This window comes from Sphingobium chungbukense, from assembly GCF_001005725.1.
Taxonomy (GTDB): domain Bacteria; phylum Pseudomonadota; class Alphaproteobacteria; order Sphingomonadales; family Sphingomonadaceae; genus Sphingobium; species Sphingobium chungbukense.
Window position 1 is genome coordinate 1,079,569 of the sequence record NZ_LBIC01000001.1, and the last position, 54,970, is coordinate 1,134,538.

The window sequence follows — 54,970 nt, forward strand, 5'->3', positions numbered from 1 at the left end:
GGCTGGAGCCGGCGCGCGACGGCTTATGGCGGCAATCATAGTGCGGGCCGTGACGACCGGCTGCTCGATCCGGGGACAGAGGCGGCCAAGGTGCGGGCGATGTACACGCATCCCGACCATGTGAGGAAGGGCGTTGGCAGGCTGATCCTGTCACTCTGCGAACAGGCGGCGCGGATGGAGGGTTTCTCCGCGCTGGAACTGTCCGCCACCATGGCGGGCGTGCCGCTTTATCGCAGCTTCGGTTTCATCGATGTGCATGCGTTCGAGGATAGCGGCGTGCCGCTGATCCTGATGCGCAAGCCTATTGCCGACTTGTGAACCACAGGCCGATCAGGCTGAGCGCTGCCGCCGCCGACATATAGAGGCCGACCAGCGCCACGCCCTGCATTCCGATCAGCCAGGTCGCGACGATCGGCGCCAGCGCGCCGCCGATGATCCCGCCCAGATTGAAGGCGAAGGAGGCGCCGGTATAGCGGAGCTGCACCGGGAAGAGATGCGGCAGATAGGCGCCCAGCGGGCCGTAGACGAAGCCCATCAGGAACAAGGCGAGGCTGAGGATCAGGAAGATCGGCAGCAATTGCCCAGTGCCGATGGCGGGGCCGAAAATCACGCCCATCGCCACCGTGCCGATGCAGCCGGCCACCAGCACGCGGGTCGGGCTGCTCCTGTCCGCCCACCAGCCGGCGAGGATGATGCTGAGCGCCATGAACAGGATTGCGCCGAGCTGGATCGCCAGGAAGGTTTCGCGGTCGATCTTGAGCGTGGTCGTGCCATAGCCCAGCGCGAAGGCGGTCGCGATATAATAGACGGCGAAGCAGGCGGCGCAGGCGAAGGTGCCCGCGATCGCGGCGCCGAGATGGCTGCGGAACAAGGTTGCGAGCGGCACGGCGGGCGGCGGCGCCTCGGTGCGGGCGGCCACGAATTCGGGCGTCTCGGTGAGCTTCAGGCGAATCCACAGGCCCAGCAACACCAGCACCGCGCTGCCCAGGAAAGGCAGGCGCCAGCCCCAGGCGAAGAAATCCTTGTCGCTGAGGAAGGTGCCGAGGATCAGGAACAGCCCGTTGGCGGCGAGGAAGCCGACCGGCGCGCCCAATTGCGGGAACATGCCGAAGCGCGCCCGCCAGCCCGGCGGGGCGTTCTCCACCGCCAGCAGCGCTGCGCCGCCCCATTCGCCGCCAAGGCCGAAGCCCTGACCGAAGCGCAGGATGCACAGGATCAGCGGCGCCCACCAGCCGATGCTCTGATAGGTCGGCAGGAACCCGATGGCGAGGGTCGATCCACCCATCAGCATCAGCGACGTCACCAGCGTCGTCTTGCGCCCGATGCGGTCGCCATAATGGCCGAACACTGCCGCGCCCAAGGGCCGGGCGAAAAAGGCGAGGGCGAGGCTGCCATAGGCCGCCAGCAATTGCGCGGAAGGGGAAGAGGAGGGAAAGAAAAGCGGGCCGAAGACCAGGCTGGCGGCGGTGGCGTAGATATAGAAGTCGTAAAATTCGACCGCCGTGCCGATCAGGCTGGCCGCCAGAACCCGCTTGTGGCGCAGCATCGCGCCGATGCCGTCCATTTCCCCCGAACCCGCTGCCACCGCCCCTGTCGCCATCATTTCGCTCTTTTCTGGTTCAGCAATTCATAGGCCATGACCGCGCAAGCGACCGCTGCGTTCAGGCTGTCCGCCTTGCCCAGCATCGGCATCTTCACCAGCAGGTCGCATTGCGCCTCATAGCTTTCAGGCAAACCCTGCGCTTCATTGCCGACCAGCAGGAAGCTGGGGCTTTGGTAGCGCGGTTCCTGATAGTCGTGCGTGGCCTTCAGGCTGGTGCCGATCAGTTCGCCCGGCCCTTCGCGCAGCCAGTGCATGAATTCCCCCCAGCGTGCCTGGGTGATCGACTGGGTGAAGAGCGCGCCCATGCTGGCGCGTACGGATTCGACGGAGAAGGGATCGACGCAATCGTCGATCAGGATGAGGCCGCCAGCGCCGACCGCATCGCCGGTGCGCAGGATCGTGCCCAGATTGCCGGGATCGCGCAGCGATTGGGCGACGATCCAGATATCGGCCTTGGTTCTGTCGAGCTTCGCCAGCGGGGTCAGCCGGTCGCGATACACGCCGACCACGGCCTGGGGGTTATCCTTCCCGCTGATCTTGGCCAATATGTCGGGCGTGGTTTCGATGACATCGCCGCCCGCCGCCTCCATCGCCGCGATCAGATCGGCGGCGAGGGGATGGGTCGAGCCGGCATGGAACAGCATTTCGGGCAGCACGCCTTCCTCGCGCGCTTCGGTCAGGATGCGCAGCCCTTCTGCCAGGAACAGCCCTTCGGCCTTGCGGAATTTCTTCTCGCGCAGGGATCGGACGCGCTTCACCAGCGGGTTGGAAAATCCGGTGATCTCTCGCGCCACGATCCTGTCTCTTGCCTTTTCGAAGGTCCGCCGAAACGGCCTCTCTATAGGGGGAGCGGGGAAAAGGGTAGGGGGCTTGGAATGTCAGGATTTGGGTGGGAACGGCCACGAGCGGACCGGGGGAAAGCCGTTCGGGCCAAGCCCGTCGAGGCCCTTTCCGTTTCTCTTAAGATCGGGCCCGCTGCCCGTTTCCCACCCATTCCCGTAGGTCACAGGCTGCCGAAGCCGGGCGCTTCGCCGCGGGCATTGCCGTCGAGACGGGTCGGACGTTTCCAGCCGATGCGCGGGCGCTTGCGCAGACGGAGCGTTGGCCAGTCGCCGCGATCGGTGCGTTCGGCAAGGCGCATGCCCTGGGCGCGGTAGGCGGCCAGCACGGCATCGGCCTGTTCCTTGAGCAGGCCGGCAAGGACGATGGTGCCGCCTTCCTCCACAAGGGCGCAAAGCGAAGGCGCCAGTTCGATCAGTGGACCCGCCAGTATATTGGCTATCAGAAGGTCATAGGGCGCGCGGGTGATGATGGCGGGGTGGTCGACGCCCGCGGCCGTATAGAGCGCGATCTGGCCCTGGCCCTTCCCGGTCGCAATGCCGTTTGCGGCGGCGTTGGCCGCGCTGATCTCCACGGCCACCGGATCGATGTCCGATGCCGTCGCATAAGTCCGCGGCCACAGATGCAGGGCGGCGAAGGCGAGCAGACCCGTGCCGGTGCCGATATCCGCGACATTGCCGAAGCGCATGCCGACGCGGCGCATCCGGTCGAGCATGATCAGGCAACCCGCCGTGGTTTCATGCTGGCCGGTGCCGAAGGCACGGCTTGCCTCGATCAGGAAATTGACATGGCCGGGTCGCTCCGGATCGCTGGCAAGATTGCGGACGTGGAAGCGCCCGGCGGTGACGGGTTCCAGGCCCTGCTGGCTCAATGTCACCCAATCCTCGTCGGGGAGCTGTTCGACCTGCGGCCTGACACCCGCGGCGGAGGGGACCAGGGAACGGAGCAGCTTGATCGCGGCGGAGCTGGGCTGACCCTCGAAATAGGCTTCCAGCCGCCAGCTTTCTTCATCGTCGGGTGCCGCCTCGCTGGTCATCAGCACGGGCGGACGGTCCATCAGGGCGAAGGCCGCTATGTCGCCGTCCAGCGCCTCCGCCTCGGCGCGAGTGCAGGGGAGGGTGACTTTCCAGCTTTGTGCGGCTGGTTCCGGTTCGGGGGTTGGGGCGGCATCGGTCATGCCGCCGCCTTTAGACTTTTGGACGAGATAGGGGAAGCGGGGTGGCTTCAGGTGGTGAGTTGACCGTCGGCTTTTCCAGTTCGGTTCGTCCGAAGGATTTTGCGCGGACCCTTCGACACGGGCCTTCGACTTCGCTCAGTCCCTGCCCAGAAGGAGCGAGGAGAGACCGTTCATGGCCAAGCCGCCGTCAAGCGACCTGCTTGCCGAAGTCGGAGGAGGCCGCGCGCAGGCTGGAGAGTTTGCCCTCCACGCTCATGAAGCCCCGTTCGAGCTGGTCGATTTCGGAGGCCACGACTTCCGTATCCTGGCGGATCGCGCTGATGGTCGAGGACATGGAGTCGGCGGCCAGGGCTGTTTCGTCGACCGCCGCGGTGATCATCGTCACCGTCTGCGCCTGCGCGTCCATGGCGTGGCGGATGCGTTCGGCGCTGGCCTGAACCTCGCCCACCGTGTCGCGGATTCGTTCGTTGGTTTCGACCGACTGGCGAGTCGAGGCTTGGATGTCGGCGATCTTGCCGGCGATCTCGTCCGTGGCGCGGGCGGTCTGGTTGGCGAGGCTCTTCACCTCCTGCGCGACCACGGCGAAGCCGCGTCCGGCATCGCCCGCGCGGGCGGCCTCGATCGTGGCGTTGAGCGCGAGCAGGTTGGTCTGGCCCGCAATGTCGCGGATCAGGCCCAGGATCGATTCGATCGACTTGGCATGATCGGTCAGCGTCGTCGACATGGCGACCGCGTCGCCTGACTGGCGTGCCGCGCGCTGGGCCACGCCGGCCGCGCTTTCGACCTCGGTACGGGCATCCTCGATCGCACGGATGAGGCCGGCCGAGGTACGGGCCGCTTCGCGCATGGCGAGGGCGGATTGTTCGGCGGCGGCGGCGACTTCCGACGCCTTGCCCAACATGCCCCGCGTGGCGGCCGAAGCGTCCTTGGCCTGTTCGCGCAGCGATTCGCCCAGTTGCGAGGCGCCGTCGATCTCGCCCACGATCCGCTGTTCGAACAGGGTGCCGAAGCGCTGGCGCTCGTTGCGCTGGGCTTCCGCTTCATCGCTGGCGAGCACATTCGCCATCAGTCCGGCGTCGATCATGCCGACATGCATCATGACATGGACCAGCCGGCGGCGGTCCGCTTCCACCTCCGTACGTTCCCAGATGAGATCGATCAGCTTTTCGTTGGCCGCCGCCACCGGCATCAGGACAGCGCGCAACGGCGCCCCCTGCTTGCGGGCATGGCGCACGCAGGCGATCGAGGACAATGCCCATTCGCCCGCTTCATAATAGCCGAGCTTCTGGCGCACATATTCGTGCGCTTCGGTTTCGATCTTGGCGAGCGTCGCGGGGTTGAGCTTGGCACGCAGATTCGTCTGTTCGAGATAGGCGTCGTAGAAAGTGCGCGCCGCCACCGTCATATTTTCACCCACCAGGTCGCGGATCTGGCGCAGGCCCTGCGCCAGTTCACCATGCGGGTCGACCTCCCTCATCATCGCAAGGATGGCGTTTTTGGGCGTGGCGGCGGAAGTCATGTGCGGCAGAACCCCAAATTGGTCTTGTTGGTCGTGCCGGGATAGCGCCATTTGGTTAATCACTTCTTAGCTCATATCGGTCCGCTTTCCTTTATCCGTCCGCCGCAGGGCCAGGGCGGCTTGCCCTCTTCGCGGATCGCTCCTAAGGGGACGGGACTCGAGGGACAAACATCAGGGACGTAGGGAAGATATGGCGCGAACCACGAGCCGGCCGCTCTCGCCGCATTTGACGATCTGGAAATGGGGGCCAGCGATGGCCGTTTCCATCATGCACCGCGTGACCGGCAACGGTCTGGCAACGGTCGGCGCATTGGGTCTGGTCTGGTGGCTGATGGCCGCTGCAAGCGGACCGGAAGCCTATGCGACCTTCGTGAAGTGCGCGACGTCGCCCATCGGCTATCTGGTGATGGCGGGCCTCAGCTGGTTCTTCTTCCAGCATCTCTTTTCGGGGCTGCGCCATTTCGTGCTCGACATGGGCGCGGGCTACGAGCTGAAGAACAACAAGCTCTGGTCGCTGTTGACCTTCGTCCTTTCGGTGCTTGCCACCCTGGCCTTCTGGGCCGCGATCTGCACGGGGAAATTCTGATGGGAACGGGAACCGGAATCGGCCGCGTCCGTGGTCTTGGCTCTGCCCGCCACGGCGCACATCACTGGCTGGCGCAGCGTTATACCGCCGTCGGCAACCTGCTGCTGGTGCTGTGGCTGCTGTTCAGCCTGATCGCCCTGCCGGGGCTGGATTATCAGAGCGTTCACAACTGGATCGCCCATCCGCTGGTCGCGGTGCCGCTGATGCTGATGATCGTCAGCATCTTCTGGCACCTGCGCCTCGGCATGCAGGTGATGCTGGAGGATTATGTCCATGACAAGGGGCTGGCCTTCCTCTCCATGCTGCTGCTGAACTTCTATGCCTTTGGCGGCGCGGCCGCGGGCGTCTTCGCGATCGCCAAGATCGCCTTCACGGGGATCGTCAAATAATGAGCGAAGCCTACAAGATCATCGACCACACCTACGACACGGTCGTCGTGGGTGCTGGCGGCTCCGGCCTGCGCGCCACCATGGGCAGCGCCGAAGCGGGGTTGAAGACGGCTTGCATCACCAAGCTGTTCCCGACCCGCAGCCATACCGTGGCGGCGCAGGGCGGCATCGCCGCCAGCCTTGGCAACAACTCGCCCGACCACTGGACCTGGCACATGTACGACACCGTCAAGGGGTCGGACTGGCTGGGCGACCAGGACGCGATCGAATATATGGTGCGCGAAGCGCCTGCGGCGGTGATCGAGCTGGAACATGCCGGCGTGCCGTTCAGCCGCAACGACAATGGCACCATCTACCAGCGTCCCTTCGGCGGCCACATGCAGAATATGGGCGCGGGCCCGCCGGTGCAGCGCACCTGCGCCGCGGCCGACCGTACCGGCCACGCCATGCTGCACGCGCTCTATCAGCAGTCGCTGAAATATGACGCGGATTTCTACATCGAATATTTCGCCATCGACCTGATCATGGAAGACGGCCCGAACGGCAAGGAATGCCGGGGCGTCATCGCCATCTGCATGGAGGATGGCTCGATCCACCGCTTCCGTTCGAAGGCGGTGGTGCTGGCGACCGGCGGTTACGGTCGTGCTTACTTCTCCGCCACTTCGGCGCATAGCTGTACCGGCGACGGCGGCGGCATGGTGCTGCGCGCGGGCCTGCCGCTCCAGGATCTGGAGTTCGTGCAGTTCCACCCGACCGGCATCTACGGCGCGGGCGTGCTGATCACCGAAGGCGCGCGCGGCGAGGGCGGTTACCTCACCAACTCCGAGGGCGAGCGCTTCATGGAGCGCTATGCCCCGTCGGCGAAGGACCTGGCGTCGCGCGACGTCGTGTCGCGATCGATGGCGATGGAAATGCGCGAAGGGCGCGGCGTGGGTCCGAACAAGGACCATATCTTCCTGCACCTCGACCATATCGATCCCAAGGTGCTGGCCGAGCGCCTGCCGGGCATCACCGAAAGCGGCAAGATCTTCGCGGGCGTCGACCTTACCCGTCAGCCGCTGCCGGTGACGCCGACCGTCCACTATAATATGGGCGGCATCCCCTGTAACTATCATGGCCAGGTGGTGACCAAGGTCGGTGACGATCCGGAAGTGGTGGTGCCGGGCCTCTATGCGGTCGGCGAAGCGGCCTGCGTGTCGGTCCATGGCGCGAATCGCCTGGGTTCGAACTCGCTGATCGACCTTGTCGTGTTTGGCCGCGCGACCGGCCTGCACCTCAAGGAGACGATCAAGCCCAACGATTCGCACCGTCCGCTGCCGGCCGATGCGGCCGATCTGGCGCTGTCGCGTCTCGACCATTATCGCAATGCCAAGGGCGGTTCGCCCACGGCGAAGATCCGTCTCGAAATGCAGCACACCATGCAGAAGCATGCCGCCGTGTTCCGCGACAGCGCGTTGCTGGCCGAGGGTGTCGCCAAGATGACGCAGGTCAACCAGAGCCTGGCCGATGTCGGCGTGTCCGACCGCTCGCTGATCTGGAACACCGACCTTATCGAGACGCTGGAGCTGGACAACCTCATGTCGCAGGCGGTCTGCACCATGGTCAGCGCGGAAAACCGCAAGGAAAGCCGCGGCGCCCACGCGCATGAGGATTTCCCGAACCGCGACGACAATGAGTGGATGAAGCACACGGTAAGCTGGTTCGAAGGCTGGGGCGGAAAGGGCGGCAAGGTGACGCTCGATTACCGTCCGGTGCACGACTACACGCTCACGGACGAGGCGGAATATATCAAGCCCAAGGCGCGCGTTTACTAGAGCATCGTGCGCAAAAGTGGGAACCGGTTTTGCGCTTAAAACGATGCGACAACAAAAACTAGAACGCGCGGCTTGCGTACGATTTAACGCAGCGCGCTCTAATGCGCACCGTCAGGTGATATGAGAAGGGGGCGGGCCGGAAGGTGCCGCCCTTTTTCATGGTCAGCTTTTGGCCATCCTCTATCCCCGATGGCTCGTCCGTTGCCCCACGATCCGCCGCCGGCCATGTCCGTGCGGCTTTTCTTTCACCGTCGATTTGGCCGGATCAGAAGTCTAGTTCCGCCCGCCAGCCGACCACATTCACCCCATAATCGGCCCTGGTCCCCGCCAGGATCGCGGCATCCCGATAATCGATCCGTGCATAGTTGAGGTTGAAGCGGAGATATTCGATCGGCGTCCACACCAGCGCGGCGACATAGGCATTCTGCGTGCCACCCACGATGTCCCGGTCGTTGAGATCCAGATAATCATAGCGCAACGCCACCTGCCAGGCGCCCAGGCCGCCGCTGCCGACGGATTTTTTCGGCCTGGTGCTGCCGAAAATGCCGTTCTTGTAGCTGCGGGTCTCGCCGGTCAGGAACAGGCCGACCTCGGCATAGCCGCCGAAGAAGGTCGGATCGGCCAGCCACGGCCGATCGACCCGCAACCAGTGCGCCTCGCCCGCCCACCAGAACGGCCCCTGCGTGCCGGCCAGTTCCATGCCGTAATGGCTTTCCCCCTTGGCCGCGATCCGGGGCGTGGCCAGGAAACGGCTGTTGGCGCTATGGAAATAGGCCCGTTGCCGGTAGCGCTGCGGCGTTTCCGACAGGCGCTGAAAATCGCGCCAATGGCCGGACAGCGCGAAATGTAGCTGTGTGTCCCCCCATTTGGGCGCGAACACGATACGCCCATCGACGCCATAGCTGTTATTCTCGTCGCCTCCGTCAGGCCCGTCGGCGTCGTTGGTCAGCGAGTCGGCGCTGTCGGAGAAGATGCCCGCCTGCGCCAGCAACGGCCCGGCCTGATATTGCACCGACAGGCCCAATCGCCGCTCGAAACCGAAGGCATCGGTGAAGGCCGCCCGCTCCATCACCGAGCCGGTGGTGTCGCCGATCAGTTCGTCCAGCGACTGGAACTGGTTGTGATTGCCCAGCGTGACGAGCCATTTGCCCGTCTCATAGGTTATGAACGTGTCGACCAGATCGACGCCATTGTCGGAAAGCTCCGTCTCCAGCTTGTAACCGAAACCGCCGCCCAGCTTGCCTTCGCCACCCAGGCGTAGCCGGCGCAACTCGTTGGAATATCCTTTGGCGCGATCCTGCACGCTCGGCGGCGTCATCAGCATGCCCGCATCATATTGGATGCGGCCCTTCACCTTGAAGCTGGCCGACCCGCTGCTGAACACCGGACCGCCCTTCCAGCCGATGCTGGTGGCCGGGGCTGCCGGCTGTACGGGCGGTGGCGGGGTCGCAGGCGTTGGGGCGGCGCTCCCCAGGCGGGCTTCCAGTCGATCGACCTGCGCCTTGAGCGTGGCGATCTGGGCGCGCAGTTCCTGTGCCTCGGTTTCGCTGATTGCCTGCGCGACGGCGGGTAAAGGCATCAGGCAGAGGGCGAGTCCGCCAGCCCCCAATATACCGGCGCAAGGAGAGGTCCGCATGAATGAAATCCCGACAAATATCGGGTGACGCCAATATGAATTAATTATTACATGGAAGCGTCAGTAATATTTCATTTTTGCGACAATGGCGGGCAGGCCGACCTATTCCGCCGCCAGAGCATAGCCCGATCGTGGCAGTTCCTCCGCCAGCGCACCGACGATCGATGAGACGACCCGCCTTATCCGATCCAATCCCTCCCCCGGCTGCTCCATTGCCGCGTCCAGATAAAGGCTGCGGTCGAACTCCAGCTGCATGGCATAAAGGCCGTGGTCGGGATGGCCATGCCGCTCGATCATATGGCCGCCGGCATAGGGATGGTTCAGTGCCGCGGTGACACCGTGGGAGGCCGCCACGTCTGCCGCCAACATCATCAGCCGGGCCGATGCGCTGCGCCCGAAACGATCGCCCAGCACGAGATCCGGCGGCGCCTGCCCAGCGGCGGGTGGGGGCAGCGGCGGCATGGAATGAAGGTCGATCAGGATCGCGTGGCCATAAAGATCGCGCGCCGCCCGCATCAGCCGAGCCAGTTCGGCATGATAGGGGCGATGGACGGTTTCGATTCGCCGCTGCACCTCCGTCCAGCCCAGCGGCCGCAACCATAATTCATGCGCGCCGGGCAAACGGCGGGGGATCAGTCCCAGCCCGCCGCGCAACTTGGCGCTGCTGTGCAGGGCCACATCGCGTGGAAGGCCCGTCACCATGCCGGGATCGACTTCCCGTTCATGGCGGTTGAGGTCGATCATCGCCCTTGGCGCCCGCGCCACCAGCACGCTATGGCCGCCATCCATCACCGGATGGGCCAGCAAGTCCGCCCAGCGATCCTCCAGCCGCTGCAATATTTCCGGCCGGACCCGCGCCTGCGCCAGCAGCGACTCGTCATAATCGCGGCCGGCATGGGGAACGGACAGGATGACGGGACTGATCGGCTCTTCCGGGCCATGGAGGTCATAGGCGGCGCAGGATCGGCGGGGAACGGATGGCGCGCTATGATCCAAATCATGCCCTTTCACGCCGCCACCCAAAAATGGTTACTCGGCTGGATAATATTTACACCTTGTCGCATATATAGGGGCGACACGCCATCCGCGAAGGGGGCGATCCATGGGGACGGCCGGTCGGGGCCTGGGGCGAGACAAACGGGGCAATGGTTCGAATTCTGCTAGCCGAAGATGATGACAGCATGCGTGCCTATCTGGCCCGCGCCCTGGAAAGGTCGGGCTATGACGTCGTCGCCGTCGCCACGGGCGCGCAGGCTGTCCCGCATATCGAGAGCGACCGCTTCGACCTGCTGCTGACAGACATCGTCATGCCGGAAATGGACGGCATCGAACTCGCCCAGCATACCGCCTCCGTCGCACCGGACACGCGGATCATGTTCATCACCGGCTTTGCCGCCGTCACCCTGAAAGCCGGCAAGGCGGTGCCGCAGGCCAAGGTGCTCTCCAAGCCCTTCCACCTGCGCGAACTGGTGCTGGAAGTGGAGCGGATGTTCGGCAGCGAGAGCCTGACCGGCCTCAACTGACGATCTCGGCGGGGTCGGCCTCAAGCGGCCACCACTTCCTCCATGTCCGGCGTGGGGGGCAGCGGCGTGCCCGCCATGGCGGCGGCGAAACGCTCGCGATCAAGCCCCTTCTCCCAGGCCGACACCACGACCGTCGCCACAGCGTTGCCGATGAAATTGGTAAGGCTGCGGCATTCGCTCATGAAGCGGTCGACACCCAGGATCAGCGTCATCCCCGCGACCGGCACCGACGGCACGATCGACAGCGTCGCGGCCAGGGTGATGAACCCCGCCCCGGTCACGCCGGCCGCGCCCTTGCTCGACAGCATCGCGACCAGCAGCAGCAGCAGTTGCTCCTCCAGGCCCAGATGCACATTGGTCGCCTGCGCGATGAACAGTGCCGCCAGCGTCATGTAGATGTTGGTGCCGTCCAGGTTGAAGCTGTATCCGGTGGGCACGACCAGCCCGACCACCGACTTGCGGCAACCGGCGCGTTCCATCTTTTCGATCAGACTGGGCAAGGCCGCTTCGGAGGAAGAGGTGCCGAGCACCAGCAACAGCTCCGCCTTCAGATAGCGGATCAGATGCAGGATGTTGAACCCCGCCAGACGCGCCACGATGCCCAGCACCACCAGCACGAACAGCGCCGAGGTCAGGTAGAAAGTCGCCACCAGTCCGGCCAGATTGGCCAGCGTGCCCACGCCATATTTGCCGATCGTGAAAGCCATGGCGCCGAATGCCCCCAGCGGCGCGGCCTTCATCAGCAACGACACCAGCTTGAAAAGGGCGTGGCTGGCAGATTCGAGCACCGTCATCAGCGGCTCCGCCTTCTCCCCCACCATGGTGAGCGCAATGCCGAACAGGATTGCGACGAACAGCACCTGAAGGATGTTATGCCCGTCCGCGACCGCCGAGATCAGCGTGCCGGGGATGATGTCGAGCAGGAAGCCGGTGAGCGTGCGGTCGTGCGCCTGCTGTTGATATTGGGCGACCTTGCCCGCATCCAGCGTCGCGGGGTCGATGTTCAGCCCCGCGCCGGGATGGACGACATTGGCGATGATCAGCCCGACGATCAGCGCCAACGTGGAAAAGGTCAGGAAATAAGCGAAGGCCTTTGCCGCGACGCGGCCGATCGCGCCCAGTTCCTTCATCCCTGCGACGCCGGTGACGATGGTGAGGAAGATGACCGGTGCGATGATCATCTTCACCAGCTTGATGAAGGCTTCGCCCAACGGCTGCAACGCGACGCCCATGTCCGGGAAGAAATGCCCGATCGCCACGCCCAGCGCGATGGCGACCAGCACCTGGACATAGAGCTGGCGATAGAGCGGCAGGCGCTGGACGGCCCGGTCAGGCGGCGTGGTCGATGGCAGCATGATGTCTCGCGTCCCCTTTTCGCGCCGCAGCATATGGGCTGGCCATCGGCTGTCCAGAAGAATAGCGAAAAGGCGAAATTTCCCGCTTGCGCTACCTGCCTCCCCCCGCTATTGGCCCACTCCACCGTGGGCGTGTAGCTCAGTGGTAGAGCACTGTGTTGACATCGCAGGGGTCGCAAGTTCAATCCTTGCCACGCCCACCATCGAAAACCCCGTCAAATCAATGGTTTGGCGGGGTTTTTGTTTGCCGGCAGGCCGGCACAGGTCGAACCCGGCCGCCGCCCTTTTCGGCAAATTTTGGGCAAATCACCCCCCTCTCTTGGCAAATTCTGGGCATGCGGATGCTGGGCCAGCGCAGCCAATTCCCGAGTCGCGGACACGGCTCAAACCCGTCAGACGGAGGCGGTCGACAATCATTCGGCGGCGGCGAACAAAGCCAAAAGGAAAGCTTCGCTGAAGCCGCCAAAGCTGGGCCGACGGGGCACACCGGACAGTGGCCAGCGCGCCGATGCCAAGCGAAAAGCCTCCGGTTCGCTCAGAGCTCGAGCACCGCCGCAAGGTCGCGGACCAATTGCTTCCTGTCTCGCGACATTCCGCCCTGGTTCGCCATGAAGCTCACGCCGACCTGGGCAACGGAATGCGCCCGACCTTCATAAAACACGACGCGCTGCTTGTTCACGCCTGCAGAAAAATCTGCCCGGTACAGGCCGCGATCAAATACAAAGGAAACCAAGATGCTCTCCATCCGTACCCGTGGGAAGCACGGCATCTATTACATCCGTGGCACAGTTGGCCTCGGTAAAAAAAGATCATCGTCAAGGAATTCAGCACAGGAACGAGCGACCCCGACGCCGCAGCCCATCTGATGGCTGAACATGAGACGAAGCTGCGTCACCAACTGATGTTCGGTCCGGCCGCTCTCATCGCGCAGGGAACCATAGCCCAGGCCTTCGACAACTACCTGACCAAGGCGAAGCCACCCTGCCGGTCCGATGTCCTGCGCATCGGCAAGCTCAACGGGTTGATCGGAGACTTCAGTCTGCGCGAACCCAAGCAGGCGTGGGAACATTTTCGCCGCGCCTATCTGACTGGGCATGATCCGGCGGGCCAAGATCGCTATCGCTCCGTGTTCCAGGCGGCCATCAATGTCCATCACGAGCTGTACGACCTCCCGCCCCTGCGGATCAAGGCCATCCCCTTCAACAATGAACGGGTGCGCTTCCTCAGCAAGGAGGACCGCGACCGGTTGATCGCGGCCTACTCGCCACACATCCAGCCGATCATCACACTGCTCGCCTTCCATGGTCCACGCATCCAGACCGCGTTGCAGTTGTCCTGGGGCGTGAACGGCGTCGATATGAAGGAGGGCTCGATCCGACTCAATCACACAAAGAATGCGATCATCCGATCCGTGCCGATGCATCCACGTGTCATGGACGTGCTGCGCCCGATCTGGGAGAAGCAAGGTCAGCCGACAACCGGGCATGTCTTCCTCAACCGGTTCGGCAAACCCTATCAGGACACGCGCAAGGCGAAGATTCCCGGCGGCAATCCGATCAAGAACCAGCATGCAACCGCCTGCAAGCGCGCGGGGATCGAGGATTTCACCGTCCATGACTGGCGCCACCACTGGGCGTCCCATTGCGTGATGGCGGGGATCGACCTCATCACCATCATGAACATGGGCGGCTGGAAATCACTGCGGATGGTCCAACGCTATTCCAGCGTCAGCGTCGATCACATGCGAGAATCGATCAACAAACTGAGCTGAAGCCGGTGGTCAGGACCAAGAGAGTTTTGGGGGCATTCCCGGAGAATGGCCCCAGTGCGAAGATTGGATCGAGGGGCGAATTGCTTCGCTCGATCCAATTTCCAGCGGAATCAAGAAGCACGGCAATGAAATAATGTCCTGCGCGAAGCCATTGTCCCATCGCTTCGACAAGCGCGCCAGCTGTGTCGACGCTTCGGTCAGCCCAAGCAGACGATCCAGGGCGCGATGTCGTCCGCGAACTCTTCCTCGCTGATCGAACCATCGATCAGTCCTTCGACCATCCGACCCGCAAGCGTGTCATCGTTCATGGCGATTGTGAAGCCGTTAAGTTCGAGGAAGACGCCCATGCCAGCAAAGGCCGCGCGCTTGTTGCCGTCATTGAAGCCATGATTCTTCGCTATCGCGTAGCAAAGCCGCACGGCGAGTGTCAGCACATCATCGACATCGTCATAATGAAAGAGATTGCGAAGATTACTCAGGGCGCTTTCAACTAGTTTCCGGTCCTTGACGCCCGGCACGCCAGCGCTCTATTTGAATGCCATGTACTGTTAGAAGGCGCTCGTAGGAGAGCCACAAGGGCTCAACGGGCAAGGTATTCGAGAGTCTTCTTGTAGCGGTCGCTGAAATCACGAACAGCCTGCTCGAACTCGGTGTCGGTCACCTCGCGAGGTCGCGCCTTCAACGGAGCGCGACGGGTTTTTTGCACTGATTGCATATCGAGCTCCTTTCTCTCTGCTTTGCGTTTCTACGGCAATTAATGTGAGTATATTTACGCGACGGTCAACAAACCATTTAAACACTCGGCCGAAATGCGCAGCAAAATTCGCAAATCGCTCAAAACCCGTATGTTTTCTGCCGCGATTCGCCAAATGATGGGCCCACCCCTTTCCCATCCTATTCGCCTTCCAGGACCCAACGCATTCAGACCGCGTTGCAGTGCCGTGGGGCGAGGGCGGCTAACAAAGGAGCATGTCTTCCTTAACCGGTTTGGGAAACACTATACGCGCAAAGCGAAGCTTCCCGGAGGGAACCCCATCGAGAACCAACATGGCCCGGCCTGCAAGCGCTAACCCGCATCGCCGGCAAGCGCAGTGCAGCGCTCGCCGACGATGGCCAATATCTGGCTCTGAGCGGTCGCAGCGGCCTCGGCCTCCACCGCAAAAGCCGGTAGGCGGATGGTTTCGACGGCTTGTGTGAGGCTGCCAGTCAATTCGGCAATGGCTCTCTCCGCATCGCTTTGGGGCAGGCCGATCGTGCGCGCCAGCGTCATGAAATCTCGGCGCATCAGCCGATCGTCCTTGCCGTTGAGCTTGAGCGCCATGCGATCGCCGCCAAGACCGGGGAATACCCGCGTCGTGACCGCATCATAAAGCGGAGCGAAACGAACCGAGGTAAATGCCTTGGCATCCGGTTCGGCGATTTTGAGCAGCGCGAGGTTTTTGAGGTGCATGTCGCCATCGGCGATCAGCCAGGCGAAAACCGCGCGGCGGAAAAGAATGTCAAGATCGGCCGCAGGGTCGGTCGACAGCGACCGCAGTCCGCGCGCCATCCGCTCTATCGTCCCATCATATTTGGCCGAGGTGGGCAAATCCAGGATCGAACAGAAATCCTCAAGCGCGATCCGCCTTTGATCGCCCGGTCCCTGGCGGATATCGAACCGCTCCGCGATGAGCGCTGGGGCCATGCCATCGGGCATCGCCGTCAGGACGACGTCAGGCACCGCAAAGTCGGCGGCTCGGCCTAGTTCAAGGCAGAACCATTCCACCATCGGCAGCATCTCGAAACCAGCGGTGCCTGCCGGCTTGAGGATATGGGTGAATGGCAGATCGATGGCCGGGAGGAGTGCGCCATCCGGCGCCAGATGCATGGGCGCCTTGATCTGGACGCCCGACAGGCGCGGCGTTTCCGCGCGAGCGAATATGCGCGCGAGGTTCTGCTCGAAGCTCTCCTCGATCGCGCCGCGCGCCGGGCCATCATAGCGGCCGGTGAAGCGGCCTGCGTTGATAAAGCCGTTCAGCCTCGTCGTGAGATTGTCCGCCGGCAGTGCCGCCAGCTCGTCGCGGGCCTCGACCACGGTGATGTTCGACATATAGCGCCGCCCACGCTTCAACGCCTCGCGCTCGTCGCGCTCTTGAAGCACCTGGGCGAGCCAGCCTTCCGGTAAGAGGGATTCGACAAATGCCGGAAGTTTCCCGGGCGTTGTCTCCCGGATGAGCGCCGGTCCTGAACGCCGGCCTGGCTGCCAGCGCCACTCAAAGCCGTCATGAGTCAGGCGGCCGAGCGGCTCGCCGTGCCATGCAATCATCAGATCCAGCGCCGCCTTGTTGACGGGCGCTTTGGATGTGCTCGGCTGCGCCAATAAGAAGCGTTCCGCACCTTCGCCTTCGCGATACCAGCCATTTTCACGCGCGAGCGCCCAGACTGCATCGGCAGCATCCTTGGGCGTACCATGCTCCTCGACGAGGCGCGCAGACATCTGGACGCGCATTTCGGCAGTAATGGCACTGGCATGCTCGCTGCGCAGGCGAAAGGCTTCCAGAAAGCGCTGCCGGGGGGAGGACGCGTCGATGCGCAACTCGCCCAGATCGTCACCGACTACCGCTGACGCGGTCGAAGGATGCGGCGGCGCTTCGTTCTGGACGATCTCCAGGCTGCGCAGCCTCGTGCGCTGGTTGCGCCTGCCGCTGATAAAGAGCCGGCCGTCGGGTGTCGGCGCAAGCAGCACTGCGCTTGCCGACGACAAATAGGCATGGGGATAGAGATAATGAGCGATGCGGATCGCATGGTTCATTATGGCGGCGTCTGCATCAACATTTTGATCGACATATACGCCCCGCACGAGCTGGACGAGCTCGCCGGCTTGCGTGCGCTGGTGCGCGCGCTTGGCATTGATCGTCTCGCCAACCAGATGGATCGTCATATGATTATCTCGCATGTCAGATGCGCGATAATCCCACCGATCGATACAATGGGCAAGAATTATCTCGCATCTGAAATGCGCGTTAATTCCGAAGGTCGGACTGGAACGCGCCGATGGGCACCCAGCATCAGCGGGCTTCGCCAGCCTCATGAAACTACGCGGCATTGGGCCTGAGTTCGCCAACATCCTCTGGTCCGAAGGGCTTTATCGAAACTTCGACAATCGGCGCCAACTGGCTGCCTATGCCGGCCTAGTTCCGACCCCCTGGCAGAGCGGGGCGACCTATCGGGACAAGGCGTGTCACAAGCCGGTAACCCAAGACTGCGAACCGCCATGATCCAGCTGTCCTGGTTTTGGCTGCTTCATCAACCGGACTCTGCGCTGAGCAGATGGTTCCACAGTCGGACCAACCTCGCAGGTTGTCGACGTCGGCAACCTGCCATCGTCGCTCTGGCACGCAAGCTGATCATCGCATTATGGAAGTTTGTCCAGCATGGTGTCGTGATTGACGGGGCCGTGATGAAGGGCGCTTGATCAGAATTTTCAGTTTGCCGGGTCAACCCAAACCCGGCTGAACCGAGCGGGCGGACCGACACCCCCCTGTGGCTTAATCACCGCAAGCAGAAACAGGCTGGCCAAGCTGACAAGCAGGCCAACCCATTCCTGCCATATAGTGACACGCTCTATTCGATAGTGGCCCCGCCGTGCTTGGAAGTGGATGACGGGTCCCTTGTAATGCACAACCTCATCGCCCTGCATGACGCGCCAGATCGGGAAAGCGGCGCGGCGCATTGTCACCTCGCCTGGCGTCGCTGCCACCACCTCGTTCCCCGGCCTGATGTCGCGCCATTCGGTGAGGTTGGGCTTCCGTTCAAAGTCGGTTATGCGATTTGTGTTGAAGCCGGCAGGCAGATATTCCACGGCATCGGGCAGATCACGCCTGATCATGGCGTAGGGCACTGGCTTGATCAGATATTCCGCCGCTTCGGCTGTCCATCGGACATAGGAAAAGGCCACAAGCGCCAATCCCAATCCCAACAGGATCGGTTGTGGACGGCAGCTCAGAATGGCCGTTATGGCGGCAAATTCGATGAGGCCCAGCAACCGCCAGGGAAATTGCGCCTGAGCAAAGGGGGGAATGTCCCAGAGGAAGGGGATGAGGCCGAGCGCGGCCAGCGCGGCCAAAAGGCTTATGACGGTCCAGATGGAACGTGCCGACAGCGACAGCAGCGCAAGGCCAGCGATCAACACCGGAATGGGCAGCATCTGGAGGAGGGGGCCGTCCGCCAGCAGCCCCCAAGAAGATGGCCGATACCAGGGTCCCCATAGCAGTTGCGAGGAAATATGGCCCTGCATCGTCAGGGCCGGGAGCAGATAGAAGGCCGCAAGACCAATGGCGAGCGCGCCACTAACTGCCAAGAACCAAAAGGCGCGCCGGTCTGCCAGGATTCTATGCAGGCCCAGCGGAGCGATCAGGAAGAAGCCGGTGAGCATCGCCATGGGCAAATGGGTCAGCACGAGTCCTGCATAGGCGAGCGCCAGCAGGATGACGCCCCTGCGCTCGGGAAGGCGGGTTATGGCTAGCGCAATGAGGGGATACCATATGAAGGCGGTAAATTCCGCCAGAGCGCCCCGGACATAGAAGTCCATCAGGTGATAGGGCGCGGCCATATAGAGGATCGCCCCGGCAAGCGGATAGGTGCCGCGTGCGGAAAGCCAATGATACATGGCAATGCCTGACAGCAGCAGCGTCAGGAACGCGGCCATGTTGATAGCGGCGAGCGTGGACAGGCCGCCAGCATCGAACGCGCCGGCTATCCAGAAGGCGATGGGCGGATAGAAATAGAAGGCAGGACTACCCAGTCCTTCGAAACTGTCCGGTAGCCAGCGTGGATAGAGATTTCCCTTCGCCATCTCCGTCCCGAACTGACTCGTCCAGACATAATTGTAGGTAACGGAATGGGAATCGCCCGGGCCCAGCAGAAAGGTCGGCAGCAGCAGGAGTGTCGCCATAAGCGCGAGGGGGCCGACCTGACGCAGGCTGTTTTGAGTGGTCATCCGCGCCATCGTCGCCGTTTCATCCATCGCAGCCTGATCGCCGAAAATGGTAAAGATTATGCTGACCTTCCCACCGGCGCTGCCGTACCCCGACGCGGGTGAGGCTTTGTTAACCATTTTCGCTGATATCGGCATGGGGCACCGGCCCGCATTGGGGGCTCAAAAGGAATGGCTACACCATCTTTGTTGTCGATCGTCATTCCGGTCTTCAATGAACAGGAGAGCATTTCGCTATTCCTGGATGCAGCGCGTCCCGCGGTCGCCCGAGCGCTTCAGCTCATCGGACCGGACGCTCGAGCCGAATTTCTGTTCATCAATGATGGCAGCACTGACCGCACCGACGACATATTGACGATCCTCGCCCGTCTGGACCCCGATATCCGCCACATCACCCTGTCGCGCAATTTCGGCAAGGAAGCGGCATTGGCTGCCGGGATCGACCGAGCGAGGGGAGACGCGGTCATCCCGATCGACGTCGACCTGCAAGATCCGCCGGAAGTCATCGTCGCCATGGTCCGCCATTGGTTGGCGGGGGCGAAGGTGGTCAATGCGCGCCGCGCAGACCGGTCCAGCGACGACTGGTTCAAGCGCTGGAGCGCGCAAGGATTCTATCGCCTCATCAACCGCCTTTCCGATCATCCCATCCCTGAAAATGTTGGTGATTTCCGGCTGCTTGACCGGCAGGCAGTGGACGTCATCAAACAACTCGGCGAACAGGCTCGCTTTACCAAGGGCCTTTTCTCCTGGGTCGGTTTTCGCATCGCCACTGTCGATTATGAACGCGCTCCTCGCGAGGCCGGGAGCAGCAAGTGGCGCGTGAGCAAGCTCTGGTCGCTCGCCGTGGACGGCATCACCGCCTCGACGACCATACCACTGCGCATATGGTCCTATATCGGCGGCAGCATCGCGCTGATGGCCTTTGCCTATGCCGCCTTCCTGGTGCTGCACACGCTGCTGACCGGAGTGGATACGCCGGGCTATGCCTCGATCATGGTTGCCGTGCTCATGCTGGGCGGCCTCAACCTGATGAGCCTTGGCATCATCGGAGAATATCTGGGCCGCGTCGCGCAGGAGGTGCGCAATCGGCCGCTTTATGTCGTGGCTGAGGAAAGCGAGCCGACAGTGCCGCCTGCCATCCAGCCCCAAGCCAAGGAAGAGGACGAATGGATCGATCAGCCTATGCGAGCATGAGCGCGCAGGAGCAGGATCATTGGTGGTTTGTCGCGCGTCGCGCCATCATCGAAAGCCTGGTCCGAACCCATGTTCCGCTACCTGCTGACGCTCATATTCTTGAAGCGGGCTGCGGCACAGGCGGCAACCTTGCGCTGCTGGCGCAATATGGCGCGCTCGATGCCATGGAATATGATGCGAACGCCCGCGCCTTGGCCGCCGCGCGAGGTCTGTGCCGGGTGGAGGCAGGCGCCCTGCCCGACGCGATCGGTTTCGGCGAAACCCGTTACGACCTGATCGCGCTGCTCGATGTGCTGGAGCATATCGACGAGGATGAAGCGTCGCTGCGCGCTCTGGGTACGCGGCTGGCGCCCAAGGGGCGGCTGTTGCTCACCGTCCCGGCTGCGCCCTGGCTCTGGTCGGATCATGACGTGCTGCACCACCACAAGCGCCGTTACACGCATGATGGCCTGCTGGAAGTGGTCCGCGCAGCGGGGTTGAAGGTTGAAGTCTCAGGCCATTTCAACAGCCTGCTTTTCCCGCTCGCGGTAGCGCAGCGCTTCGCTCATCAGTTGTTGCGCCGTGACACGCCCCTCGACGCGCGCCCGTCACCGCTCGTCAATGCCGCGCTTCAGCGCGTGTTCGCGGCGGAGCGGCATCTGCTCGGCCGCCTTCCCTTCCCCATGGGCCTTTCACTTTACGCCATTCTCTCGGTCTGATGGCGCGTTGCGTGGATCGTAGGGCAGCCTCCAGGTGCCATCCCAGCAGCGGGCCGGTTCGCTCGCCGAGGCGCGGGCCGGATGGGAAGGGCGGATGAGCGAGGGAAGCTTATCGACAGGGGCCAGATAGGATCCCTTGGGAAAGGCTGCGAAGGTTTGATCCCATGCCTTGAAGAAGGTGCAGCGCACTTCGGGTGCGGCGGGATAGAGTAATGCGCGCCGGATCTCGGCAAGGCCCGTCAGGCTGCCAATGGCAAGCACCACCATGAACCAGCGCCACCTCTCGCCCCGTTGTACGACATGATCGCTGACCATCACCGTGACCAGAGCCAAGGCCGTGATCGAGCCACGCATCATGAAGTCGGTCGACCAGCCAATCTGCACGAAGGGGATGAGCATCAGCCAGGCAAAGGCCAGCCACAGGCTATCGCGCCCGAATCGCGTCGATCGTCCGGCGATCGCCAGAGGAATCAGATAAGGAAGCGTTTCAAAAGTTTGGAACAGCAGCCACTGGACGAAGGGGATCGGCTGAAAATGGAATCCGACGTCATCCGATGCTGCGCCCAGATAGATGAGCGATGGCAGGCAAAGGAGAAGCGATGCCGCGGGGACCAGGACGTCGCGCAATCGAAGCGTCCTCGCGATCAGCGTTCGTAATCCCGCCAGCGCGACAAAGGGCATGGCTCCCATCAGCCCCAGCGGCGACCAGAGCGCCGTCAGCGGCAGCAGCGCCAGCCATGGCGCGAGGGGCACGCGGCCCTCCCGCCACAACATATAGCCGACCGCGCCCACCCAACCGGCGATCGCGTGCTGCGGCACCCAGAACAGCAGGGTGATGGTCGAGGAATATTGGATTTCGGCCCAATCTTCCAGGTGACCGGTGAGCATTCCCTGCATGAGCAGGTCGCCAATCGCATCCATGCCGGAAAACAGGACGAATATCGCCAGGCCGATCAGGCGCGAGCGCTGGTCTGCGAACAACTGGCTTCCCAGGGCGAGCAGGAGCGCAACGAGCGTCGTATTCTGTGCCAGCAGGGCAATATCCGCCGCTCTTGGGCCAAGCAACTTGAAGACCAGTGCGGGTGCCAGGAACATGCCGATCGGCGCGCGCAGCAGGTCGGGCTCGGAGCGCGCCGTGTAGACGAATGGCCAGGGGTTGATGCCCATGTCCCGCAGCACGGCAAAGCGCACCTGCCAATCCACATTGGCGTAGAAGAACCGCCCCTCGCCGCTCAGCACCAACAGGCCCAGCGCAACCAGGAAACAGGTCAGCAAGGTGGCGAGGGTAATATCGCGGCTATCCTTGAAGATCTTGATCGTGAAAAAGCAAAGCCCGCCGACGATCAATCCGCCAAGGATGTAGGCCCAGGCGGGCGCGGTATCGAGAAACCGCCATAGCAGCAGCTGACTTCCGCCCAACCAGGCGGCAAGAGACGCCCAAATCCAGCGTGGCGCTATCAAAATAGAGGGCCGATTTCCCGAGACCGTGGAAGCGGCGCCAGTGGATGGTCCGACATGGCCGGCCGAGATGGATGTCTCCCCCATTTCCCAGGTCCTTAAAGAATTGCCCGCCAAGGTCGATAGAGGACCGGCGCCAGATGGCAAAGAGCGGTGAGGGAAAAATGCGCGTTCAGTTCAGCCTGTTGATCGACTCCCGCATGTGGCCGGTGCCCACGCTGGCGTAGCGCTGGACCGTTTTGAGAGACTTCCAGCCGCCCATGTGCATGATAGTGATGAGGTCGATGCTGGCCATCACGCAGTGTGACGCCCAATGGTGGCGCCAGTCATGAACGGTGAAATCGTCGATGGCGGCCCGCTTGCAGGCCGTCTTGTGCTGGGTCTTCAGTGGATTGCTTCCCGGTATGGTGCCAAGCCGCGTGTCCTTATAGGGTTCGCCGAAGCGGTTGAGGAATACATGGCCGTTCATCGGCTTCCCCCGCTTCTCCCAGATCGGCAACAGCACCTCCTTGACGCGCGGATGCATCGGGACTGACTGGATCATCGCGTTTTTCGTATGGTTGAGCAGGATGGCTTCCCGCTCCATATCGACGCCCTTGACGCCCCAGGGCAGTTGCAAGGCGGTCTGGATGCGCGGACCGTGAAAGGCCAGCATGATGATGACCGGCTGGATATGCGACGCGTAGGCCGCGATCAGGCGGTCGCGGTCGTCCTTTGTCAGGAAGCGCACCCGCTCATTGTCGAACGGTATCGCCTTGATCCTGAACGGAGGAAGATCATGCAGTTCGCGATAGATATTGACCGCCGCCTGGAACACGGCCCTGTAGCGATCCTGGCCGGCAGGTGCATGACCGCTCAAATAGGCCCGCCGAAACCGCTCCCACGCCTGCTTGGGTTCCCGCAGCGACATCTCACCGACCCGTTTGTTGCCGTTCTTCCCACGGCGGCGGGCGGAGAGCATGTGATTCTTTCCAATAGCAGCTGATATTGCGCTTCCGTCGCGCGCATTTTTCCGCACGTGTGAACAGAGGGCACGCCATGTTTCGCGAAGGTACGTCGCATCCATTTCGTGGGATCTGCGCTGGTCATCTTGAGCCTCGACAGGATCTCCCGCGGGGTAAGGAGAGTATCGCTGCGTCCGGCTGTGGGTGCGCGATGCGACATCCGTCCTCCGTCGGAATCGGAGACGGCTACACGCTCGCCTGCCGCGGTTTCGGCAGATCGCCGCACGATGGTCGTGCGACGTTCAGGCGATACAATCTGCACCATACCAGACGTTGGCAGCCCATGCGGCGTTGTTGCATTGGCGGGGCCGGCTTCCGGTTTTATAGGATTTTTCGTCGACATGTTGGAGCAGACTGCTTGATTGCCGCCGCCTTTATTGTTCCGTTCAGTCGTGCGGAGGTGGTTCATCGCTTCGGAGGCGACGAAGTAGAAGCGGCTCTGCCATGATGAAGAGTGCGCGCACTGCACCATGATCAACTCGGGGAGGTGTCGTTGGCGCTCCAAAACATAGGGTTGCGCTGCCAATCCTGGACGGCGGATTCCTGCCAACCTTTGCCGCTGGTGGCGATGCGGATTTGTTTCGGAAAGGTTCCGGCTCGGATCTTGCGATAGAGCGTCGCGCGACTGAGGCCGGTGCGATCAAGGACCGTGTTGAGTCGTAATATGGGATCCAATGATTGCGCGTTCATGATATTCTCCATTACTGTCATCGTTTACGCCCCCAACAAAGAATTGTGGGAGCTTTCTGCCGCGTCAAGATCATGAGAATCAGCGTTTGGGACTCAATGCGGCCTGGACGTCCATGTCGGTCCATCGGGATAGACTATGCGTAGAAAATTTTTTCTGGCCCGGGGCAGCGGCTTTCACGGCCCCGCGACTGAGACTTTTTGAGATCCGAAAGTGGCCGGACCGCAGTGGGGAAGACCAGTGGGAAGTCTTCCTGATTCGGATTGGGTCCCAGATGCGGCGCACAGCCATTTTGGGATATCTGGACGGCGAAGGGATTTGACGGCCCCCATCCCCATATCCCCTGCCGTTGAATAAGCCGGGGCTAACTCAATACGCCTGTTGATTTGTCGTATAGATTAGATTCATTACTAATGCTCGTGTTTTGCGCTGTGGTGAGGAAAAATGAAGCTCAAGGAAGATTGGCTTGCATGTAGTTTCATTGTGGTACTGCAGCTTTCACTGATTTGGTCTCATGTCGCTTGGCAGGATGAGTGGCAGGCGCTCCAAATCGCTGCATCGAGCCCAACCTTGGCATCTTTGGCGGAGCATTTGCGATATGAAGGACACCCGCCGCTTTGGTATATTTTTCTTCGTGTCATTGCGTTCGCTGCAGGGAGCGATTTAGCTTTAAAAATAGCTGTAACCCTTTGTGCATTGATAACAATATTTATTGTTTTCAGTTTTACAAATCAACCTCTTTGGTTACGTGTGTGCGTGCTTCTGTCTGAACCAATACTGTTTGAGTTCAATACGATTTCTCGTAGCGGAAGTCTGGGCATAATGATCATTTTTGCGGTTGTTCGATTTTGGAATAATCGCGCATTTTGGGTCCTGATCGGACTATTGCCACTTACTGATTTCTTATTTGGTTTGGTTTCTATCGTGTTTTTGTCAATTAGGTGGCGAGAAATATTTAATTGGCGTATTGTTCCTTGGTTCATTTCAGGCGTAGTCGCAGCGATATCGGTCATTCCGCCAAGTGATATTGTTCCAGCACTCCATCCATCGAGCCTTTACTGGGATGTCATTGGCTGGTCTGCGCGGACGGGACAATTAATTTTCCCATTTCAGCCAAGATGGAATGCATTTTACTCTATTAATGCATTCCTGATACCCATTTTGCTATATTTATTTTACCATCAATTGCATTTTTTTGAGAGGTTATCATTTTTTGTATTTTTATTTATAACATTTTTATTTTCTATTTTGATATATCCACTTTTGCTTCGCCATTTGATGATCATTTTGGTTTTGTTTCTCGCACTGACGTTGCGGCGAGAAATGACGACCTTGATGCGTGTCTGGATCGTAGGCCTTGCGTGTCTGGGCGTAGCGACAGCGACATTGAATTTCCTCCTTCCGTTCGATTCGGCACCGAAAATGGCATCAATCATCCGCCAGAAGGGGTTGGAAAATGCTCCTTGGGTTGGAGCGCCGCAATCTGTGCCGCAAGCAGTGTTTGCCGAACTGGATCTGCCGTTTCAGCGCGTCGGGGCCGACTGCTCATCAACATTCACGCGCTGGAACTTTCCACATGTGTTGAACGACCCATCCACCCTATCGCAGTGGCTCGCTCAACGAGAAAGGCAGGGTGGATTTTATTTACTTTCCAGTGTTGAATTGGATCGCGAGGCCATCGTGCACGTCGATGCGGGCTATGATAGCATTCCATATTACATCTACCGTTTCGGAGATCCCAAAAGCGGCAAGCTGGCCCCGCCGTGTTTCAATGTTCATCCTTTGCGGACAGATTTGAGCAATGAAAGATGAAGCGTCCCGGGTTTTCCGAAGGCTCCTATCTGTGAGAAGGAGCTATGATGAGCGCTACAAGGAACAAGTTTTCGCCTGAGTTTCGCGCCCCGTGCGGTACGGATGGTGGAGGAGCACCGAGGGGACTGCCCCTCTGAGTGGGCAGCGATGACCTCGATCGCAGGGAAGATTGACTGCACGACCGAGACGCTGCGCCGCTGGCGGCGCGTCTCGGCCGCCAAGGGCCAACCTTCCTGGCCGCCGCTGGCGATGTTGAAGGCCCTGCTGCTGTCGATCTGGTATTATCTGTCCGGAATAAAACTGGCTGAGGCGCCCGATGATCGAGCCTCCTTTCGCCCGTTCTGCGGGTTTGCCGAATGAAGCAACACTGAACGTACCGCCTTCTTCAGGCTTCGCAGACTACTGGTTGCCGATCAGCTGGACCGAACGCTGTTTGAAGCCGTGACCATGCAGCTCAGATCAAAGGCGGTAACGGTCAAGACAGGGACACTGGTCGATGCCACCATCATTGCTTCGGCAACCGGAGGAGGAGGAGGAGGAGGCGCGCTGGGTCAAGCATAAGGGAAAGCAGGCTGTTCGCGGCTTCAACGCCCATATCGGCACCGATGCTGATACGGCGCTGGTCGAGGAAGTGTCGATCACGTCGGCGAATATCAATGATGGGAAAGCAGGTCCCGATGCGCTGCCCGAGAACCCGGGCGAGGTGTTTGCCGACAGCGCGTACCGCGGCTATCACTTTCGCGATGCCGTGCGGGCAAAGGGCAGCATTCCCCGGATCGTCGCCACTGGCATGTGGGGCCACGATGAAGCCGAACCGCTGCGCGAGCTCCATGAATGGAAACAACCGAACCATCGCGTGGGCGGTCGGATCGAGAAGATCTTCGGGACATGGAAGCGATGCTACGGCCTGCGCCGAATGCGATGGCGAGGTCTCGCCAAAGCCGCCGTCCAAGTTCACCTCACCGCCATCGCCTATAACCTCAAGCGCACAATGAATATCCTCTACGTTCCCGCATGATATCCCTTCGCCTGCAAAGCATAGACCAGATCGAGAACCCACGGCGAACATTCAGGTGATTTCAGAGTGTTACGCTCACCCCCGAACAGGTCTCATAAACCCCTGACATCAAAGTTGAGTGGCAGCCTAGAACATGGCAAAGGATGCCACGAGGCTCATTAACGCCTAAGCAGGGAGGCGGGGCTGCGGAGCGGGGAAACGTGTGGATCGATGATAATACCGCAATTGGCAAATGGACGGGTGCATTTGCTCTCAACCGGCTATTTCCGGGGAACGGCGACTTGGGGGCGTCGCCGCAGTCATCCCTGGCCCGCCTCGGCTCATTGAAAATAGGACCGGGACCGATTCTTTCTGCGGTTCTCGCGATACTGGCGCTACAAAATATACTACTTTGGCGATTTTTGAACTTTGTGCCTGGCTGGTTCTACGCAATCGCCACTATGCTCGTCGGAATCGTCGCTTGGGCCCTTGCAAGAACGTCGCCGCCCCATGCCCATGCAACGCCAGAGGTGGATCGGCAGGGACCATGCCTGCGCAGAATATTGCTGCTAGCGTGCGTGGCCATTGTGATTTTCGTCCTCGGCGGTGAGGGCCGCTTTTTCTATGCCAATGCGGACTGGCAAGTACGCGATTCCGTTTTGCGCGACCTCATCGTCTACCCATGGCCGTTTGCCTACAGGTTCGACAGTCAGGTCGAACTTTTACGTGCCCCGCTGGGTATGTATTTGCTACCTGCAGTGGCGGGCAAGGCGCTTGGTTCTACGGGAGCTGACCTTGCGCTTCTTGTCCAGAACAGTTTGCTTTTGACGCTGCTTTTAGGGCTGGGATCAACGCTCTTCACAACATCGCGCGCGCGTATCCGTGGCCTTGTCATCACGGTTTTTTTCAGCGGAATGGATGTCATTGGACAATGGCTGCACGCGCATATCTATGGCTATCCGTTTCCAGATCATATTGAACGCTGGGCATTCACCCAATATTCCTCACATATCACCCAGGCATTTTGGGTTCCTATGCATGCCCTTTCAGGCTGGTTTGGTGCGGTGCTGTTTCTTCTCTGGAGGGAAAAGCGGATTTCGTTGGGGCAAATGTATGCGCCGGTGCCGCTTTTGATGCTAATGTCGCCCCTCGGCGTGATGGGCACCCTGCCGTTCGCAGCCTACGCCGGTATCGTGACACTTTGGAAGCGCGATCTCAAGGCAGGTGACATTCTGCTTCCGGGAATGACCACGGCGCTGACATTGCCCGCCATCCTGTATCTAGGTGCGGGCAGCGGCGAGGTGGGTCTGCATTTCATGCCGCTACCGCCCATACTCTACGTCATTTTTGAGCTGCTTGAGGTCATTCCTTTTGTGGTGGGGGCCGCGTTGATTGGCCGCACGAGCACTGGGGAACGTGCCACCTTACTGCTCGTTGCCGTTTGCCTGCTGCTGCTTCCTTGGGGGCAATTGGGCGAGGGGATGGATTTCACCATGCGGGTTTCCATTCCTGCGCTCGCGATCCTGTCCTTTCAGGTCGCAAGGGCTTTTGATCGAGCCGAAGCTGACCGCAGTTATCATCGTCCTGCGGGGGTAATGGCTGTCATACTCATGATAGGGTCCATCACGGGCGGGTTTGAAATCGTAAGAGCGCTCATGCACAAGCCCTCGCCACCTGTGCACTGCAACCTGGCAACGTCCATATACCAAAATGTAGATCTGCCGAAACATGCCAGCCGGGCAACCTATTTTACCGCGATTGATGCGATACCTTCCATCATAAGACCTCAACTCTCGACCATGGTCAGCCATGAAAGCGCGCAATGTTGGGAACGTCCCTGGGAGGTCAGCCGCTTCGCCAATAAGGGCAAATAGATTTTGGTGGCGGCAATCTTAACGCCGCGCTAGTGAAATCTAGAGTAGAGTGAGCGAAAGTCGCTCAAGATGGGATCGGATGTAAGAGCGGCGTCCCTGGGGGTGGGTAGATGCAAGCAGTCATTCTTGCGGGTGGATTGGGCACCCGCTTGGGCGAGGAAACGTCCATTCGTCCAAAACCCATGGTAGAAATCGGCGGAATGCCGATCATCTGGCACATCATGAAAATCTATTCGGCGGCGGGCGTGAACGATTTCATCGTCTGCCTTGGCTATAAAGGCTACATGATCAAGGAGTATTTCGCCAATTACTTCCTTCATACCGCTGACGTAACGATCGACCTTAAAAACAATAGCGTCGAGGTTCATCAGAACTGGAGCGAGCCTTGGCGGATCACGCTCGTCGACACCGGCGCTGACACCCAGACAGGCGGCCGCCTCAAGGCCATCGCAAATCACCTTGTCGAAGGACAGCCCTTCTGCTTCACTTATGGTGATGGCGTGGCCGATATTGATATCGCCAATCTCATCGCCTTCCACCACAGCCATGGGAAAAGCGCCACGATCACCGCAGTTGCGCCTCCGGGCAGATTCGGCGCCATCGAATTTGAAGGTGAGTTTGTCCGCAGTTTCCGGGAGAAGCCAGCCGGAGACGGCGGCCTGATCAACGGCGGCTTCTTCGTCGCTGATCGCTCCGTGATTGAACTGATCGACGGCCCAGAGACTATCTGGGAACAGAAGCCGCTGGAGCAGCTTGCGGCCACCGGTGAGTTGGCTGCCTATCGCCATGATGGCTTTTGGCACCCGATGGATACGCTTCGGGACAAGCTGTACCTGGAATCGCTCTGGCAGCAGGGTGCGCCTTGGAAAAGCTGGTGAACGCCTTTTCCTGGACGGGCCGGCGCGCGCTGGTCACCGGCCATACCGGCTTCAAGGGCGGATGGCTTTCGCTCTGGTTGCATCAGTTGGGCGCGCACGTCACCGGCTTGTCGCTGCCGCCCCCCACCCAGCCAAGCTTCTTCGAGCAAACGCATCTTCGCGATCTTGTGGACCATGTGGAGGGCGACATCCGCGACATGCAAACGGTATCGGAAGCGGTCGAAGCTGCGCGTCCGGAGATCGTGTTTCACCTCGCTGCTCAGCCTCTGGTGCGCTATTCCTACGCCAATCCGGTCGAAACTTACGCGACCAACGTTATGGGCACGGTGCATATACTCGAAGCCTGTCGCACCAGCGATAGCGTCCGAGCCGTAATCTGCGTCACGACCGACAAATGTTATGAGAATCGCGAATGGATTTGGCCCTATCGCGAAAATGATCCGATGGGCGGCTACGATCCATACAGCAGCAGTAAGGGAGCTGCGGAACTCGCCATCGCAGCATATCGGCGCTCCTACCCTGGCGGGCCAAAGATCGCTTCTGCGCGCGCCGGCAACGTGATCGGCGGCGGCGACTGGGCGGAGGATCGCCTTATTCCGGACATCATCCGTGCGCTGAGCGCAGGCGAACGGCCGATGATCCGCAATCCTGCTTCGGTCCGGCCTTGGCAACATGTCCTGGAGGCATTGTCCGGCTATCTCGCGATCGGAAGGCGGTTGCTCGAGGGCCGGGACGATATGGCGACGGCCTGGAATTTCGGCCCTTCCGACGATGATGCCCGTCCTGTGAGCTGGATCGTCGAACAGATGCTTGCCGCTTGGGGTTCGCCAAGCGGATGGGATCAACCCTCCACTCCTCAACCGCATGAAGCGGCCATGCTGAGACTGGATTCGAGCAAAGCGCGCAGCGAACTAGGCTGGAAGCCAAATATTAGCCTAAACGGAGCATTAACCAAAATAGTGGATTGGCATAAGGACGTGGCGCGCGGGGGAGATGCCCGCGAAATCAGCCTGCTTCAAATTGACGAATATATGGCGCGCAGAACTGTGCGGACGGGCGAGGACCAATGGGCGTGAACGATATACCTGGAGCTTCCCAACTGCAGGCCTTGGCCGAACAGTCGGACGAGGCGCAGCTGCGCCATCTTATCCTGGATCTTGTTGGGGAATATGCCCGCCGCCACCATGCTCCGCAGACCTTCGTTCCCGGCGAAAGCCCTGTGCCGGTTTCCGGCAAGGTTTATGGTGCGGAAGACATGCAGGCTCTCGTCGATTCATCGCTGGATTTCTGGCTGACGACCGGCCGCTTCAACGCCGCATTCGAGGAAAAGCTTGCGGCACGCATTGGCGTCCAGCATGCGCTGACGACCAATTCCGGTTCGTCGGCCAATCTGTTGGCACTATCATCGCTCTGCTCTCACTATCTCAGGGGAGATGCGCTCAAACCCGGCGACGAGGTGATTACAGTCGCAACTGGTTTTCCGACCACCGTAAATCCTGCACTGCAATATGGGCTGGTTCCTGTCTTCGTCGACGTTGATATCCCGACCTACAATATCAAGCCTGACGCGATCGAGGCCGCGGTGTCCAACCGGACGCGCGCCATCATGATCGCCCACACGCTCGGCAATCCCTTCGATCTGGGAGAGGTGATGCGGGTCGCCGAGAAATATGATCTCTGGGTCGTCGAAGATTGCTGCGATGCGCTCGGTGCTACCTATGGCGGGCAGAATGTTGGCACTTTCGGCGACATTGGCACGTTGAGTTTCTATCCCGCCCATCACATCACCATGGGCGAAGGGGGCGCGGTCTTCACGGACAAGCCACGGCTGAAGCGCGTTATCGAATCGATGCGCGATTGGGGGCGGGATTGCTGGTGCGCCCCAGGTATGGACAACACATGCGGCAAGCGCTTCTGCCGCAAGCTTGGTGATCTGCCGATGGGCTATGATCATAAATATACATACAGCCATTGCGGTTATAATCTGAAGATTACCGACATGCAGGCGGCCGTCGGCTTTGCCCAGCTTGACCGCCTTGAGGGTTTCATAGCGGCCCGACGGCGCAATTTCGATTTGCTGACAGAGCTTCTGAAGCCTTTTGAAGAGGCACTCATCCTGCCGGAGGTCACGCCCAACAGCGAGCCTTCCTGGTTCGGATATCCGATCACCATCCGTAAGGGAGCCCCATTTGCACGCGATGAATTGGTGCGGCACCTAGATGCGCACCGCATCGGCACGCGGCTCCTGTTCGGTGGCAATCTCATTCGCCAACCTTATATGCGCGGGCGCAATTATCGCGTCGTCGGCTCTCTCGATAATGCGAATTTCGTGACCGAAAGCACCTTTTGGATCGGCCTTTATCCGGGACTAGGCGAACTCCACCTGGAATATGTGGCTGAAACCGTAGAGGGTTTTTTAAGGAACTATGTTAATAAGTAAGCCTTGCGACTGCACCAGCCGCTTGGGGCGGGGGAATTTTCGTGACTGAGTCCATTTTCAATGACCTGTTCGTACTTGAACTGGCCAATAATCACTGGGGCAAGCTTGAACGGGGGTTGAAGATCATCCGCGATTTCGCTCGCGTGGTGAAATTCAACAATGTGCACGCCGCGATCAAGCTGCAGTTTCGGGATGTCGATAATTTCGTCCATCCCGATTTCCGCGATCGGGCCGATATCCGCTACATCAAGAAGACACTCGATACTCAGATGCCGTGGGAAAATCTGCGGCTGATGGTGGAGACGGTCCGCGACTGCGGCATGATCACGATGGTCACTCCGTTCGACGAAGTCTCCGTCGACAAATGCGTCGAGTTTGGCGTGGAAATTCTCAAGATCGCCAGCTCGGACGTTCGCGACAAGACCCTATTGCAGAAGATGGCCTCGACCGGACTCCCCGTGATCGCTTCGACGGGCGGCGCCAGCCTGGAGCATATCGACGAGCTCGTCGCCTTCTTCACCTCGCGCAACATACCCTTCGCGCTCAATCATTGCGTGTCGCTCTACCCCTCCGAAGATGGCGACCTCGAGCTTGATCAGATCGATTTCCTGAAGGCACGCTATCCCGGCATCGTGATCGGATATTCGACCCATGAATATCGGGATTGGTGGGATTCCACGCTGATCGCCTACGGCAAGGGTGCCCGCACTTTTGAGCGTCATATCGACATCGACTATGAAGGCTTACCGGTCAGCCCCTATTGCACCAAGCCCGAACAGGCCAATATCTGGTTTCGCGCCATGAAGAAGGCGCAGGAAATGTGTGGTGGTGGTTCCGCCGAACGGCGGGCCGTACCGGAGGGCGAGCGCCGCTATCTCGATGCACTGGTGCGGGGCGTTTACGCGAAGCGTGATCTTTCCGTCGGGGAAGTGCTGACGGCTGATGACGTGTTTTTCGCCGTTCCTCTGCTCAAGGGGCAGCTCTCCACCCGCGAATTCATCGGGGGCGAGCGCTTGACTGCTCCCATCGTGGCCAATGCCCCGCTTGACGTTCAGAGCATAGATGCGCCGGCGCTTCGTGATCCGGCGCTCGTATCCCTGATCCTGGATCGCGGACTCGACACCTCGACCGCGCGCACCGCAATCGCTTCCTGAGATGAACGACATGGGGCGATCAAGCGAATTCGAAGTGCGGCAAGAGTCGAGCAACGCGGCCAGCGTCCGGATGCGGCTGGCGGATTATGTGGCTCGTCGCATCGCTGAGCATGGCGTGCGCCATGTTTTCATGCTGACCGGAGGCGGCGCCATGCATCTCAACGACGCCCTTGGTCGCGCCGAAGGGTTGCATTATGTCTGTTGCCATCATGAGCAGGCGGCGGCCATGGCCGCCGAAAGCTATGCTCGCCTTTCTGGCCGGATGGCGGCGGTCAATGTGACCACGGGTCCTGGCGGAATCAATGCGCTGAACGGCGTCCATGGCGCCTATACCGATTCCATTCCTATGATCGTGCTGTCAGGGCAGGTGAAACGGGAAACGCTGCGGCATAACGCCACGGTCCTCGTGCGCCAGCTGGGCGATCAGGAGGCCGATATAACCGACATGGTGAAGTCCATCACCAAATTCGCGGTCGCGGTTTCAAGCCCCCTCGACATCCGTTACCTGCTGGAAAAGGCGCTTTGGCTTGCCCAGAGCGGCCGCCCCGGCCCGGTATGGCTCGACATTCCCATTGATATTCAATCGGCGCTGATTGATCCGGCACAGTTGCGCGGTTTTGATCCCGTGGCGGAAGGCTACGGGCACAAATTTGCCGTTCCTGGTGAATATGGCTGGCTAACGGGCACCGATCTGGATCGTGCCGCACAGCAGGTCGTTTCCGCCATTCGCGAGGCACGTCGCCCGGTCTTGATGCCAGGCGCCGGTATTCGCATCGCCGGCGTGCATGAACCCTTCCTTGAACTGGCCGACAAGCTAGGTATCGCCGTCGCTCCGGCCTGGAATGCCCAGGATCTCGTTCCTGACGATCACCCTCTCTATGTCGGACGACCCGGAACCGTCGGTGACCGATCCGGCAACTTCGCCGTCCAATGCAGCGATCTGCTGCTGGTTCTGGGCTGTCGCCTCAATATCCGCCAGATCAGCTACAACTATGCCGGCTTCGCGCCAGACGCGAAGAAGATCATGGTCGATGTCGATGCGCCAGAACTGTTCAAGCCGACCATTTCGATCGACATGCCCATTCATGCCGATCTGCGGACCTTCGTCCCTGCCATGATCAAGGTGCTCGACGGATATGAGGCGCCTCCCGCCCATCGTACCTATGTCGACTGGGCCATGGAAAGACGGCGGCGCTATCCGGCTGTTCTCCCCGAATATTGGCAGACGCAAGGGGTCGTAAATCCCTATTGCTTCACCGAACGCCTGTTCGAAGCGCTTGAGCCGGACGAAGTCATTGTAATGGCCGATGCCACCGCCGCAGTCGTCACAGTGCAGGCGGCGAAGCTCAAAAAGGGTCAGCGCCTTTATTCTAATTCAGGCGCGGCCTCGATGGGCTATGATTTGCCCGCCACAATCGGTGCCTGGCATGCGATGCCTCCCACCGCGAAGCGGGTCATCTGCCTCGCCGGCGACGGAAGCATCATGCAGAATTTGCAGGAGTTACAGACGATCATCGGTCAAGGCATCCCGGCCAAGATTTTTCTCTACAACAATTCCGGCTATCACTCGATCCGGCAAACGCAGCAGGCCTATTTCGACGGTCACTCCGTCGGCTGCGGCCCTGATTCAGGGGTTACTTTCCCTGACTTCGGCAAAGTGGCGCAGGCCTTCGGCTTTGCCTACACGCGAACGTCCGAGCATGAAGATATGGTGCGTGCCATCGCTGACACCCTTGCTGCACCCGGTGCGGCAATCTGCGAAATCTTTATCGACAAAGAACAGAATTTCGCTCCGAAGGTTTCGTCGCGACGCCTTGAGGACGGCAGCATGGTCACCGCGCCGCTTCACGATCTCGCACCGTTTCTTCCTCGGGACGAACTGGTGGAAGCCATGCGAGTGCCCGAATGATGAGCCCTGTACAAAACATCATATTTGACCTCGACGGCACGCTCATCGACAGCGCGCCCGTTTTCGTGGAAATTCTGAACGAAATGCTGTGCGAGCGTGGCAGCGCCCGCCATGTCGGACTTACCGAAATCCGGCAATTCGCAAGCCTGGGCGGCCCGGCACTAGTCGGCGGGGTACTCGCCCAGGAATGTGGTGACCTCCGGCAGGAGGTTGTCGATTTTCGCGCGCGCTACGCACTGTACAAGACTCCGTTTGAATCCTTGTATGAAGGGGTCGCTGAGGGCGTAAAACAGCTCACGGCTCATGGATACAGGCTAGCTATCTGCTCCAACAAGCCGCAACAGCTTTGCGAGAAGGTCATAGGCGATCTGGAGCTGACCTCGCATTTTCCCGTCATCGTCGGCAGTTCCCCTGATCGAATGGCCAAGCCGGCGCCCGATTTGATGGAACTTGTCATGGCCGGGTTAGGCACAACGCCAGCGGAATGCCTCTATGTCGGCGACAGCGAGATCGATCATGCACTGGCCAGGGCGACAGGTGTGCGCTTCGCCTTTGTCACCTACGGCTATGCAACCGATCAGTTCGCTGCTGACCAATGCGAGCAGTTCAGTCGGTTTTCCGAGCTCGTCCAGTTCTTGAAGGAAGAACGGGAACCTTTGCAGTCCGCGCGTGGGGTCGCCTAGAAAGGCGGAGCCAAGGTGACCTTCACCGCCCACATAGCAGCAGCTTTGCGGCACAGCGAGCATCGCATTGTCCTGACCGGTGCCAGTGGATGGCTCGGCCGCGCTACATTGGACTTATTACAAAATGCGCTTGGCGACGCGTTTGCGGAGCGGGTGTTTTGTTTCGGATCGCGACAGGCTGAACTGCGCCTGTCCGAAACGCAACTGATCATGCAGCGGCCGTTGGTTGATCTCGTCAAGCTTCCCTACCAGCCGACATATCTGCTTCATTTCGCCTTCCTTACGAAAGATCGCGCTGAAACGATGCAGGAGGCCGATTATTGCGCCGCCAATCGCGTCATCCGGCAGTCGGTTCTTGATGCTCTTGATCCCATTGGCGTGGAGGCAGCGTTCATCGCTTCCTCCGGCGCCGCGCAATTTGCAGATGACATGCTCGCCAAGCCCGCGATGCGGCTGTACGGAATGCTGAAGCGGGAAGACGAAGATGTGTTCGCGGCCTGGGCTGAAGGTCGAGACAAAAGCTCGGTGATCGCGCGGATTTTCAATTTATCCGGCCCGCACATAAACAAGCTGCCAAGCTACGCGCTGTCATCTTTCATCCTCGACGCTCTTTCGGGAGGACCGGTGATCGTCCAGGCCCGTCATGATGTGCGCCGCGGCTATGTTGCAATACGCGAATTGATGTCGCTCGCATTCGCGTTGCTACTCGAACGGCGGCATGAAGTGGTCCGGTTCGATAGCGGAGGGGACGACATTGAACTGGGCGAGCTTGCCTCGACAATTGCGTCCCAGATGAACTGCTCCGTCGAACGCCCCAGCCGAGGCGGCGGTCCCGCAGATGTCTATCTTGGCGACGACCGAGACTATCGGCGCCTCCTTGACCGGCACCGCATAGATCGCGTGTCGCTCGCTGAACAGATCGATGAAACAGCGGCCTTCTTGAAACACGCGTCCGCTCTGGGCGCTTCACAGGATTCCTATGCTTAGCCCCTCCGCAACGCCTGAAATCTCGGTTGTCATTCCCTGCCTTAATGAGGAGGAGAATGCTGCGGCGATCGCGAACGCCGTGACCAAGCAATTGGAGCCCCTTACCGACAGCTTCGAAATCATTTTCATCGACAATGGTTCAACAGACGGAACAGCGGCTATTGTCCGGAACCTGTGTGCGCGTGACGCACGCATTCGATTAATCATCAACACGCGAAATTTCGGCCAGTTGCGTTCTCCAGCACATGCGCTGTTCCAAGCGAGGGGACGAGGAATTATCGGCATTGCCGCCGATTTTCAGGATCCTCCCGAACTCATCCCCGAACTCGTTCAACGTTGGCGCGCGGGGACAGATATTGTGCTGGGCGTCAGCGAGACGAAAAAAACCTCTCCTCTCTACTCGAGCTTGCGCAAATTATCCTATGATCTGCAACGTAAGTTCGGCGACTATCCGATCATCCCCAATGCCACGGGCTTTGGTATTTATGATGCCAAAGTAATCCGCACTATCAGAGAGCTAAACGAGCCAGAACCGTTTGTTCGCGGGCTGCTCATAGAAACAGGCTATACCATCGACACGGTGGCGTTCAAACGGCCCGATCGCGCCGCTGGCCGTTCGAAAAATGGCTTCTTTGCTCTCCTCGACTTCGCGCTATCAGCCCTTGCCTACTCCTCAAAGGGTCTGCTTCGTGCGCCACTTTATTTCAGCTTCATCGCCTTTGCGGCAACCATTGTCAGCATGCTGGGCGCAGCGTGGTCGATCGTTTGGGCTCAAAATCCTAGAATGTGGATGTTTGCCGCACTGCTGGAATTTCAATTTGGGCTGTTATTCCTCTTCTTAGGCATACTCGGCGTGCAGGTTCGCCTGATCTCTGACCGGACTCGGGGAATGCCACTGGTGATTGAACGGGAACGCGTTAACTTCGCGCCTGAGGACTGACGCATGACGCCACTTTCTTCATCAGCGCTAAGGGTTTGGCGTTATTATAAAGTCGGTGTCATTAACACGCTGTTTGGTTACGGCCTTTATGCGCTGCTGCTGTCGATAGGCCTAAACATGTATGCTGCCCAGATCATAGGGCACATTATTGGGGTCGCCTTCAATTATTTCACCTATAGTCGGCACGTTTTTCAAGATGCGGCCGCATCGAAGCTCCGTTTCATAATCTCTTACACACTGAATTATGCTGTTGGTCTCGTTTTACTTGCAATTTGTGCAATCATCTTGCCTTCACCTTATCTCGCAGGATTGTTGGCGACGGTGATCACCTCGATCATCAATTTCCTTGTTTTGCGGAGATATGTATTCGCGTCCGGCCGACATGCAGTGCCGTTACCACGGCCAGCGGTAGTCAGTGAGAATATTGACCATGCCTCCTTTCGATAGCCCACGCGACGCGGACCGCCTCATCGTTTACGGCCTGGGAACCGTAGGGCAAGCCATCGTCGATGATCTGCTGGCCGAGGGTATCAACATCGAACTCATCCTTGATCGCGGAAAAGGTGGGGAGAGCTACCGGAACATTCCGGTCCTGGCGATCGAGGACGCTGGCGATAACCGCCTTACTGGCAAAACAATCCTTATCGGACTCCACAATCATTATGTCGACATCAACCTATTGCATGCCAGCCTCCTTGCAGCAGGCGCGGCCCGGATACTGAGCCCCATAAATTTACCGGAGTTGGCCCCGCAAGCCCGGACACGGCCGGGCTACTGGCTTGATCCAGGCTTCAGCTATGCGGCGCACCAATGCGAATTTGCGCGCATACGTAACCTGCTTGCCGACGAGATCAGTCGAAGCCTTTTCGACGCCATCCTGGCTTATCGCCAGAGCGGGAATATCGCGGAATGCCCCGTGCCCAGCCTAGAGGATGAATATACCCCGATCGGCCTGTAGGGCGACATTTACGGAGGCCGGTTGGCGTCAATTATGATGGCCGGTAAGCGGCCGCACCGAGTGGTGGGATTTGGGTATCACGCGAGCCTTGTAGTGGCAACGGGCCTTGGGCAACCGGATGTTGGTAATTGTCGCTGGCGCCGGTGGTGAAGGCAGCTGTGGCATTGCGGGAGTAATTGACGGTGGCGACAATTACCTGGTGTCGCAATGCCTTATGCGGAATGCTCCCTGGACGCGAGGTTGGCGACAATTACGATGGCCGGTCCGATGCCGGGCCGGTTGGGTGATTATTGGCTGGTTCGATGCGACTGATGGCGGAGCGTTTTCGGTAGCTCTCGCCGTTCATCTCGATGATGGTTGAGTGGTGAACGAGGCGGTCGATGGCGGCGACACTCATGGCGGGATCTGGAAAAACGTTGTCCCAAGCGGAAAATGGCTGGTTGGCGGTGATCGCGATCGAATGGCGCTCGTAGCGATGGGCGATGAGCTCGAACAGGGCGCTGGTCTCGACCTGATCCTTGCGGACATAGGACAGATCGTCGAGCACGATGAGGTCGTACTTGTCGAGTTTGTCGAGCATGGAGGGCAGACTGAGATCGCGGCGCGCAGCCTGAAGTTTCTGGACCATATCGGTGGTGGAGCAGAACAGGACCCGGCGCCCAGTATCGATAAGCGTATGGCTGATCGCCGAGATGGCGTGCGTCTTGCCGGTGCCCGACTGTCCGAAGAACAACAGGTTGCCCCCATTGTCGATCCAACCATCGCCTGTTGCGAGCGAGAGCAGATGGGGTTTGCGCACACCAGGGGCAGCGTCGAAATCGAAGGTGGCGAAGGTCTTGCCTGCTGACAGGCCGGACTGGTCCCGATGCCGCTGGATACGCCGCGTGGTGCGTTCGGCCATCTCGATCTCGAGAAGCGAGGCGAGCAGTTGAACAGCAGGCCATCCATCCCGATCGGCGGTATCGGTAAGCCGCTTCCAGTTGCGGTTGATGCTGGGCAGGCGCAGGGCCTTGAGCATGGTGGGCAGCACGGCTGCGGCTTGATCCTTGGTCCGGGTCATCAGCGCAACTCCATGCTGGTAAGCAGGCTGTTATATCCGCGCGGATCCGGTGGTGGGATCGTCACCTCGTGCCTGGCTCGAAGGGTCGGAAGAAACTCCTGCCTGAGCGCGGTGACATCGGGGAGACGACCAGCATCGAGTGCCGCGTCGATGCGCAGAGCCAGCGCGTCGACACAATCTCCTCTTGCCGCGATATCGAGCAGGGCGACGGTGTCACGGCAGGCTTGGTGGGCATCAAGCTGGTCGTCGAAGGCTTGCCATGCCCGCCTGTAGGCGTGGGCGGGGAACAGGGCGTCGCGGTATACCAGGTTCCGCAATGCCCCGGGCTTGCGCCTCAGGTTGGCGATCATGTGGCGAAAATCGATCTGGTGGCCTCTTTGGGGATGCGGCATACGGACCCGTGGGGTGGTCATCACCTTGTCGGGGCCGAGGAATAGATCGATGCGGTCATCGAAGAGATGGGCGTGCAGCCGACGACCGACCAGGCGGGAGGGGACCGAATAGATGACCCTGTCGATAGGAACGGTGCCGTTACGGCTGACATCAACCGCGATCATGGCAAAGTCTGTGGTGCGGTGTGCTGGCAGGCGTCCCAGCAGGCGGCGTTCCTCGTCGACGAGCCTGGCCTTGCGGCGGTTCTGCTTGGCGACTTCGGCTTCTACAAAATCGCGCCAGGCGCCGAGGCTGTCGAAGTCCCGGCTGCCCCGGCGACGCAGGGCTTGGTCGAGGCGTCGCTTGAGATGGCCATGAGGGCCTTCGATCGAGCCGTTCTCGTGGGCCTCGCCGCGGTTGTTGCGGGTCGCGATCATGCCGTAATGACGGCAAAGGTCGTCGTAGCTGCGGGTGAAATCCCGCTGCGCATCGGCGTCGAGGTTCTTGTAGGCAGCGGACAGGGAATCGCTGCGGTGCTCGACCGGGACGCCGCCCAGCTTCCACAGCGCATCCTGCAGATGCTCGGACAGGGCGGCAAAGCTCTCGCCCCCCAGTACGACAGCGGCATGCTCCCAGCCACTGCAGGCCAGGCGGAAATGATAGAGCCGGTGGGCGAAAGGCTCGCCGGTGATGGTGACCTTCAGGTCGTCGCAGACCGTGAAATCCGATAGGCCCTGCCGCCCGCTCTCGTGGCGCTGCGGGAAGAATATCTCCTTCTCCTCGCCATGCAGCGCCCGCCAGCGGGCAATCCGACGTTCGAGCGTGCGCCTGATCCTGTCGGGAACGGCCTCTTCGCCAAACTCGTCCTGTAGCGTCTCGAAGATGGTGACGGCGAGAATGCCGTCGATCTTGAGCAACTCCTCGATACGGGGCCAGAAAGGCTCAAGAGGATCGGCGCGGGTGCGCCAATGGCGTCCCTGCTTCTTCTGGGAAGGCAAGCGCGGATCGTTCTCGATCCGGCGTGCGCTACGCTCGCTAATACCGGCCTTGGCGGCCGCAACGGACTGGGTGTGATGGCGACGTTCAACCATGAAAAGAAATACCTGCTGATCGGAAAGGTGGTGGCCCGGCATCGCAACCCATCGCTTCAATGTTCGATGAGTGTTCCGATACCACCGCTCGCCGCAGCCCGATCCGCACTCCCGCGCAGGGGAGAAAAGATCGCCATCGGTTGTCTGGCCTGCTCTCCGGTCGGGGCTCCGCCCCTCCCTGCGATCAGGCCAGACAACCGATCCTACCGGCCATCATAGTTGCCGCTGAACCGGCCATCGTAAATGTCGCCGCGCACGGCCTGCCCCGCTTTGCGGAACCATTGCGGATCATTGACTGCGGCGCCTTTACTGGCGTTGCCATCCACAAATTCCTCAAGGCGGGATATGAAATAGCGAGTTTCGTCGCATTCGAGCCGGATCCCGCCAATTTCGCAATATTGGCTTCGCGCAATTTTCCAGTTGATCGAAGGATTTGCCTACCGCTCGGGACCTGGTCAACGACGCGGCAATTGAGCTTCGCGAGCAATGGATCAATGGCCAGCCACTTAAGCGATGCTGGCGACACAACCATTCAATGCGTCGCTATAGATGATATCCTTTATGGAGAGCAAATAAATCTAATTAAAATGGATGTTGAAGGCGCGGAAGTAGAAACTCTCAAAGGAATGCGGAATATCATCGAACGGCAGAATCCTCACCTACTCATTTCCGCCTATCACGCCCCGGAGCACCTATATGAGATTGTCGACCTAATCAATTCTTGGAACTTGCGATATAAATTTCATCTCAAAGTGCACGAATACAATACTTTCGGAACAGTTATTTACGCGTTTCCTGACGATGGAATGGGCTAATCATCCGACCTGATACGCCCCATTTATTCACAGGCAACAGCAATTACGCTAGCCGACACGCCACTTGCAGGATATGCACTTCAGATCCGGCGACATCGGTTACAAGTTCATTCCTTTTCAAAATGTCAAATCCGCAATTTTCCAACAGAGCATCCATGGATGATTGCGAATAAAAATTCACATGTTCATGCCAGTGTCGTTTTTTATTTTCTTTATTTTCCATGCCATTACGCATCACTTCTTCATAAGGAACCTCGATGTAAAGGACAGATTCTTTATCCATTGCTTCGCGAACTAAGCGCAAGACATCCGATGGATAGGGAATATGCTCGAGAATTTGCGCACAAACTATCAAGCGATATTTTGATGATGTCGCCTGTTCGCGAGTGACAACCCTCGCATTTCCCTCGACCGCCTTGCCGCTTATATCGAATATGTCCAAACTAACGCGCCGCTTCTCGAAGGGCGTGTTCGCTCCGGTGTCACCGCCCCAGTCCAAGATGGTCAACGGATCTTTGACGAAGGCCGATAGAAATTCCTCTATATCACCTTTGTAGGTAATAGATTGGGACAATCTATTATTCCGCTCACGATAGCCAGGCTCGTAACATTCTCGCAAACTTACATAGGCTTCTTCACGGTAACCCGAATAGATGGAATTCATCTCTTCGTCTGAAAATCTAATGTCGCAGAAAAGGTGCCCGCACCTACGGCACCTTAGCGTCTTACATATTGAATAGGCATTTCCATTCTGGATCGTTTTCAATCCCCAGCTATCGTCGATGATAACAGGTCTCCATCCAAATGCCCGATCGGCAACGAAAGGCATCAAGATCGCAGGCGAAGCGGCCAAGTCTTCTGATCCGCAGCACACACAGAAAGAAGCCAGCCGCTGAGGTGCAAATGTCGCACGCGCTAACTCATTCTTGAATTCCATTTTCAGCCCCCGAACTCGATCTTTGTCGCATATAGTAACGACCTTGGCGAAATATTGCGAAGCGGCAGGCCACTACCCTGCACGCGATTTAGCTATGAGGACATGTGGCCGCAATTTTGCATTTCAGCAAGACTTCAGCCCTTTCCGGCGCGCGGCGGTAAAACGCTCGGGCGGCTTCACGAAGCTACGAGCATCGCCGGTAGAAAAGCCGCGACAGGCTACTCCCTCTCATAGTCTGAGCTGAATCGGTTGAAGGGAGCTACCCGCTTGCCTCTCCCTCTCACCGCCGATTTCGCTCCAGCAACCGATGCAGACTGGCGACCGGAACGAGCGTGGCCGAACCGATCTTGACCACATCGATCGCCCCTTGCTGGATCAGTTCATAGAGCTTTGACCGCCCGATCCCGGTCATCCTAACTGCGGTCCCGATGCGGACGCTGATCGGCGCGATCATATGATCCTCTGGAGCTTGAGGCTCCTCTAAAGGCAATGATCTGGGCTCGACAAAATTCCGTGTGATACGACGCATGAGAAATTCCTTTTGATAGCGATACGGTGAAAATCAGGCCGGATTGGCGGGTCCGAATGGCCCATTGGGCCTGCTTTGCTGCTGGATCGATCCCCCGTCTGCGCCACTTCTCTGCCCGATCAGGCGTATGTCCGTGGGACGATGGCGATCGTTGCTCGTCTCGGAACTGTCGACATCGTCTGGAGCGTTGGCAGCGGTTGGATCGAGAGTTTCCGGCTCTATCGGTTCCAGCCGAACCGCCGGTTGCGTCCGATCGACATAGGCGGGCTGATCCGCCTTTGCGGGATGATAGCGATCGGTGAACCGGATCACCGGAAGGTCACGCCCAAACCGCAAATAGCCGGTCAGATTGGGCAGGTTCACGATCTCGGTCGGAAGCACCAGCGGCCGCGTAACCTGCGTCCGAGAGAGGCTGACCCCGTCGCGCATGTCATTGACGCCGTAGGACATCCCTTCATTGGCCTCCACCTGCTCAACCTGCCCGAGGTTGCTGGAGATATGCCGCGCGGTGGGTTCGTCATTGGCCCGAAGCGCGACCCAGGTGGAACAATAGCCGGTCAGCGCCGCCGCCTCCTGCCGACCATAGGTCGCCTCAAGCTGGGGATAGGATTGGAACCTCAATATGCCGCAGCCACCATATTTTCGAGCACGGGCCAGGAAATCCGAAAGCGACGGCAAGCGTTGCAGCGAGGGCAATTCGTCGATGACGCAGTTCTGTTCCTTCAGGCCGCGCATCACCGCGACCAGCGTGCCGCGCGCCGACTTCGCCCAGAAAGGATCCTTGCCGCTATCGGGCACGACCGATTCCGCGATCTGGTCGTAATGATAGTCGATCGGCGCATCCATCCAGGGCGCCCATTGCGACGATCGACTATCGAAGGGATTGAGGATGATGTCCTTGCCCGGGCGGTAGAAGCGTTCGACGAAGCTCCCCGCCGTGTCATAGACGATCGCGCGCTTGCCCTCCTTGCGGATGCCCTCAAGCATGACGTGGAGGATGTTGGTCTTCCCTGTCCCGGGGGCGCCGCTCAGTAGCAGATGCTCCGGCTCGAAGGCGGCGGGAATCTGGATGCCGCCGACCTTGAGGCAGCCCTTGGGCAGTCGCCGCAAGCGCCGCCGCAACTCCCGCGCCTTACCTCCATGCATGCGGGAAGTTGCGTGCCACAGAGGCTCAATATCAGCTGCTCTTGGAGAAGATCACATGCTCTCCTTCCGTATCCGTGGGAAAAATGGGATTTACTACATTCGCGGAACAGTCGCGCTCGGCCGCGAGCGGATCACGGTCAAGGAATTCAGTACAAAAACGAGTGACCGCGATGCTGCATCGCACCTGATGGCGGAATACGAGACGAAGCTGCGTCACCAGCTGATGTTCGGGCCCGCCGCCATCGTGGCGCAAGGCAAAATAGCTGACGCGTTTGAAAGCTACCTGACAAAGGCGAAGCCGCCCTGCCCGTCCGATGTCCTGCGCATCGGCAAGCTCAACGGATTGATCGGCGACTTTTCCCTGCGCGAGCCCAAGCAGGCGTGGGAACATTTTCGTCGCGCTTATCTGACCGGCCATGACCCGGCGGGCCAGGATCGCTATCGCGCCGTGTTCCAGGCCGCGATCAACGTCCATCACGACCTGCACGACCTTCCGCCCTTGCGCATCAAGGCGATCCCGTTCGACAATGAACGGGTGCGCTTTCTCAGCAAGGAAGACCGCGACCGGCTGATCGAGGCCTACTCACCGCACATACAGCCGATCATCACCCTGCTCGCCTTCCATGGCCCACGCGTCCAGACGGCATTGCAGCTCCCGTGGGGTGTCGAGGGCGTCGATATGGAGCAAGGATCGATCCGGCTTAACCACAGCAAGAATGCCGTCATCCGGTCCGTTCCGATGCATCCCCGCGTCATGGACGTCCTGCGTCCGATCTGGGAGAAGCGAGGGCAGCCGACAAAGGGGCATGTTTTCCTCAACCGGTTGGGCAAGCCCTATTCCGACACCCGCAAGGCGAAGATCGTAAGCGGTGCCGCGGCCCCACCTTGCGGCCGTAAAGGGTAGTCCCGAGTCTGCGCCTCCTGATCAGGATGGAGGACGCTGGTGCTATGACGATGCCATGTGACGATGCTGGCACCAGCAAGGTTCAGCGGTTCGAGGTTTTCACCGGTGCAGGCCAGCGGCGGGACCGGCCGCCCGACGTGAAGGCTGCGATCATCGCGGAGAGCTATTCCAAGCAGGAGACGGTCTGCGCCGTTGCTCGTCGGCACGGCCTTAGCCCATCGCAGTTGTTCACCTGGCGGCGGCAACTGCGCAAGCAGATGGAGGCTCGCGGCGTGACGCTGCCAGTGGCCCCCACGATGGCGCCTGCGTTTGTTCCGGCGATCATTGAGGAGCCACCGTCGATCGAGCCGTTCCGGCAAAGCGTCCGTGCAAGCGCCGGCCTGGCAGGGACAGCGCGGTCGAGTTGGAGATTGACGGCGTAGCGGTGAAGATCGGTCGCGGCGCGGATGCTGGCATTATCGCGGCGGTCATCGAAGCGCTCAGGGCGACGCGATGATCGGACCAGGAGTTGGTGCCCGCGTGATGGTGGCGACCCGCCCTGTGGACTTTCGCAAAGGGCCGGACGCCTTGGCTGCGTTGGTGAGCGCGCAATATGGCGGTGATGCATTTTCCGGCGTGATCTACGTCTTCCGGGCCAAGCGTGCCGACCGGATCAAGCTGATCTGGTGGGATGGGACCGGGCTGTGCCTGATGGCGAAGCGTCTGGAGCAAGGCAGCTTCAAGTGGCCTGGCATCCAGGACGGAGTGATGCGTCTTTCTGCCGCTCAGCTTGGTGCGCTTCTGGAGGGATTGGACTGGCGCCGGGTCCATGGCGGCCGTCGACCACAGGCCCCGCAGATTGCCGGTTGACGGGGCCTTGCTCCGCTGATTCACTGCTGCAATGCTCACGCAAGCGGACCTGCCGGAAGACATCGACGCGCTCCGCGCGCTCGTGCTGGAGCAGTCCCGGATGCTGGCGGAAGAACGGGCCGCAGCTGAGGTCCGGGTGGCAGAGCTGAACGTCGCCAAGAGCGAAGCGGACGCCGAGATCGAACGCCTCCAGTCGATCATCCAGGCCTTCATGCGACATCGCTTCGGCAGCCGGTCCGAACAGCTCGATGCCGATCAGTTCCAGCTGGGCCTGGAAGATGTCGAGACGGCGCTTGGGCATGCTCGCGCTGCCAGAGAAGCGGTTGCGCCGCGTTCCCGCAGCGATCAGCCCCGCAAGACCAACCGCGGCTCATTGCCCGCGCATCTCGAGCGGATCGAACAGATTGTCGATATCGACGACAAGGCCTGCCCTTGCTGCAGGGGACTGCTCCACCAGATCGGCGAAGACGTCGCTGAGCGCCTGGACGTCGTGCCCACCATCTTCTGCGTGCTGGTGACACGCCGCCCGCGTTATGGCTGTCGCTCCTGTGAAGGCGCGATCGTCCAGGCGCCTGCTCCGGCGCGGATAGTCGAAGGCGGGATTCCGACCGAAGCGTTGATCGCCCAGGTGCTGGTGTCGAAGTATGCCGATCATGTTCCGCTATACCGGCAGGCTCAGATCTATGCCCGGCAGGATATCAGGCTCGATCGCTCCACCCTGGCGGACTGGGTGGGCCGGGCAGCATGGTATCTGCGGCCGCTGCGCGACCGGACCCTTGAGGAGTTGCGGCGATCCGAGCGCCTGTTCGCAGACGAGACTACCGCGCCGGTGCTTGACCCAGGACGCGGCAGAACGAAGACCGGCCAGCTATGGGCCTATGCCCGCGATGATCGACCATGGGGTGGCGCAGGTCCGCCGATGGTCGCCTATGTCTATGCGGCAGACCGCAAGGCCGAGCGGCCCGACATCCACCTTGGAGACTTTGCAGGCATCCTGCAGGTCGATGGCTATGGCGGTTACACAGCGCTCGCCAAACGCCGCGGACAGCGCTCAGCCTCGCATTCTGCTGGTCCCATGTTCGGCGCAAATTCTATGATCTAGCCGCCAGTTCGCCGGTCGCGGCCGAGATATTGCGTCGGATCGCCATGCTCTATGCCATCGAAGACGAGGTGCGCGGCTCGACCGCTGAACACCGCCGCCTTCAGCGCTCCGAACGCAGCCGCATCATCATCGAGGATCTCAAGCTCTATCTCGATGGCCGGCTCCGGCAGATCAGCGCCAAGAGCAAGCTGGCTGAAGCCATTCGCTATGCGACCACCCGCTGGGCTGGCCTCGTCCACTTCATCGACGACGGCCGCATCGAACTCGACACCAACACCGTCGAGAGATCAATCCGCCCCTTGGCTTTGAACCGAAAGAACGCGCTCTTCGTCGGCTCCGACGAAGGTGGCAACAACTGGGCGGTCATCGCCACGCTCATCGAAAACTGCAAGCTGGGCGGCATCAATCCTCATGACTGGCTGACCCAGACCCTCAGCGCGCTCGCCAACGGCCATCCCGCCAATCGCGTTCATGAGCTCATGCCCTGGATCAACGTGGGCTGAGAACGTCGCTTACCGAAGATCCCCGGCGGCAATCCGATCAAGAACCAGCACGCCACCGCTTGCAGGCGTGCCGAGATAGAGGATTTCACCGTCCATGACTGGCGCCACCACTGGGCGTCCCACTGCGTGATGGCGGGCATCGACCTCATCACCATCATGAACATGGGCGGCTGGAAATCGCTCCGGATGGTGCAGCGCTATTCCAGCGTCAGCGTTGACCATATGCGGACGGCGATCAACAAACTAAGCTGAGGCAGGTATTCTAGACCAAGAGAGTTTTTGTGCAAACCGCACCGTCGGCTCCATTTCCCGCCGGAACCGACAGCTTGGCAAAGGCGGGTTGCGAGATCGGCAGCATCCGGTCAGCGGAAGGCGACTTAGTGCTCAACACATAGGAATGCGTAAAAATGCGTGTTCGGCCACTTGTTATATTCAGCAGGATAGGGATCGATTCGAGTGATAGAGAACAAGCGCTTGAGGCGTTCCTCCTCATCATCGACGCATGGATATATCGCCGCATAGTCCATGCCCAGATCATTTGAATAGGCGTCGACGAGTACCTCCTCCGCAATGCCGAACTGGCTTTTGACAATTAGCTTGCCGCCTGGGCGAAGCATTTGCCGCAATGTGCCATATATCTGCATTCGATCATCGGCGTCAGGTATCGAATTTATGACACCGAACAGAAGGATGATGTCGAACTGCCTGTCTCTGCTATAATCAATAGCGTCAGCAACTTCTGTGCTCAGATTGGGCCGTTTGTCTGCAAAATCCAACATTCCCGGATATTTGTCGACAGCGTGAACGTGAACCGTTTCCCGAGCAGCAATGGCATTCGCAAGAGCGCATGTGCCGCATCCCAGATCAAGTATTGTTGCGCCGCTGGTAAGATGCGGCTCGATCAATTCCAGATCGCAGGGCGTGAACTCGGGATGGAAGCGGGCGGCCTCCACCGCTGACTGGCGTGATCGAACCTCCCAGAAACGATCAATCTTTGCACCATCGATCTTGCTATTCATCAAAGGCCCTCCCACGCGTCACGATATTGCTGCATCCAAACCAGCGCGCGTTCATAATCGTCGATCGTATCCACCTCTGTTGCGCGCACTTCGACCACGCGCAGCGGCAGCAGCGGCTCCAATATGTGATAAACGTGCCGCTCAGCTCGGCCCTCTTCATTGGCTTGACGAAGTTGCTCGGCAGCTATTCTGGCAAGCCCGGACCATTCGGCAGCTCCCCTCTCCATTGAGAAGGCAGTAACCATCATACCAGTCTTGTCATGACATGTTTCGACCATCACAGGCTGGGAACTCGAAATAGGGAGGCAGCCGACCAGCGCCGTGGGTGCATCGAGGAAATTCCGGAAATCCTGGGGGGCCACAAGCAAGTCGCCGTCGAGCGAGACAATATCCCCTTCCACACCCGTGGCAGCAAGGCATAAGCTCTTGGCCGTCCCCGTAGTCTGATAGGCATGATTGAAGACGAAGGTGACGTCGCGCCTGAGGGTAAGCGCGCACGCAATCACCTGTTCTGCCTGATGCCCCACGACTACCCTGACATCCTCAACGTCACGCAGCATCGCAAGTTGCCAGTGCAGCAGAGGTTTGCCGCAGATGTCGATCAACGCCTTAGTCATGCCCATGCCCAATCGGGTCGCCATGCCCGCGCAATTGATCACAACTGTCGGAGAAAACGGCACAGCGCGGCTCCATCGTAAATCGCGTGGGTTGCCGCTCTCAGCAGTGATGGCGCAGGTGGATGAACGCCGCCAAAGGCGACCGCAACATCCGCGGTCTCCAACATACCCAGATCATTGTGGCCATCGCCAATGGCGGCGAATGGACGAGGGATGGTCCGCGCTGCAACGCGTTTGTCGACGATGCTAGTCAGGTCGACGATCCGATCGCCCTTCACGAGGGCTGTTGATGAAATGAGTTGCGCACCAAGACGGACGCATAGCGCCCCAACCCACACGTCGAGGTTCCCGGTAACGATGTAGCAGCGGTCGGCTTTCTGCTGGAAGAAGGCAACGATATGCGGATCGAGGTGCACGCTCTCCACGATATTGCGCACAGTCGAGACAGGGATGCCCTGCAAGAGCTTTACCCTCTCCCGAAAGCTGTAGGCGAACGGTATCCGCCCCGCCAGTGTGAGTTCCGTAAGCTTTGCGATTTCGTCACGCAGTCCGACCGCTTCCGCGATGCGGGGCAGCAACTCTTCGGATGTGATGGTGCCATCCAGATCGAAAGCGAAATGCCAATTGCACATCTGTACCCCCATGTCGGCGTCACCCCGTCGCTTCATAGAGCCTCGACAATGGTGGCCGCCTTATCGAAATCGAAGGGCGCTATGACCGACGGAGCGCGCGATGGGATCCGTTCGGGATGGTCACGCCAAGACGTAAGCAGTTCCCAAGCCCGGTCAGGAGCGTGAACCGTTACTCCGGGAAGAGCCTGCCAATGATCACGGAGATACCATGATTCGACCGAGCCGTCGTCTATACACAGGGTCGGCACCCCCCTCAACGCCGCCTCGGCGCAGATGGACGAAAGTCCGTTTGATACCACGGCATGCGATTGGTCGATAAGAACGCTGGACTGAACCGAAGCGTCAAAGACCTGGCATCCTGCACCACCAGCCAAATCGATCATCGCCTGAGTGCCTGGGAAAGCGGGCGCCTTGAACAGCGGACGAAGGGTGAGAAGATCCCTGTAGACCTCCTCGAACAGCCCGGCCGGGCGCGCGAGCCAAGCCCCGATCTCGGAGGGCAACCAGGCAATCTGCAAAGGCGTTCGAGCGATTTCAGGGATGTTATCCTGTGCAGCTTTTATCCACCCGACATTCTCGCAGCGGACATAGGTCGAGAGATACCACCAGCTATCCGACGGCATCAAAATTGCGTCGAACAGCGTCAATCCGACAATCTCCGACCCCTTGATCGGAGACAGCAGGTCATGAGGCACGAAGTAGCTGCGATCGGGCTGCAACACGCCCTGCAATTCGGGCACGTTCAGAACATCCAGATCGGTCCCGTAATAAATATGATAGTGGTGCCCATTCATGTAGGGATGTTGTGAACTGACCAGAATACGTCGCTTCGCGCCAAGCGCATGCGCCACGGCATCACGCCAATCTGCGCGCATCATGTCGATCTCGATGCAGTGCCGCCCCCGCTTCCTGAGGAAGGCGGCCAACGGCGCGAGCGAGTATTCGCTACCCACCCCAGCGAAAACATAGCAAGTTGCATCTTCAGCCATGCACGTCATCCCGAAGGGGGCATGCCGTCAAAGATTTGCTTGCAAACAGCCAGGCCATCTCGCCCTTGCCCAGCAGCATCGGCGCAGCGGCGCCGTGATCGTCAGCTATACAGTCCAGTCCTTCCAACATGATCGAGGATGAAGCAATGAAGCGGTCCCGGCGATTACCGTCAGACGAGCCCGCGAGGGAATGGACGCGAGTGAATCCTGCTGCGTGAAGGGCAGACCTCGCGGCGCGTGCCGTGGTGATGTCAGGTGTCGACTGCTGCATGAAATCGGCTGGTGGAACCACAACGGTCCCATCCTCGGCCACCAGATGCATGTCGACAAGGCCGAAGCTCATACGCCGCGCATCGGCTGACAGCACTAGCGCGGAAATGTCTGTCCGCCAGGAAATCGAAATGCGGGGCGCGGCCGCCGTAAACGGAACGGTGATCCATTCCGATGGCGCAGCGGCGCTCATGCATTGCCCACCCATGTCAATTATCAAGTCGCCTGTCGCTCCCGGCCGCGTCATGGTGTGGAACTTGAGCGCCAGGGCGTCACCCGACTGACGGAGCAGACAAATCTCAGCCTCAATTTGGGATCGCTCGCTATTAGCCCATATCCAGACATTTGCATCGCTGCTTTCCACCCAGGAATGGCCCGACACCCAGCGGCAGGCCGCAAAAAGCGGTGATCCCTCAAAGGGCAGGACAATCCGATCCCGAACCTTGTTGGCCAGCGTGGAGAGATGACCAGCATTGCTGACAATCGCCTCCCCCCAGCTTGCATCGCTAACTACGAGAATGTCGCAAGCGGGAAGGCAAATAGCGAGAGCCGAAGGATCTATGCACCGCGGGCCGCCTTGCAGATCGCGAGGTGCCGAAGCCACTTCAGCCAGCGACCCAGGAATGAAAATTCCGACAACCCGCGCCCTTGGCAATAGCGGCGCTAGGGCCTGCGCGAATGTCCCTGCAATCACGACATCTTTGCCAGCGCAAAATTCGGCCAGAGCAGTCAGCGGCAGAGAGCGGGCCGTGGCCGCTTCATCTCGCTCGGCCAACTTCTGGTAGAAATCCAGCACTTTGTTAAATCTGCCTTTCTGCACATTAAAGCCTCGTCATCGCACTCCGATGCAAAGTGTGTCAACCAAGACCTCGCTCGCCCACACCAATCGCGCGTCGCAAGTTTTGAAGAAAATACGCCATTATCGAGCAATTTAACAACGAAAGCAGGTGCAAAATATATCAAGGATCGATATTCTTGCAATTTGCAAATTAATCAATTTATAGATTCTGACGACAAAAAATCATTATGCATATTTACGCACCAAAAATCCAACAACACTTCAATTTTCTTTTTTTAACTAATAAACATGAATGCTTCATCAATGCAATCACCCCTCGTTTGCCTTTCCCAAGGTTAAACTAGACAATCCAAGGCCAAGACGGCATGACCGGCCCGCCTGCGGGCTCTGCCCGACATTGTATGATCTTAATAGGGGGAACTTCATGGTCTTACAGCATGCCCAGCAAAACGCACAAACATGGCTGTTTGAAGTGGCAGCTCCGTTCTGGGCGAGTCAGGGCGTGCATGCCGATGGTATGTTCGTGGAGGCCTTTTCCCGCGAAGGGAAACCTCTGGACAATATCCGGCGCCTGATGGTTCAAGCGCGACAGATTTACAGCTTCTGCGAAATCGGTCGGCTTGGATGGAGCGGACCCTGGCGCGAGACCGTCGCACGCGCAACGGATCATCTTGTGAACAGAGGTATTTCCAGCAATGGCGAATTTGTTCATGCGTTCGATGCGAGCGGCGTCGTGGCGGATGATCGAACCGATCTCTACAATCAAGCTTTCGGCCTCTTCGCGTTGGCCCACGCCGCAGAAGCGCTGGGCCGCAAGGACCTATTCGACCTCGCCGAACGGGTATTGGACAGGCTGGAAGATCGCTGGAGTCGCCTTCAGGGCGGATATTGGGAGGGAGATATCACACCTTGCCCGCCTTTCCGCCAGAACCCCCACATGCACCTGTTCGAAGCTGGCCTTGCCCATTACAATTTTACCGGCAATCCGCGCTGGAAGGAGTTCGCGACCCGGATAGCGGTGATGTTCAAGGGGCGCTTTCAGGAAAGCGCTTCGGGTGCCGTAACCGAATATTTCGACGAAAACTGGAAACCACTGCCGCCGCCTGAAGGCCTCATCGTGGAGCCGGGCCACTGCCTGGAGTGGGCCTGGCTCTTCGAGGTCGCCTTCGACCCTATCCGCTGCACCACCACGGCCGAACAACTGTTGGGCTTTGCTCGGAAATGGGGCATCTGCGATCAACGGAACCTTGCCATAAACCAAGTCAGCCTAAGCGGAGAGGTGATCGACGGGCGCGCCCGGCTCTGGCCGCAGACCGAACGGCTGAAGTCCGCCGTGGCGCGCCATCGTCGGACCGCGATGGAAGCAGACGAGCAGGAGATCGTGGCTGCCTATGACGGACTGACCCGCTACTTCGATCCGAATTGTCCAGCTATTTGGTATGATAAAATGGACGAGACAGGACAGCCGCTCGATGAACCGGCGCCAGCCAGTTCCTTTTACCATATCGTTTGCGCCATTTCGGAACTCCTGAAGGCCTGACCCATGGCTAGCAACCTTCAATCTGATGGCCGGGCCAGCGGGACTTTCTCATCGAAATGCTCCCGCACATACAGGGATGAGGGTTTCACCAAGTTCATCCATCGGGCTATTTCATCCACGTGGTGCTTCGGCAGTCCAACGCCTCCTTTTCGCTTCAATAATGATGCCGTAGAGGATTTGCACCCTGCCCTGCCTTGACCTCAGGGCGGGCGCAAGGCAACTCAGCCATCGCGAAGCAAGCGGACGAACCATGCACATGGCGATTGTTAGGGCAAAGTGATAGTATGGCGATCTCATTTCTGCGTACCCCAAGATCCAACCGCACAAGCAATGACTTCCTGATACGCGCGCGTGCGCCGCTACGGCTAGGCTTGGCTGGCGGCGGTTCCGACGTGTCGCCCTATTGCGATGAATATGGTGGGGCGATCCTTAATGTAACGATCGACAAGTTCGCCTACGCCACCGTTCAGCCCCGATCCGACGACATGGTCGTATTCCGATCCAGCGATCTGGACGTGACGGAAACATTCAATGTCGGCTCCGAGCCAGTGGCAGATAGCCGCCTCAAACTGCACTACGGCGTATACCGCCGGATCATGGACGAATTCAACGGCGGAAACCGGATTCCCCTCACACTCACCACAGAGGTGGAAGCGCCTTTGGGTTCAGGTCTGGGGTCCTCCTCATCGCTCGTAGTGGCAATGGTGCTTGCTCTTAGCGAACTCGTCGCCGTCCCGTTGGGCGAATATGACCTTGCCCGCCTCGCTTATTCCATCGAACGGAGCGATCTCGGGCTGGCCGGCGGTAAGCAGGACCAGTATGCCTGCGCCTTTGGCGGATTCAACTTCATGGAGTTCTACGCGAACGACCGTGTCGTCGTAAACCCGCTTCGGATCCGCCCGGACATCCATAATGAGATAGAGTCCTCGATCCT

At 59.8% G+C, this 54,970-nt stretch carries 53 protein-coding genes, 1 tRNA gene and 4 pseudogenes (1 of these 58 cut by a window edge); 33 read left to right on the plus strand and 25 right to left on the minus strand.

All coding sequences use genetic code 11. From position 1 onward, the window contains the following. Positions 1 to 318, plus strand: the 3' portion of a protein-coding gene (locus tag YP76_RS05445; RefSeq protein WP_046762494.1) for a GNAT family N-acetyltransferase. The gene continues 207 nt to the left of window position 1, outside the view; the window shows 318 of its 525 coding nt (coding positions 208–525); the start codon falls outside the window, past its left edge; the stop codon is at positions 316 to 318. Here YP76_RS05445 and YP76_RS05450 read toward each other — a convergent pair. The 4 genes from YP76_RS05450 to YP76_RS05465 form a co-directional block, all read right to left on the minus strand. Next, positions 302 to 1,603, minus strand: coding sequence for an MFS transporter (locus YP76_RS05450; RefSeq protein ID WP_232307449.1), 1,302 nt, complete (start codon positions 1,601 to 1,603; stop codon positions 302 to 304). The genes YP76_RS05445 and YP76_RS05450 overlap by 17 nt on opposite strands. Continuing rightward, positions 1,600 to 2,397, minus strand: a complete 798-nt coding sequence (locus YP76_RS05455; protein WP_046762495.1) for a TrmH family RNA methyltransferase — start codon at positions 2,395 to 2,397, stop codon at positions 1,600 to 1,602. The genes YP76_RS05450 and YP76_RS05455 overlap by 4 nt, the downstream gene beginning before the upstream one ends. 209 nt (positions 2,398 to 2,606) lie before the next feature. After that, complete coding sequence (locus YP76_RS05460; protein ID WP_046762496.1) at positions 2,607 to 3,620, minus strand: 50S ribosomal protein L11 methyltransferase; 1,014 nt, start codon at positions 3,618 to 3,620, stop codon at positions 2,607 to 2,609. Between the two features lie 187 nt (positions 3,621 to 3,807). Next, complete coding sequence (locus tag YP76_RS05465; RefSeq protein WP_197707369.1) at positions 3,808 to 5,139, minus strand: methyl-accepting chemotaxis protein; 1,332 nt, start codon at positions 5,137 to 5,139, stop codon at positions 3,808 to 3,810. Positions 5,140 to 5,329: 190 nt separating this feature from the next. On the opposite strand from YP76_RS05465, the gene sdhC reads away from it, so the two are divergent. Genes sdhC through sdhA form a run of 3 tightly spaced genes read left to right on the plus strand, consistent with a single transcriptional unit; the run spans position 5,330 to position 7,928 of the window. Next, positions 5,330 to 5,725: a succinate dehydrogenase, cytochrome b556 subunit gene (gene sdhC / locus YP76_RS05470; protein WP_046762497.1), complete on the plus strand. Its 396-nt coding sequence runs from the start codon at positions 5,330 to 5,332 to the stop codon at positions 5,723 to 5,725. Next, positions 5,725 to 6,114 carry a succinate dehydrogenase, hydrophobic membrane anchor protein gene (sdhD, locus tag YP76_RS05475; RefSeq protein ID WP_046762498.1) on the plus strand — a complete coding sequence of 130 codons (390 nt, stop codon included), beginning with the start codon at positions 5,725 to 5,727 and terminating at the stop codon, positions 6,112 to 6,114. Before sdhC ends, sdhD begins: the two co-directional genes overlap by 1 nt. Beyond that, complete coding sequence (sdhA, locus tag YP76_RS05480) at positions 6,114 to 7,928, plus strand: succinate dehydrogenase flavoprotein subunit (protein WP_046762499.1); 1,815 nt, start codon at positions 6,114 to 6,116, stop codon at positions 7,926 to 7,928. Before sdhD ends, sdhA begins: the two co-directional genes overlap by 1 nt. A 265-nt stretch (positions 7,929 to 8,193) precedes the next feature. Here the strand turns inward: sdhA and YP76_RS05485 are convergent, their stop codons facing one another. Further along, on the minus strand, positions 8,194 to 9,564 hold the full coding sequence (locus YP76_RS05485; RefSeq protein ID WP_046762500.1) for an OprO/OprP family phosphate-selective porin: 1,371 nt from the start codon (positions 9,562 to 9,564) through the stop codon (positions 8,194 to 8,196). Positions 9,565 to 9,666: 102 nt separating this feature from the next. Then, positions 9,667 to 10,560: an N-formylglutamate amidohydrolase gene (locus YP76_RS05490; protein ID WP_046762501.1), complete on the minus strand. Its 894-nt coding sequence runs from the start codon at positions 10,558 to 10,560 to the stop codon at positions 9,667 to 9,669. Between the two features lie 149 nt (positions 10,561 to 10,709). Between YP76_RS05490 and cpdR the strand changes: the two genes are divergently transcribed. Then, a complete protein-coding gene (cpdR, locus tag YP76_RS05495) occupies positions 10,710 to 11,087 on the plus strand; it encodes a cell cycle two-component system response regulator CpdR (protein ID WP_046762502.1) in 378 nt (125 codons plus the stop codon). A gap of 20 nt (positions 11,088 to 11,107) precedes the next feature. Here cpdR and YP76_RS05500 read toward each other — a convergent pair whose 3' ends face one another. Then, positions 11,108 to 12,442 (minus strand): dicarboxylate/amino acid:cation symporter, encoded by a 1,335-nt coding sequence (locus YP76_RS05500; RefSeq protein WP_046762662.1) that lies wholly within the window; start codon positions 12,440 to 12,442, stop codon positions 11,108 to 11,110. 128 nt (positions 12,443 to 12,570) lie between these two features. Here YP76_RS05500 and YP76_RS05505 point away from each other — a divergent pair. Then, positions 12,571 to 12,645, plus strand: a tRNA-Val gene (locus YP76_RS05505). A gap of 332 nt (positions 12,646 to 12,977) precedes the next feature. Here YP76_RS05505 and YP76_RS05510 read toward each other — a convergent pair. Further along, complete coding sequence (locus tag YP76_RS05510; protein WP_084733025.1) at positions 12,978 to 13,175, minus strand: hypothetical protein; 198 nt, start codon at positions 13,173 to 13,175, stop codon at positions 12,978 to 12,980. A gap of 132 nt (positions 13,176 to 13,307) precedes the next feature. Here YP76_RS05510 and YP76_RS26860 point away from each other — a divergent pair, with 132 nt between their 5' ends. Beyond that, positions 13,308 to 14,213: a tyrosine-type recombinase/integrase gene (locus YP76_RS26860; protein WP_198147424.1), complete on the plus strand. Its 906-nt coding sequence runs from the start codon at positions 13,308 to 13,310 to the stop codon at positions 14,211 to 14,213. A 197-nt stretch (positions 14,214 to 14,410) separates the two neighbouring features. On the opposite strand, the gene YP76_RS05520 is transcribed toward YP76_RS26860, so the two are convergent. The 3 genes from YP76_RS05520 to YP76_RS05525 all read right to left on the minus strand — a co-directional run bounded on the left by YP76_RS05520 (position 14,411) and on the right by YP76_RS05525 (position 17,133). Continuing rightward, complete coding sequence (locus YP76_RS05520) at positions 14,411 to 14,731, minus strand: type II toxin-antitoxin system death-on-curing family toxin (RefSeq protein WP_052757310.1); 321 nt, start codon at positions 14,729 to 14,731, stop codon at positions 14,411 to 14,413. Positions 14,732 to 14,793: 62 nt separating this feature from the next. After that, entirely contained in the window at positions 14,794 to 14,928 is a 135-nt protein-coding gene (locus tag YP76_RS29020; RefSeq protein ID WP_269748614.1) for a hypothetical protein, read from the minus strand. Between the two features lie 351 nt (positions 14,929 to 15,279). Beyond that, positions 15,280 to 17,133 carry a HipA domain-containing protein gene (locus YP76_RS05525; protein ID WP_046762504.1) on the minus strand — a complete coding sequence of 618 codons (1,854 nt, stop codon included), beginning with the start codon at positions 17,131 to 17,133 and terminating at the stop codon, positions 15,280 to 15,282. Positions 17,134 to 17,278: 145 nt separating this feature from the next. On the opposite strand from YP76_RS05525, the pseudogene YP76_RS28565 reads away from it, so the two are divergent. Further along, positions 17,279 to 17,667: pseudogene (locus YP76_RS28565) on the plus strand (transposase); the annotation flags it as partial. 9 nt (positions 17,668 to 17,676) lie between these two features. Here the strand turns inward: YP76_RS28565 and YP76_RS05535 are convergent. Beyond that, positions 17,677 to 19,308 carry an integral membrane-like protein gene (locus YP76_RS05535; RefSeq protein ID WP_232307450.1) on the minus strand — a complete coding sequence of 544 codons (1,632 nt, stop codon included), beginning with the start codon at positions 19,306 to 19,308 and terminating at the stop codon, positions 17,677 to 17,679. Between the two features lie 51 nt (positions 19,309 to 19,359). Between YP76_RS05535 and YP76_RS05540 the strand changes: the two genes are divergently transcribed. Further along, positions 19,360 to 20,382 carry a glycosyltransferase family 2 protein gene (locus tag YP76_RS05540; protein ID WP_046762506.1) on the plus strand — a complete coding sequence of 341 codons (1,023 nt, stop codon included), beginning with the start codon at positions 19,360 to 19,362 and terminating at the stop codon, positions 20,380 to 20,382. Beyond that, complete coding sequence (locus YP76_RS05545; protein ID WP_046762507.1) at positions 20,355 to 21,080, plus strand: class I SAM-dependent methyltransferase; 726 nt, start codon at positions 20,355 to 20,357, stop codon at positions 21,078 to 21,080. The genes YP76_RS05540 and YP76_RS05545 overlap by 28 nt, the downstream gene beginning before the upstream one ends. On the opposite strand, the gene YP76_RS05550 is transcribed toward YP76_RS05545, so the two are convergent. The 3 genes from YP76_RS05550 to YP76_RS05560 all read right to left on the minus strand — a co-directional run bounded on the left by YP76_RS05550 (position 21,054) and on the right by YP76_RS05560 (position 24,244). Further along, a complete protein-coding gene (locus YP76_RS05550) occupies positions 21,054 to 22,499 on the minus strand; it encodes a hypothetical protein (RefSeq protein ID WP_232307451.1) in 1,446 nt (481 codons plus the stop codon). The genes YP76_RS05545 and YP76_RS05550 overlap by 27 nt on opposite strands. Before the next feature lie 211 nt (positions 22,500 to 22,710). Then, positions 22,711 to 23,499, minus strand: a complete 789-nt coding sequence (locus YP76_RS26875) for a tyrosine-type recombinase/integrase (protein ID WP_232307452.1) — start codon at positions 23,497 to 23,499, stop codon at positions 22,711 to 22,713. Between the two features lie 517 nt (positions 23,500 to 24,016). Next, positions 24,017 to 24,244 (minus strand): helix-turn-helix transcriptional regulator, encoded by a 228-nt coding sequence (locus YP76_RS05560; RefSeq protein ID WP_408640422.1) that lies wholly within the window; start codon positions 24,242 to 24,244, stop codon positions 24,017 to 24,019. Positions 24,245 to 24,674: 430 nt separating this feature from the next. Here YP76_RS05560 and YP76_RS27595 point away from each other — a divergent pair, with 430 nt between their 5' ends. The 15 genes and pseudogenes from YP76_RS27595 (at position 24,675) to YP76_RS05620 (ending at position 38,862) form a co-directional block, all read left to right on the plus strand. Then, entirely contained in the window at positions 24,675 to 26,042 is a 1,368-nt protein-coding gene (locus tag YP76_RS27595; RefSeq protein WP_157035663.1) for a hypothetical protein, read from the plus strand. A 47-nt stretch (positions 26,043 to 26,089) separates the two neighbouring features. Next, positions 26,090 to 26,249, plus strand: a pseudogene (locus tag YP76_RS28570) (IS3 family transposase); the annotation flags it as partial. Between the two features lie 42 nt (positions 26,250 to 26,291). Continuing rightward, positions 26,292 to 26,402 (plus strand): transposase, encoded by a 111-nt coding sequence (locus tag YP76_RS29220; RefSeq protein WP_232307462.1) that lies wholly within the window; start codon positions 26,292 to 26,294, stop codon positions 26,400 to 26,402. Between the two features lie 136 nt (positions 26,403 to 26,538). Next, positions 26,539 to 27,060 carry a transposase gene (locus YP76_RS27605; RefSeq protein ID WP_198147425.1) on the plus strand — a complete coding sequence of 174 codons (522 nt, stop codon included), beginning with the start codon at positions 26,539 to 26,541 and terminating at the stop codon, positions 27,058 to 27,060. 200 nt (positions 27,061 to 27,260) lie between these two features. Beyond that, the gene (locus YP76_RS05575) at positions 27,261 to 28,913 is read left to right on the plus strand and encodes a hypothetical protein (protein ID WP_198147426.1); all 1,653 of its coding nucleotides are present in this window, start codon (positions 27,261 to 27,263) and stop codon (positions 28,911 to 28,913) included. 110 nt (positions 28,914 to 29,023) lie between these two features. Continuing rightward, entirely contained in the window at positions 29,024 to 29,791 is a 768-nt protein-coding gene (gene rfbF / locus YP76_RS05580) for a glucose-1-phosphate cytidylyltransferase (protein ID WP_046762510.1), read from the plus strand. Further along, the gene (gene rfbG, locus YP76_RS05585) at positions 29,788 to 30,867 is read left to right on the plus strand and encodes a CDP-glucose 4,6-dehydratase (RefSeq protein ID WP_046762511.1); all 1,080 of its coding nucleotides are present in this window, start codon (positions 29,788 to 29,790) and stop codon (positions 30,865 to 30,867) included. The genes rfbF and rfbG overlap by 4 nt, the downstream gene beginning before the upstream one ends. Beyond that, on the plus strand, positions 30,864 to 32,231 hold the full coding sequence (gene rfbH, locus YP76_RS05590) for a lipopolysaccharide biosynthesis protein RfbH (RefSeq protein WP_232307453.1): 1,368 nt from the start codon (positions 30,864 to 30,866) through the stop codon (positions 32,229 to 32,231). The genes rfbG and rfbH overlap by 4 nt, the downstream gene beginning before the upstream one ends. A gap of 41 nt (positions 32,232 to 32,272) precedes the next feature. After that, complete coding sequence (locus YP76_RS05595; RefSeq protein WP_157035666.1) at positions 32,273 to 33,385, plus strand: N-acetylneuraminate synthase family protein; 1,113 nt, start codon at positions 32,273 to 32,275, stop codon at positions 33,383 to 33,385. A gap of 70 nt (positions 33,386 to 33,455) precedes the next feature. Continuing rightward, a complete protein-coding gene (locus YP76_RS05600) occupies positions 33,456 to 35,294 on the plus strand; it encodes a thiamine pyrophosphate-binding protein (protein WP_046762668.1) in 1,839 nt (612 codons plus the stop codon). Further along, positions 35,291 to 35,977 carry an HAD family hydrolase gene (locus YP76_RS05605; protein ID WP_046762513.1) on the plus strand — a complete coding sequence of 229 codons (687 nt, stop codon included), beginning with the start codon at positions 35,291 to 35,293 and terminating at the stop codon, positions 35,975 to 35,977. The genes YP76_RS05600 and YP76_RS05605 overlap by 4 nt, the downstream gene beginning before the upstream one ends. Positions 35,978 to 35,992: 15 nt before the next feature. After that, positions 35,993 to 36,964 carry an NAD-dependent epimerase/dehydratase family protein gene (locus tag YP76_RS05610; RefSeq protein ID WP_084733029.1) on the plus strand — a complete coding sequence of 324 codons (972 nt, stop codon included), beginning with the start codon at positions 35,993 to 35,995 and terminating at the stop codon, positions 36,962 to 36,964. Next, a complete protein-coding gene (locus YP76_RS05615; protein WP_046762515.1) occupies positions 36,957 to 37,904 on the plus strand; it encodes a glycosyltransferase family 2 protein in 948 nt (315 codons plus the stop codon). Before YP76_RS05610 ends, YP76_RS05615 begins: the two co-directional genes overlap by 8 nt. 3 nt (positions 37,905 to 37,907) lie before the next feature. After that, on the plus strand, positions 37,908 to 38,351 hold the full coding sequence (locus YP76_RS26880; protein ID WP_084733030.1) for a GtrA family protein: 444 nt from the start codon (positions 37,908 to 37,910) through the stop codon (positions 38,349 to 38,351). Further along, positions 38,335 to 38,862 (plus strand): hypothetical protein, encoded by a 528-nt coding sequence (locus YP76_RS05620; protein ID WP_046762516.1) that lies wholly within the window; start codon positions 38,335 to 38,337, stop codon positions 38,860 to 38,862. Before YP76_RS26880 ends, YP76_RS05620 begins: the two co-directional genes overlap by 17 nt. Before the next feature lie 250 nt (positions 38,863 to 39,112). Here the strand turns inward: YP76_RS05620 and istB are convergent, their stop codons facing one another. Further along, positions 39,113 to 39,922 (minus strand): IS21-like element helper ATPase IstB, encoded by an 810-nt coding sequence (istB, locus tag YP76_RS05625; RefSeq protein WP_024018982.1) that lies wholly within the window; start codon positions 39,920 to 39,922, stop codon positions 39,113 to 39,115. Then, on the minus strand, positions 39,922 to 41,427 hold the full coding sequence (gene istA / locus YP76_RS05630; RefSeq protein WP_024018981.1) for an IS21 family transposase: 1,506 nt from the start codon (positions 41,425 to 41,427) through the stop codon (positions 39,922 to 39,924). Before istA ends, istB begins: the two co-directional genes overlap by 1 nt. A gap of 17 nt (positions 41,428 to 41,444) precedes the next feature. Here istA and YP76_RS26885 point away from each other — a divergent pair, with 17 nt between their 5' ends. Further along, positions 41,445 to 42,200: an FkbM family methyltransferase gene (locus YP76_RS26885; RefSeq protein ID WP_084733031.1), complete on the plus strand. Its 756-nt coding sequence runs from the start codon at positions 41,445 to 41,447 to the stop codon at positions 42,198 to 42,200. Between the two features lie 43 nt (positions 42,201 to 42,243). Here the strand turns inward: YP76_RS26885 and YP76_RS26890 are convergent, their stop codons facing one another. The 3 genes and pseudogenes from YP76_RS26890 to YP76_RS05645 all read right to left on the minus strand — a co-directional run. Continuing rightward, the gene (locus YP76_RS26890; RefSeq protein WP_084733032.1) at positions 42,244 to 43,137 is read right to left on the minus strand and encodes a class I SAM-dependent methyltransferase; all 894 of its coding nucleotides are present in this window, start codon (positions 43,135 to 43,137) and stop codon (positions 42,244 to 42,246) included. Positions 43,138 to 43,417: 280 nt separating this feature from the next. After that, positions 43,418 to 43,591, minus strand: coding sequence for a helix-turn-helix domain-containing protein (locus YP76_RS05640; RefSeq protein WP_046762518.1), 174 nt, complete (start codon positions 43,589 to 43,591; stop codon positions 43,418 to 43,420). Between the two features lie 303 nt (positions 43,592 to 43,894). Then, a pseudogene (locus YP76_RS05645) lies at positions 43,895 to 44,803 on the minus strand (type IV secretion system DNA-binding domain-containing protein); the annotation flags it as partial. A 64-nt stretch (positions 44,804 to 44,867) separates the two neighbouring features. Here YP76_RS05645 and YP76_RS05650 point away from each other — a divergent pair. The 5 genes and pseudogenes from YP76_RS05650 to YP76_RS05670 all read left to right on the plus strand — a co-directional run bounded on the left by YP76_RS05650 (position 44,868) and on the right by YP76_RS05670 (position 48,422). Beyond that, complete coding sequence (locus tag YP76_RS05650) at positions 44,868 to 45,716, plus strand: tyrosine-type recombinase/integrase (protein ID WP_232307454.1); 849 nt, start codon at positions 44,868 to 44,870, stop codon at positions 45,714 to 45,716. 44 nt (positions 45,717 to 45,760) lie between these two features. Next, positions 45,761 to 46,138, plus strand: a complete 378-nt coding sequence (locus YP76_RS05655; protein ID WP_232307455.1) for a transposase — start codon at positions 45,761 to 45,763, stop codon at positions 46,136 to 46,138. Positions 46,139 to 46,208: 70 nt separating this feature from the next. After that, positions 46,209 to 46,565, plus strand: a complete 357-nt coding sequence (gene tnpB, locus YP76_RS05660; RefSeq protein ID WP_046762519.1) for an IS66 family insertion sequence element accessory protein TnpB — start codon at positions 46,209 to 46,211, stop codon at positions 46,563 to 46,565. Positions 46,566 to 46,596: 31 nt separating this feature from the next. After that, positions 46,597 to 48,170 (plus strand): annotated as a pseudogene (gene tnpC / locus YP76_RS05665) (IS66 family transposase). A 36-nt stretch (positions 48,171 to 48,206) separates the two neighbouring features. Then, entirely contained in the window at positions 48,207 to 48,422 is a 216-nt protein-coding gene (locus tag YP76_RS05670) for a tyrosine-type recombinase/integrase (protein ID WP_269748617.1), read from the plus strand. 125 nt (positions 48,423 to 48,547) lie between these two features. Here the strand turns inward: YP76_RS05670 and YP76_RS05675 are convergent, their stop codons facing one another. The 5 genes from YP76_RS05675 to YP76_RS05695 are packed head-to-tail and all read right to left on the minus strand — an operon-like array spanning position 48,548 to position 52,493. Next, positions 48,548 to 49,189 carry a class I SAM-dependent methyltransferase gene (locus YP76_RS05675; protein ID WP_046762520.1) on the minus strand — a complete coding sequence of 214 codons (642 nt, stop codon included), beginning with the start codon at positions 49,187 to 49,189 and terminating at the stop codon, positions 48,548 to 48,550. Then, complete coding sequence (locus tag YP76_RS05680) at positions 49,189 to 49,830, minus strand: NTP transferase domain-containing protein (protein WP_046762521.1); 642 nt, start codon at positions 49,828 to 49,830, stop codon at positions 49,189 to 49,191. The genes YP76_RS05675 and YP76_RS05680 overlap by 1 nt, the downstream gene beginning before the upstream one ends. Before the next feature lie 14 nt (positions 49,831 to 49,844). Beyond that, entirely contained in the window at positions 49,845 to 50,450 is a 606-nt protein-coding gene (locus tag YP76_RS05685; protein WP_198147427.1) for an HAD family hydrolase, read from the minus strand. 20 nt (positions 50,451 to 50,470) lie between these two features. Continuing rightward, a complete protein-coding gene (locus YP76_RS05690; RefSeq protein ID WP_046762522.1) occupies positions 50,471 to 51,427 on the minus strand; it encodes a hypothetical protein in 957 nt (318 codons plus the stop codon). Next, positions 51,420 to 52,493: a hypothetical protein gene (locus tag YP76_RS05695; protein ID WP_046762523.1), complete on the minus strand. Its 1,074-nt coding sequence runs from the start codon at positions 52,491 to 52,493 to the stop codon at positions 51,420 to 51,422. Before YP76_RS05695 ends, YP76_RS05690 begins: the two co-directional genes overlap by 8 nt. Positions 52,494 to 52,893: 400 nt before the next feature. Between YP76_RS05695 and YP76_RS05700 the strand changes: the two genes are divergently transcribed. Beyond that, positions 52,894 to 54,036: an AGE family epimerase/isomerase gene (locus YP76_RS05700; RefSeq protein WP_198147428.1), complete on the plus strand. Its 1,143-nt coding sequence runs from the start codon at positions 52,894 to 52,896 to the stop codon at positions 54,034 to 54,036. Between the two features lie 284 nt (positions 54,037 to 54,320). Further along, a partial coding sequence (locus YP76_RS05705) for a GHMP family kinase ATP-binding protein (protein ID WP_046762525.1) occupies positions 54,321 to 54,970 on the plus strand: 650 nt, incomplete at its 3' end.

Coding starts and splice junctions, on each gene's coding strand:
- YP76_RS05450 (WP_232307449.1), bottom strand. CDS start 1,603: ATGATGGCGACAGGGGCGGTGGCAGCGGGTTCGGGGGAAATGGACGGC.
- YP76_RS05460 (WP_046762496.1), bottom strand. CDS start 3,620: ATGACCGATGCCGCCCCAACCCCCGAACCGGAACCAGCCGCACAAAGC.
- YP76_RS05465 (WP_197707369.1), bottom strand. CDS start 5,139: ATGACTTCCGCCGCCACGCCCAAAAACGCCATCCTTGCGATGATGAGG.
- sdhC (WP_046762497.1), top strand. CDS start 5,330: ATGGCGCGAACCACGAGCCGGCCGCTCTCGCCGCATTTGACGATCTGG.
- sdhD (WP_046762498.1), top strand. CDS start 5,725: ATGGGAACGGGAACCGGAATCGGCCGCGTCCGTGGTCTTGGCTCTGCC.
- sdhA (WP_046762499.1), top strand. CDS start 6,114: ATGAGCGAAGCCTACAAGATCATCGACCACACCTACGACACGGTCGTC.
- YP76_RS05485 (WP_046762500.1), bottom strand. CDS start 9,564: ATGCGGACCTCTCCTTGCGCCGGTATATTGGGGGCTGGCGGACTCGCC.
- cpdR (WP_046762502.1), top strand. CDS start 10,710: ATGGTTCGAATTCTGCTAGCCGAAGATGATGACAGCATGCGTGCCTAT.
- YP76_RS05500 (WP_046762662.1), bottom strand. CDS start 12,442: ATGCTGCCATCGACCACGCCGCCTGACCGGGCCGTCCAGCGCCTGCCG.
- YP76_RS26860 (WP_198147424.1), top strand. CDS start 13,308: ATGGCTGAACATGAGACGAAGCTGCGTCACCAACTGATGTTCGGTCCG.
- YP76_RS29020 (WP_269748614.1), bottom strand. CDS start 14,928: ATGCAATCAGTGCAAAAAACCCGTCGCGCTCCGTTGAAGGCGCGACCT.
- YP76_RS05525 (WP_046762504.1), bottom strand. CDS start 17,133: ATGACGATCCATCTGGTTGGCGAGACGATCAATGCCAAGCGCGCGCAC.
- YP76_RS05535 (WP_232307450.1), bottom strand. CDS start 19,308: ATGGTTAACAAAGCCTCACCCGCGTCGGGGTACGGCAGCGCCGGTGGG.
- YP76_RS05540 (WP_046762506.1), top strand. CDS start 19,360: ATGGCTACACCATCTTTGTTGTCGATCGTCATTCCGGTCTTCAATGAA.
- YP76_RS05545 (WP_046762507.1), top strand. CDS start 20,355: ATGGATCGATCAGCCTATGCGAGCATGAGCGCGCAGGAGCAGGATCAT.
- YP76_RS26875 (WP_232307452.1), bottom strand. CDS start 23,499: ATGCTCTCCGCCCGCCGCCGTGGGAAGAACGGCAACAAACGGGTCGGT.
- YP76_RS05560 (WP_408640422.1), bottom strand. CDS start 24,244: ATGGAGAATATCATGAACGCGCAATCATTGGATCCCATATTACGACTC.
- YP76_RS27595 (WP_157035663.1), top strand. CDS start 24,675: ATGAAGCTCAAGGAAGATTGGCTTGCATGTAGTTTCATTGTGGTACTG.
- YP76_RS29220 (WP_232307462.1), top strand. CDS start 26,292: ATGTTGAAGGCCCTGCTGCTGTCGATCTGGTATTATCTGTCCGGAATA.
- YP76_RS27605 (WP_198147425.1), top strand. CDS start 26,539: ATGCCACCATCATTGCTTCGGCAACCGGAGGAGGAGGAGGAGGAGGCG.
- rfbF (WP_046762510.1), top strand. CDS start 29,024: ATGCAAGCAGTCATTCTTGCGGGTGGATTGGGCACCCGCTTGGGCGAG.
- YP76_RS05600 (WP_046762668.1), top strand. CDS start 33,456: ATGCGGCTGGCGGATTATGTGGCTCGTCGCATCGCTGAGCATGGCGTG.
- YP76_RS05605 (WP_046762513.1), top strand. CDS start 35,291: ATGATGAGCCCTGTACAAAACATCATATTTGACCTCGACGGCACGCTC.
- YP76_RS05615 (WP_046762515.1), top strand. CDS start 36,957: ATGCTTAGCCCCTCCGCAACGCCTGAAATCTCGGTTGTCATTCCCTGC.
- YP76_RS26880 (WP_084733030.1), top strand. CDS start 37,908: ATGACGCCACTTTCTTCATCAGCGCTAAGGGTTTGGCGTTATTATAAA.
- YP76_RS05620 (WP_046762516.1), top strand. CDS start 38,335: ATGCCTCCTTTCGATAGCCCACGCGACGCGGACCGCCTCATCGTTTAC.
- istB (WP_024018982.1), bottom strand. CDS start 39,922: ATGACCCGGACCAAGGATCAAGCCGCAGCCGTGCTGCCCACCATGCTC.
- istA (WP_024018981.1), bottom strand. CDS start 41,427: ATGCCGGGCCACCACCTTTCCGATCAGCAGGTATTTCTTTTCATGGTT.
- YP76_RS26885 (WP_084733031.1), top strand. CDS start 41,445: ATGTTCGATGAGTGTTCCGATACCACCGCTCGCCGCAGCCCGATCCGC.
- YP76_RS26890 (WP_084733032.1), bottom strand. CDS start 43,137: ATGGAATTCAAGAATGAGTTAGCGCGTGCGACATTTGCACCTCAGCGG.
- YP76_RS05640 (WP_046762518.1), bottom strand. CDS start 43,591: ATGATCGCGCCGATCAGCGTCCGCATCGGGACCGCAGTTAGGATGACC.
- YP76_RS05650 (WP_232307454.1), top strand. CDS start 44,868: ATGCTCTCCTTCCGTATCCGTGGGAAAAATGGGATTTACTACATTCGC.
- YP76_RS05655 (WP_232307455.1), top strand. CDS start 45,761: ATGACGATGCCATGTGACGATGCTGGCACCAGCAAGGTTCAGCGGTTC.
- tnpB (WP_046762519.1), top strand. CDS start 46,209: ATGATCGGACCAGGAGTTGGTGCCCGCGTGATGGTGGCGACCCGCCCT.
- YP76_RS05675 (WP_046762520.1), bottom strand. CDS start 49,189: ATGAATAGCAAGATCGATGGTGCAAAGATTGATCGTTTCTGGGAGGTT.
- YP76_RS05680 (WP_046762521.1), bottom strand. CDS start 49,830: ATGGCGACCCGATTGGGCATGGGCATGACTAAGGCGTTGATCGACATC.
- YP76_RS05685 (WP_198147427.1), bottom strand. CDS start 50,450: ATGGGGGTACAGATGTGCAATTGGCATTTCGCTTTCGATCTGGATGGC.
- YP76_RS05690 (WP_046762522.1), bottom strand. CDS start 51,427: ATGGCTGAAGATGCAACTTGCTATGTTTTCGCTGGGGTGGGTAGCGAA.